At 71.7% G+C, this 43996-nt stretch carries 39 protein-coding genes (1 of these 39 cut by a window edge); 16 read left to right on the top strand and 23 right to left on the bottom strand.

Annotation, left to right across the window (positions count from 1 at the left end):
- Positions 1-256: 256 nt before the first annotated feature.
- Complete coding sequence (gene ligA / locus AB0J88_RS17305) at positions 257-2386, bottom strand: NAD-dependent DNA ligase LigA (protein WP_364343495.1); 2130 nt, start codon at positions 2384-2386, stop codon at positions 257-259.
- A gap of 63 nt (positions 2387-2449) precedes the next feature.
- Positions 2450-3211 carry a polyprenyl diphosphate synthase gene (gene uppS / locus AB0J88_RS17300; protein WP_364343497.1) on the bottom strand — a complete coding sequence of 254 codons (762 nt, stop codon included), beginning with the start codon at positions 3209-3211 and terminating at the stop codon, positions 2450-2452.
- 65 nt (positions 3212-3276) lie between these two features.
- Between uppS and AB0J88_RS17295 the strand changes: the two genes are divergently transcribed.
- From AB0J88_RS17295 to AB0J88_RS17285, 3 genes are all read left to right on the top strand, one after another.
- Positions 3277-4035: an NAD-dependent epimerase/dehydratase family protein gene (locus AB0J88_RS17295; protein WP_364343500.1), complete on the top strand. Its 759-nt coding sequence runs from the start codon at positions 3277-3279 to the stop codon at positions 4033-4035.
- Positions 4036-4066: 31 nt separating this feature from the next.
- Positions 4067-5230, top strand: coding sequence for an acyltransferase family protein (locus AB0J88_RS17290; RefSeq protein WP_364343503.1), 1164 nt, complete (start codon positions 4067-4069; stop codon positions 5228-5230).
- Between the two features lie 216 nt (positions 5231-5446).
- Positions 5447-6112, top strand: a complete 666-nt coding sequence (locus AB0J88_RS17285) for a ThuA domain-containing protein (protein ID WP_364343506.1) — start codon at positions 5447-5449, stop codon at positions 6110-6112.
- Between the two features lie 330 nt (positions 6113-6442).
- Here the strand turns inward: AB0J88_RS17285 and AB0J88_RS17280 are convergent, their stop codons facing one another.
- The 5 genes from AB0J88_RS17280 to AB0J88_RS17260 all read right to left on the bottom strand — a co-directional run bounded on the left by AB0J88_RS17280 (position 6443) and on the right by AB0J88_RS17260 (position 11135).
- Entirely contained in the window at positions 6443-7306 is an 864-nt protein-coding gene (locus AB0J88_RS17280; RefSeq protein WP_364343509.1) for a nucleoside hydrolase, read from the bottom strand.
- Between the two features lie 17 nt (positions 7307-7323).
- Positions 7324-9291 (bottom strand): glycoside hydrolase family 15 protein, encoded by a 1968-nt coding sequence (locus AB0J88_RS17275; protein WP_364343512.1) that lies wholly within the window; start codon positions 9289-9291, stop codon positions 7324-7326.
- Positions 9292-9300: 9 nt separating this feature from the next.
- A complete protein-coding gene (locus AB0J88_RS17270; RefSeq protein ID WP_364343515.1) occupies positions 9301-9762 on the bottom strand; it encodes a hypothetical protein in 462 nt (153 codons plus the stop codon).
- Positions 9763-9833: 71 nt separating this feature from the next.
- Positions 9834-10151: a hypothetical protein gene (locus AB0J88_RS17265; protein ID WP_364343518.1), complete on the bottom strand. Its 318-nt coding sequence runs from the start codon at positions 10149-10151 to the stop codon at positions 9834-9836.
- Positions 10152-10217: 66 nt separating this feature from the next.
- Positions 10218-11135 carry a sugar kinase gene (locus AB0J88_RS17260; protein ID WP_364343521.1) on the bottom strand — a complete coding sequence of 306 codons (918 nt, stop codon included), beginning with the start codon at positions 11133-11135 and terminating at the stop codon, positions 10218-10220.
- A 50-nt stretch (positions 11136-11185) separates the two neighbouring features.
- Here AB0J88_RS17260 and eda point away from each other — a divergent pair, with 50 nt between their 5' ends.
- Together eda and AB0J88_RS17250 are read left to right on the top strand one after the other, a co-directional pair.
- Positions 11186-11815 (top strand): bifunctional 4-hydroxy-2-oxoglutarate aldolase/2-dehydro-3-deoxy-phosphogluconate aldolase, encoded by a 630-nt coding sequence (gene eda / locus AB0J88_RS17255; RefSeq protein ID WP_364343524.1) that lies wholly within the window; start codon positions 11186-11188, stop codon positions 11813-11815.
- A 32-nt stretch (positions 11816-11847) separates the two neighbouring features.
- A complete protein-coding gene (locus tag AB0J88_RS17250; RefSeq protein WP_364343527.1) occupies positions 11848-15030 on the top strand; it encodes a BTAD domain-containing putative transcriptional regulator in 3183 nt (1060 codons plus the stop codon).
- On the opposite strand, the gene AB0J88_RS17245 is transcribed toward AB0J88_RS17250, so the two are convergent.
- The 5 genes from AB0J88_RS17245 to AB0J88_RS17225 all read right to left on the bottom strand — a co-directional run bounded on the left by AB0J88_RS17245 (position 15005) and on the right by AB0J88_RS17225 (position 21448).
- Entirely contained in the window at positions 15005-15835 is an 831-nt protein-coding gene (locus tag AB0J88_RS17245) for an ABC transporter permease (RefSeq protein ID WP_364343529.1), read from the bottom strand. The two genes, AB0J88_RS17250 and AB0J88_RS17245, sit on opposite strands and share 26 nt — an antisense overlap.
- Complete coding sequence (locus tag AB0J88_RS17240) at positions 15832-16794, bottom strand: ATP-binding cassette domain-containing protein (protein WP_364343532.1); 963 nt, start codon at positions 16792-16794, stop codon at positions 15832-15834. Before AB0J88_RS17240 ends, AB0J88_RS17245 begins: the two co-directional genes overlap by 4 nt.
- A gap of 84 nt (positions 16795-16878) precedes the next feature.
- Positions 16879-17931 (bottom strand): LacI family DNA-binding transcriptional regulator, encoded by a 1053-nt coding sequence (locus AB0J88_RS17235; RefSeq protein ID WP_364343535.1) that lies wholly within the window; start codon positions 17929-17931, stop codon positions 16879-16881.
- A gap of 98 nt (positions 17932-18029) precedes the next feature.
- The gene (locus AB0J88_RS17230; protein ID WP_364343538.1) at positions 18030-19295 is read right to left on the bottom strand and encodes a DUF1996 domain-containing protein; all 1266 of its coding nucleotides are present in this window, start codon (positions 19293-19295) and stop codon (positions 18030-18032) included.
- An 8-nt stretch (positions 19296-19303) separates the two neighbouring features.
- Complete coding sequence (locus AB0J88_RS17225) at positions 19304-21448, bottom strand: discoidin domain-containing protein (protein WP_364343541.1); 2145 nt, start codon at positions 21446-21448, stop codon at positions 19304-19306.
- Positions 21449-21879: 431 nt separating this feature from the next.
- Here AB0J88_RS17225 and AB0J88_RS17220 point away from each other — a divergent pair, with 431 nt between their 5' ends.
- The 4 genes from AB0J88_RS17220 to AB0J88_RS17205 all read left to right on the top strand — a co-directional run bounded on the left by AB0J88_RS17220 (position 21880) and on the right by AB0J88_RS17205 (position 26453).
- Entirely contained in the window at positions 21880-23148 is a 1269-nt protein-coding gene (locus AB0J88_RS17220; protein WP_364343544.1) for an extracellular solute-binding protein, read from the top strand.
- An 82-nt stretch (positions 23149-23230) separates the two neighbouring features.
- Positions 23231-24175 (top strand): sugar ABC transporter permease, encoded by a 945-nt coding sequence (locus AB0J88_RS17215; protein WP_364343547.1) that lies wholly within the window; start codon positions 23231-23233, stop codon positions 24173-24175.
- Positions 24176-24285: 110 nt separating this feature from the next.
- Positions 24286-25071, top strand: a complete 786-nt coding sequence (locus AB0J88_RS17210) for a carbohydrate ABC transporter permease (RefSeq protein WP_364344564.1) — start codon at positions 24286-24288, stop codon at positions 25069-25071.
- Positions 25068-26453, top strand: coding sequence for a GH1 family beta-glucosidase (locus tag AB0J88_RS17205; RefSeq protein WP_364343550.1), 1386 nt, complete (start codon positions 25068-25070; stop codon positions 26451-26453). The genes AB0J88_RS17210 and AB0J88_RS17205 overlap by 4 nt, the downstream gene beginning before the upstream one ends.
- A gap of 7 nt (positions 26454-26460) precedes the next feature.
- Here AB0J88_RS17205 and AB0J88_RS17200 read toward each other — a convergent pair whose 3' ends face one another.
- Positions 26461-26739, bottom strand: coding sequence for a hypothetical protein (locus AB0J88_RS17200; RefSeq protein ID WP_364343553.1), 279 nt, complete (start codon positions 26737-26739; stop codon positions 26461-26463).
- A gap of 177 nt (positions 26740-26916) precedes the next feature.
- On the opposite strand from AB0J88_RS17200, the gene AB0J88_RS17195 reads away from it, so the two are divergent.
- Positions 26917-27708 (top strand): hypothetical protein, encoded by a 792-nt coding sequence (locus tag AB0J88_RS17195; RefSeq protein WP_364343556.1) that lies wholly within the window; start codon positions 26917-26919, stop codon positions 27706-27708.
- Positions 27709-27713: 5 nt separating this feature from the next.
- Here AB0J88_RS17195 and AB0J88_RS17190 read toward each other — a convergent pair whose 3' ends face one another.
- Entirely contained in the window at positions 27714-29240 is a 1527-nt protein-coding gene (locus tag AB0J88_RS17190) for a M20/M25/M40 family metallo-hydrolase (protein ID WP_364343559.1), read from the bottom strand.
- Between the two features lie 202 nt (positions 29241-29442).
- On the opposite strand from AB0J88_RS17190, the gene AB0J88_RS17185 reads away from it, so the two are divergent.
- On the top strand, positions 29443-30675 hold the full coding sequence (locus AB0J88_RS17185) for a multidrug effflux MFS transporter (RefSeq protein ID WP_364344567.1): 1233 nt from the start codon (positions 29443-29445) through the stop codon (positions 30673-30675).
- A gap of 53 nt (positions 30676-30728) precedes the next feature.
- On the top strand, positions 30729-32222 hold the full coding sequence (locus AB0J88_RS17180; RefSeq protein ID WP_364343562.1) for an NAD(P)/FAD-dependent oxidoreductase: 1494 nt from the start codon (positions 30729-30731) through the stop codon (positions 32220-32222).
- Here AB0J88_RS17180 and AB0J88_RS17175 read toward each other — a convergent pair.
- From AB0J88_RS17175 to AB0J88_RS17145, 7 genes are all read right to left on the bottom strand, one after another.
- The gene (locus AB0J88_RS17175; RefSeq protein ID WP_364343565.1) at positions 32201-32734 is read right to left on the bottom strand and encodes a DUF6886 family protein; all 534 of its coding nucleotides are present in this window, start codon (positions 32732-32734) and stop codon (positions 32201-32203) included. The genes AB0J88_RS17180 and AB0J88_RS17175 overlap by 22 nt on opposite strands.
- 12 nt (positions 32735-32746) lie before the next feature.
- A complete protein-coding gene (locus AB0J88_RS17170) occupies positions 32747-34180 on the bottom strand; it encodes an FtsX-like permease family protein (protein ID WP_364343568.1) in 1434 nt (477 codons plus the stop codon).
- Positions 34177-34878 carry an ABC transporter ATP-binding protein gene (locus AB0J88_RS17165; RefSeq protein WP_364343571.1) on the bottom strand — a complete coding sequence of 234 codons (702 nt, stop codon included), beginning with the start codon at positions 34876-34878 and terminating at the stop codon, positions 34177-34179. The genes AB0J88_RS17170 and AB0J88_RS17165 overlap by 4 nt, the downstream gene beginning before the upstream one ends.
- On the bottom strand, positions 34875-35411 hold the full coding sequence (locus AB0J88_RS17160) for a PadR family transcriptional regulator (RefSeq protein WP_364343574.1): 537 nt from the start codon (positions 35409-35411) through the stop codon (positions 34875-34877). Before AB0J88_RS17160 ends, AB0J88_RS17165 begins: the two co-directional genes overlap by 4 nt.
- Before the next feature lie 47 nt (positions 35412-35458).
- The gene (locus AB0J88_RS17155; protein ID WP_364343577.1) at positions 35459-37588 is read right to left on the bottom strand and encodes a xanthine dehydrogenase family protein molybdopterin-binding subunit; all 2130 of its coding nucleotides are present in this window, start codon (positions 37586-37588) and stop codon (positions 35459-35461) included.
- Positions 37585-38568, bottom strand: coding sequence for a xanthine dehydrogenase family protein subunit M (locus AB0J88_RS17150; RefSeq protein ID WP_364343580.1), 984 nt, complete (start codon positions 38566-38568; stop codon positions 37585-37587). The genes AB0J88_RS17155 and AB0J88_RS17150 overlap by 4 nt, the downstream gene beginning before the upstream one ends.
- A 73-nt stretch (positions 38569-38641) precedes the next feature.
- Positions 38642-39130, bottom strand: a complete 489-nt coding sequence (locus AB0J88_RS17145) for a (2Fe-2S)-binding protein (protein WP_364343582.1) — start codon at positions 39128-39130, stop codon at positions 38642-38644.
- Between the two features lie 118 nt (positions 39131-39248).
- On the opposite strand from AB0J88_RS17145, the gene AB0J88_RS17140 reads away from it, so the two are divergent.
- Entirely contained in the window at positions 39249-39560 is a 312-nt protein-coding gene (locus AB0J88_RS17140) for a MazG-like family protein (protein ID WP_364343585.1), read from the top strand.
- On the opposite strand, the gene AB0J88_RS17135 is transcribed toward AB0J88_RS17140, so the two are convergent.
- Together AB0J88_RS17135 and AB0J88_RS17130 are read right to left on the bottom strand one after the other, a co-directional pair.
- Positions 39557-40561, bottom strand: coding sequence for a phosphatase domain-containing protein (locus AB0J88_RS17135; protein WP_364344570.1), 1005 nt, complete (start codon positions 40559-40561; stop codon positions 39557-39559). The genes AB0J88_RS17140 and AB0J88_RS17135 overlap by 4 nt on opposite strands.
- A gap of 290 nt (positions 40562-40851) precedes the next feature.
- Entirely contained in the window at positions 40852-41466 is a 615-nt protein-coding gene (locus tag AB0J88_RS17130) for a hypothetical protein (protein WP_364343588.1), read from the bottom strand.
- A gap of 80 nt (positions 41467-41546) precedes the next feature.
- Between AB0J88_RS17130 and AB0J88_RS17125 the strand changes: the two genes are divergently transcribed.
- The 3 genes in view from AB0J88_RS17125 to AB0J88_RS17115 are tightly spaced (at most 3 nt apart) and all read left to right on the top strand, a layout consistent with a single transcriptional unit that may run on beyond the window.
- Positions 41547-42485, top strand: coding sequence for a xanthine dehydrogenase family protein subunit M (locus AB0J88_RS17125; RefSeq protein ID WP_364343591.1), 939 nt, complete (start codon positions 41547-41549; stop codon positions 42483-42485).
- A gap of 3 nt (positions 42486-42488) precedes the next feature.
- Positions 42489-42995, top strand: a complete 507-nt coding sequence (locus AB0J88_RS17120) for a (2Fe-2S)-binding protein (protein ID WP_364343594.1) — start codon at positions 42489-42491, stop codon at positions 42993-42995.
- Positions 42992-43996, top strand: partial view of an aerobic carbon-monoxide dehydrogenase large subunit gene (locus tag AB0J88_RS17115; RefSeq protein ID WP_364343597.1) — the beginning only. Its footprint extends 1371 nt past the window's final position; the window shows 1005 of its 2376 coding nt (coding positions 1-1005); the start codon lies at positions 42992-42994; the stop codon falls past the right edge of the window. Before AB0J88_RS17120 ends, AB0J88_RS17115 begins: the two co-directional genes overlap by 4 nt.

The raw sequence follows: 43996 nt of genomic DNA, 5'->3' as shown, positions 1-43996 counted from the left end.
CCACAACGCGGCGAGGGCGGCGTGGGCTGCCGCAACGCGGGCAGGGCGGCGGCGTTTTGCCGGAACGCGGCGGGGCACCCTGAGGCTTGCCGCCACGGCGGCCAAAGGCACCCGAGCGGTTGTCGCAACGCAACCCAGAGCGTGGCGGCCGCCGTCGCTGCGGCGAGCATGTGCCGCCACGACGCCGCGTCCCGAGGGGTAGCGGCGGTGACCGCCTTCGCCTTCACCGACCGCCGGCGCCCGCGCCGGGCGGACCTTAGGCCGGAGCCGGCAGGGCTTCCTCCAACAGGGAGGCCACGCGGGCCGCGTCGCCGGCCGTGTGGGCCGCAAGTAGGTCTGCGAACCGCTCCGCCGGCATGATGGGGACGCCCAGGTCTTCGGCTTTCGCTGCTTTTGAGCCTGCGCCCTCGCCGACCACTACCAGGTCTGTGCGCTTCGAGACCGAGCCCGATGACTTGCCTCCGAGGCGTTCGACTGCCTCGTTGCCCTCGTCTCGGGTCAGGCCCGGCACCGAGCCTGTCACCACGACCGTCATCGGGGTGCCGTCGGGCTTGCGGAAAGGGGACGTCGCGGGCGACGTCGGGTCGTCGCCCGGCGTGGCGGGGGCGGCCGACGGGGAGACCGGCTCTGACATGTTGACGCCGCGGGCCGTCAGCTTGTCGATCACGGGGCGGAGCTCCACGAGCTCGGCTGCGATCGTCACCGCTCGCTCAGGGCCGACCCCCTCCACCGTCTGGAGGTCTTCGACCGTGGCGGAGAGCAGCGCGTCCATCGTCGTGAAGTGGCGGGCCAGCCGCCGCGACATCGAGCGGCCCGTCATTCGGAGGCCCAGGCCTGTCAGCACCCGTGAGAGGGGCTGGGCCTTCGACGCCTGGATGTTGGCGACCAGTTTGCCCGCCGAGACGTCGCCCATGCGGTCCAGGGGCTTGAGGGTCGCCACGTCCAGGTCGTAGAGGTCGGCCGGGTCGGTGACCAGGCCCGCGCGGACCAGCAGGTCGATGATTTTGTCGCCCAGGCCCTCGATGTCCATCGAGGTGCGGGCCGTGTAGTAGGCCAGCGACTCGTGCGCGCCGCACGCCCGGCCGCGGGTGCAGCGCCACCGCTTCTGGGAGCGGTCGATCTCGCCGCCGCAGCGTGGGCACTCCGTGGGTGGTGTGAAGGGCTCCGAGGAGTCCGGGCGCTCGTCGAGCTTGGCGCCCGTCACCTCCGGGATGACGTCGCCCGCGCGGCGGACGAAGACCGTGTCGCCGGCCCGGACGTTGCGGCGGGTCAGGTCGTCGAAGTTGTGGAGCGTCGCCGACGTGACCGTGACCCCGCTGATCTGCACCGGCTCGAGGACCGCGACCGGGGTGATCACGCCCGTGCGGCCGACCTGGACCTCGATGCGCAGCAGGGTCGTCGTGCGGGTGTCGGCCGGGAACTTGTAGGCGATGCCCCAGCGCGGCGCCCGGCTCGACGAGCCGGCCTCGTCGCGGTCGGCGGCCGCGTCGGCCTTGACCACCGCGCCGTCGACGCCGAAACCGAGCGTGAGCCGACCCGCGTCCAGGGCCTCGATCGCGGCGACCACCTCGGAGATCGTCGCGCACATCGGCATGCCGGCGGCGGAGCCCGCCGTCGTGGCCACGCCCAGCGACGCCACATAGCCCATCGCGCCCGCGTGCGACAGGTGGGCGGACGGGTCGAGCCCGTGCACCGCGTAGGCGAAGAACGACAGCGGCGCCGAATAGGCCCGGTCGACCGCTCGCAGGGTGCCGGCGGCCGCGCTGCGCGGGTGGGCGAACGGCGGCTCGCCGTGACCCGTGCGTAGCTCGTTGGCCAGCGCGAAGTCGGCCTCGGTCATGAAGACCTCGCCGCGGATCTCCAGCGTGACCGGCTCGGCCAGCCGGTGTGGCAGGCCGACCGCCCGCCGGGCCTGGCCCGTGACGTCTTCGCCGGCCCGCCCGTCGCCCCGGGTGATGACCTGGGTGAGCTCGCCGTCGGCATAGCGGGCCGAGATGGCCAGCCCGTCGATCTTGGGCTCGACCGTGTAGCCCGCCGCCGGTCGCCCGAGGATGCGGTCGAGCCGGGCCGCCCATTTGGTCAGGCCCTCGGCGTCGAAGACGTTGTCGAGGCTCAGCATCGGCGTGGTGTGCGGCACGTCGCCGACCACGCCACCGCCGGCGCCGACGGTCTCGGTCGGCGACTCGGCGACCGTCCACTCCGGACGCGCGGCCTCGGTGGCCGCGACCCGGGCGATCAGGGCGTCGTAGGTGGCGTCGTCCATCGCCAACGTCGAACCCGAGTAGTAGTCGCGGGCGGCCGCGCGGATCCGCTCGACCGCGGCCGTGTAGTCGGCGCGCGAGTCGAAGGCCGCGGCGTGCGCGGGATCGACGGTCGTGGACATCATGCCCCCCATGAGCAGGATCGGACGAACACCACGACCCTAGCGGGCGGGTACGACAAGACGGCGTCAGCCGGTCCGGCGGGCGGCGTACGCGCGCAGGGCCCGAAGAAAGTCGATCTTGCGGAAGCCCGGCCAGTAGACGTCGCAGAAGTACAACGAGGAGAACGCCGACTGCCACAGCAGGAAGCCCGACATCCGCTGCTCGCCGCTCGTCCGGATGACCAGGTCAGGGTCCGGCAGCCCGCGCGTGTCCAGATGCACGTCGATGTCGGACGGCGCGAAACGCGAGGCCAGTGCCAGCGGGGACTCCCCGGACGCCGCCGCCGCGACCAGACCCCGCCGAACGGCCTCGACCACCTCCGACCGCCCGTCGTAGCCGATGGCCACCGTCAAGGTCCACGGCCGGTCCCGGGTCGCCGCAACCGCCGAGGACAGCGCCGACCGGGTCGACGCCGGCAGCAGGTCGACCTGCCCGGCGACGCGCACCTGCCACGGACTTGACGGCCGGGACAGCCGCTCCCGGCACGCGTCCTCGATCAGCCGCATCAGGTGGTCGACCTCGCCCGCCGAGCGCTTGCGCAGGTTGTCCGCGGACGCGGCGTAGACGGTCACGCAGCCGATGCCCAGTTCACCGCACCAGCCGAGCACCCGGTCGAGGTGCTCCGCTCCGTGCCGGTGTCCTTCGCTCGGCGACCCGTACCCCATCTGCTGAGCCCACCGCCGGTTGCCGTCCGTGACGATCGCGACGTGCCGCGGCACCGAGGTCAGCGTGCGCCGCAGGCGACGCGCGTAGGCGCGCTCGGCGACTGCCCGGAAAGACTTGATCATGCCCGATCAAACCACGAACCCCACCGGAACAGGGGAAAATCAACGACGGAGACGGGGGTACGCGCATGCGAGTGGCAGTGATCGGCGGCACCGGACTGGTCGGGCGCCAGACCGTGGCAGCCCTGGAGGCCAAGGGACACGACCCGGTGGCGGTGTCGCGGAAAACGGGGGTCGATGTGACTACAGGAGCGGGCCTCGACGCCGCACTCGCCGGGGTCGCGGCCGTCATCGACGTGGTCAGCTACGAGAGCGCGGACCGGGCGGAGGCGGAGCGCTTCTTCGCGGCGGAGACGGAGAACCTGCTGGCCGCCGAACAACGCGCCGGCGTCGGCCACCACGTGCTGCTGTCGATCGTGGGCGTCGACGCGGTGGAGGGCAACGCGCACTACGCCGGCAAGCGCATCCAGCAGGCCATGGTCAGCGACGGCGCGACCCCGTGGACCATCGTCGCCGCGACCCAGTTCTTCGACTTCGCCGTGATGGTGGTCGAGTGGACCCGCACCGGCGACACCGCCGTCGTGCCGCCGCTGCTGGTGCAGCCGATCGCGGTCGCCGACGTGGCCGACATCCTGGCCGAGGTGGCGGTGGGCCGTCCGCTGGGCCGCGCCGTCGAGGTCGCCGGCCCGGACACTCACGACCTGGTCGACATGGCCCGGCGCACCCTGACGGCGCGGGGCGAGGAGTGCCGGCTGGTCGCGAGCTGGCGGGACAGCCCGCTCGGGGTCGAGATGGCCGGCGACGTGCTGTTGCCCGGCGACGGCGCCCGGATCGCACCGACGACGTTCGAGACCTGGCTGGCGGCCCAGTCCCGAAACGGGGGCTGACGAACGCACGACCGTGCTGCCATCCTGAGGCGTGACCACCACCCAGCCCTCCACGGTGGACCGGAGGCCGGAGCTCGACGCGATCCGTACCCTCGTGGTGGTCGGCCTCGTCGCCTTCCACTCCGCGCTGGTGTTCGACGAGAACGACGACTACTACGTCAAGAACGCCGACACGACCAGCGTCACCACCGTGCTCGCGGGTTTCGCCGTCCTGTGGGCGATGCCGGCGCTGTTCCTCATCGCGGGCTTCGGCTCGTGGCACTCGATGGGCCGGCGCGGTCCTGGCGGCTTCGCCCTCGAGCGTCTTCAACGCCTGGGAGTGCCGCTGCTGCTCGCGATCCTGACCTTCCTGCCGGTGCCGGTGTGGCTGCGGCTCAAGGCGGCCGACCCCGGCTACCACGAGAGCTACCCGCACTTCCTGCCGAAGTTCTACACGGTGCACCTCGACCTGGCCGACTTCCCGTTCGTGCTGGGCGGTGACTACTTCGAGACCGGCCACCTCTGGTTCGTCGTCCTGCTGCTCACCTTCTCGCTGATCCTCGCGGCCACGCTGAAGTGGGTGCCGGGCCGGGTGAGGGAAGCCCTGGCCCGTGCGGTCGACCGGCGCGGCGTGGTGCTGCTGCCGGCGCTGCTCACCTCGGCGATCTGTGCGTTCGTCGGCATGGAGGAGGCCTTCGCCGGCTGGAGCCGCTGGGCGTATCTCCTCTTCTTCCTCAGCGGTTTCCTGCTCGCCTCCGACGAGCGCTTCCGGCTGGCGATGCGCCGTGACGCCGTTCCCGCCGCGGTCACCGGGGCGGCCGTCTTCCTGGTGACCGGCCCGGTGCTGCTGACCGCCGGCGACGACCCCTTCACCGAGATGACCGCGCACGCCATCGTCGCCCGCGCGCTGTTCGGCTTCGCCGGCTGGTGCGCGGTCGTCGCGATCCTCGGCCTGCTCGACCGCCGCAACACGACGCGCGAACCGAAGCAGCCGAGTCGGCCCTACCGCTACCTCGCCGTCGCCGCGCTCCCGATCTACGTGCTCCACCAGCCGATCGTCGTCGCAATCGCCTACGGCGTCGTGCGCTGGGACGCGCCCATCATCGTCAAGTACCTGGCACTCGTCGCGGCCGCGATGGCGTTGACCCTGGCCGCGTACGAGCTCCTGGTGCGCCGCACGCGACTGACCCGCCGCCTCTTCGGGATGCGCGACTAGCCGCCCGCGACGCCGGCGTGCCCGGCGTCAACTGGATGTGCGCGCTCGGGCTCCGACCGCTACACACCTGACTGGAGGAGGACCGTCCGCGAGAGGACGCGCACCTCCGGGGCCGCTCGCCTACGATGACGAGCTGGCCCCCAAGCCGGCGCGCCAGGCGATCGCCGACCAGCTCGGCGACGCACCGCAACGACCTCTACTGTGGAGTATCCCCGAATGACCGACAACCGCCGGGCCCTCGTGGTCCGCGGCGGCTGGGACGGGCACGTACCGGTCGAAGCGACCGACCGGTTCGTGCCGTTCCTCCGCGACCACGGCTTCCACGTCGACATCAGCGAGACCCTCGACGTGTACGCCGACCCGACCGCGATGAGCGGGCTCGACCTGATCGTGCAGTGCTGGACCATGGGCACCGCGACCGACGCGCAGATCGACGGCCTGGTCGGTGCCGTGCGCTCGGGCACCGGCTTCGCGGGCTGGCACGGCGGCATCGTCGACGCCTTCCGCTCGTCGACCCGCTATCTGCAGATGACCGGCGGCCAGTTCGCCGAGCACCCCGACAACTTCGTCGACTACGAGGTCGACGTCGTGCCGGAGCGCGCCGAGCACCCGATCGTCGCCGGGCTGCCGGCCAAGTGGTCGCTGCATACCGAGCAGTACTGGATGCTCACCGACAAGCTGTCGGACGTGCTGGCCACCACCCGGTTCCGGGCGACGGCGGACACCGCCTGGCGGGCCGACGTGGTCGTGCCGGCGGTCTGGACCCGGCAGTGGGGCCAGGGACGGATCTTCGTGTCGACGGTCGGGCACAAGCTCGAGGACCTCGACCACCCCGACGTGCGCACACTGACCGAACGCGGCCTGCTCTGGGCGGCCCGCTAGGTCTAGGGCACGTCCCGTGCCCTAGGGGCAGTCGGGCGCTTTGCACCCTCGGCGGGCTTTGGCGTGGAGGTCGAAGTCGTGCTGGCTGATCCGCACGAGGCTCAGCCGGGGGCGCATCGGGCCGCGGGCCCAGTAGGACCGCACGCGATCCATCTCGCGTAGGGCCGCGGCCTCATCCGGCCGCGGACAGCCGAACTCATGGTCTCCGGCGGGCCATTCCAGACGGACCGCCCACAGCGCGTTCCTGCGCAACACAGTCTTCCCCTTCGATGTCTCCAGCGTGCCGTGCCGGCCGAGGGGGAAGTCACCGGCGTCCATCGATTTTACCCGTTACACGGCTCCGGAAACTGTCGTGAAGTAGTGGGCGAGAAACGCGTCTGGGTGGACTTGCGACGCAACCTCGTGCGGCCCCTGGGCGTCGGGTCGCCACCGGGTGGCTCCGTCGGCGGTGTCGACGCTCACCTCGCCGCGGGTGAAGCCGCACAGGTCGGGCGCGAAGATCGTGGCGGCCGCGAGCGGGTCGTGGAACGTCACCTCCGGTCGCCCGGCGAACCACGACCCCGCCATGTCGGCCACCGGGTGGAGCAGCGGGTGGTCGCACCGGGCCAGGAAGTCGTTCGCGTCCATCCGCACGCGCCTCGTCACGTCGAGGCCGACGGACCGGTGGACGCGGGCGGAGGCCGCGTAGACGCGGGCCGCGGCGTACGGGTCGTTGTGGATGTTCCACTCGGGGCCTCCGTCGCCGAGGAACGCTCCGCCCATGAGCACCAGGCGCCGCAGCAACGACGGGATGGCCGGGTCGACCGCGAACAGCAGCGCCACGTTGGTCAGCGGGCCGATGGCGAGCAGGGTGACCTCGCCGGGGTGGGCGTGGATCGTGCGGCGGAGGAACTCGACCACCTCGCCGACCGGGAACACGTCGTCGTGGGGCCACCGCTCCAGCGCCGCGGCCTGCGGTGGCGGCTTCTGCACGGGCGGTCCCACCAGGGGGACTCCGGCGCCGGGCAGGATGGGCACGTCGCGGCCGGCGACCCGGCACAGCACGCTGGCCAGCGAGGCGCGGTCGACCGGCGCGGCGGTCACCGTGGTGATGCCGATGAGGTCGCAGTCCGGCTGCGCGAGCAGGTACGCGAGGCAGACGGCGTCGTCGATGTCGTTGCCGATGTCGGTGTCCAGCAGCACTAGCTCGGCCATGCCTCCATGATCGTCGGTCAGGAGACCTCGGCCAAGCGCTCGGCCAGGATGATCCGCGACGCCGCCTGGATCAGCGCCAGATGCGAGAAGGCCTGGGGAAAGTTGCCCAGGTGCCGTCCGGTCTTCACCTCGAACTCCTCGGCGAACAGGTTGAGCGGTGAGCCGACCTTGAGCAGCCGCTCCATCAACTGGACCGCGCGCTCCATCTCGCCGATCGCGCTCAGCGCGGACACCATCCAGAACGAGCAGATCAGGAACGAGCCCTCCTTGCCGGACAGGCCGTCGTCGGTCTGGTCGGTGTGGTAGCGCAGGACGAACCCGTCCTCGGTGAGGTCATTGGCGATCGCCTCGACCGTGTTGCGCATGCGCTCGTCGGTGGGCGGCAGGAAGTTGTAGAGCACGGCGAGCAGCGTGGAAGCGTCCAGCGCGTCCGTGTCGTAGTGCTGGCGCAGCACGCCGTCGTCCCGTACGCCATGGGCCAGGATGTCGTCGTGCACCTCCTTGGCCAAGCCGGCGAGGCGCTTGGCCGAGTCCTTGTGCCCGCGAATCTCGGACAGCTGGGACGCCCGGTCCATCGCCATCCAGCACATCAGCTTCGACGACACGTAGTGCTGCGGGTCCCCGCGGGCCTCCCAGATGCCCTGGTCAGGGTTGCGCCAGACCTTCTCGGCCGACTCCGCCTGGCTGGCCACGATCGGCCAGAGCCGGCGCGGCATCCGTTGGCTGCGCCGGGTGTGCAGGAGCACCGAGTCGAGCACCGCGCCGAACACGTCGTTCTGCCGCTGGCTGTAGGCGCTGTTGCCGATCCGCACGGGACGCGCGCCGTCGTACCCGGACAGGTCGTCGCGCTGCTTCTCGGTGAGGTCGCGGCGCCCGTCGATGCCGTACATGATCTGCAGCGTGCCGTCGTGGTTGGGCTCGATGTCGGCGACGAACTGCATGAACTCGTCGGCTTCCCAGTCCAGGTTCAGATAGTGCAGAGCCTGCATGGTGAACGAGCTGTCGCGCATCCAGGTGTACCGGTAGTCCCAGTTGCGTTCGCCGCCCGGCGTCTCCGGCAGCGACGTCGTCAGGGCCGCAACGGTCGCGCCGGTCGGCATGTACGTCAGCCCCTTGACCGCGAGTGCGGAGCGTTGCAGGGCGTCCCGCCAGCGGTGGTCCGGGATCCGGGCGCCGGCCAGCCAGGTGCGCCAGTAGGCCGTGGTGCTGTCGACGCAGGCCAGCGCCTCGGCGAAGGTGGCCGGAGTGGCGAGCTGGTCGGCCCAGGAGAGCACGCAGTACGCGTGGTCGCCGCGGTTGAGCCGGCGCCGGCCACGGATCCGGTTGCCCTCGATGCCCATCGCCATGTCGGACCGGAGGCGCACGGTGACCCCGGCACCGGTGCCGTCGGCCACGTGCTGGTCGTTGTCCACAAACGACCAGCTGGCCGGCGCGCGTCCGTAGTCGAAGGCCGGCTCGCAGATCATCTCGATGTCGACGTGCCCGCCCAGGCACTCGACGGTACGCACGAAGAGGTGGTCCGCGTCCTCGTCGTACGGCGGCCGGCTGTGCGGCGTGACCAGGTCCGGGCCGTTCGCCGGGCCGATGGTGAGCGCGTCGCGGACCTGGATCCAGCCCGTCAGCGTGCGCCACGTGGTGACCAGCACGTTGGTGCCTGGCTCGTAGTCGCGCGCCGTGGGATGGTTGATCCCGTACGGACCGAGCCGGAACGTCCCGGACTCGCGGTCGAGCATGCTGCCGAAGATGGCTGGCGAGTCGAACCGGGGCACGCACAGCCAGTCGACCGAGCCGTCGGGCGCGACGAGCGCGCCGGTGTGGCAGTTCGACAGGAAGGCGTAGTCCTCGATCGGCGGGAACGGCGAGCGGGCCGGGGTGCTTCTGACCCAGCCGCTCGCCGTCCGCGCGCTCCGCCCGCCCGCCGCGACCAGCCCACCCGCACCGGAGATCGCCGCGGCGGCTTCGGCACTGTCCGGGTTGCTGGTCATGGCGTCAGGTCACCGCATCGGTGCGGTGCCGGTGCGGGGCAGGTCGCCGGTGTCGTCGCCCATGGCGCCCATGCCGACGCCGCGCGGCTTCCAGACCGCCAGCGCCCAGATCACGAAGACCGCCATCGCGATCTCCAGCAGCGACCAGAACGGGTAGTAGGGAATGAAGAAGAAGTTGGCGGTCGCGGAGAGCACCGCGAAGAAGATGCCGAGCGCCCGAGCCCAGGTGGCGCCGGTGAACAGCGCGAGACCCGCGAGCGCGGCCAGCGCGCCCAGCACGATGTGCAGGATGCCCCAGCCCGTGGTGCTGAACGAGTAGAGGTAGTTCTGCGTCACCACGAAGAAGGAGCCCCTGACGACGGCGACGATGCCCATCACGAGCTGCCAGAGACCCAACATGAGCAGAACCACCGCGGCGAAGATCGCACCGCTCGCCGCCCACAGCTGCCTGCTAGACGTATCCCGCGTCATCGCGTACCTCCGATGCTCGGACGTATGGCTTCCCCATCGTGGCACGAGTTTCCGAATCGCGAAGTAAGTTCTTATTTTGGATGGTCCTGAAGCTGTGTGAGGAGTGTGGCGAGCCGATCCCGGCCGGCGGTGTCGGCCGGATCCTTGATCCTCGCCACCAGGACCACCTCGGCCCCGTCGAGGGTCACGGTGAGCGCGAGATGCCGCAGCAGCTCCTGCTCGGTGGCCAGCCGCGCCACCGCCCCGACGATCCCGAAGCCGGCGGGCCACCGGACCTCGGCGGCGACCTCGGTGCGATGGGCCAGCCTGCCCCCGGTGGGCCGCACGGGGGCGGCAGGCCCGCCCTCCCACGGCGTAGGCGGCGGCAACCGATGCGTAGGAATCCGCATGACGACCTCCCAACCCCACCGTCCCAGACCGGACCCGACGTCCGGACCGCTTTCCCCCAGGCCTGGTCAGCCGGCCGCGACGATGGTGGCTCGGGTGGGTATCGGGCCGACCGCGCCGTGGCCCTGGGTGGTCAGGGCCCCCGCGACCGCCGCGTAGTGGGCCGCTTGCGCCGGCGTGGCTCCGGACACCAGGCTCGCCATGAAGGCGCCGTCGAAGGCGTCGCCGGCTCCCGTGCTGTCCACCGGGGTCACCGGGTGTGGCTTGATCTCGGTCAGCGTGCCCTCGTGCCAGAGCAGCGCGCCGTCCGCGCCGCGCTTGAGGACCACTGTTCGTGGGCCGCGGGCGGCGTACCAGTCGATCACCGCGCTCGGGTCCGTCGCGCCCGTCAACAGGCGGCCCTCCTCGATGTTGGGGAAGGCCACGTCGCAGAGCTCGATGCTGCGGGCAACCACCGCGCGGGCGCGTTCGAGGGGCCAGAGCTGCGGGCGGTAGTTCGGGTCGTAGCTGACCAGCGTGCCGGCCGCGCGGGCCACCGCCATCGCGTGGAAAGCCGCGTCACATGCCGAGACGCTGATCGCCTGGGTTATCCCGGACACGTGCAGCGCACTTGCGGCCGCCACGACAGGATCGGGGACGTCCGCCGGGGACAGGCGGCTGGCTGCCGAGTCCGCGCGGTAGTAGGTGAAGACGCTGCGCGCCGGGTCGCGGGAGATGAAGTAGACACCGGTGCGCTCGCCCTCGGCCCGGATCACGTGGGTCGTGTCGATTCCCTCCGACTCCCACAGGCGCAGGAAGGCGTCGCCGAACGGGTCCGCGCCGATGCGGGTCAGGTAGCCCGTGTCGGCGCCCGAGCGGGCCGCGGCCACCAGGAAGTTGGAGGTGTCGCCGCCGTAGCCGGTGGTGTACTCGTCCGCGTTGTCGAGCGCGGCGTGGCCGACGGTGCTGAACTCCAGGAGCGGTTCACCGATCGCGATGATGTCCATGGCGAGTGACAGTATGCGAAGGTCACCCTTCGATGCCCTGAGGAGAGCTGATGACGTCCATCGCCCGGGAACTGCTCGCGATCAGCCCGGTGATCCCGGTCGTGGTGGTCGAGGACTCAGCCGCCGCGGTGCCCCTCGCGGAGGCGCTGCTGCGGGGCGGGGTCGGGATCATCGAGATCACCCTGCGTACGCCGGACGCGCTCGCCGCTCTGGCCGCCGTCGCGAAGGCGGTGCCGGAGATGCGGGTCGGCGCGGGCACCGTGGTCACGGCGGCGCAGGTCTCGTCGGCACGTGATGCTGGTGCCACGTTTCTGGTCAGTCCGGGCGCCACCGACTCCCTGGTCGACGCGGCCCTGGCGTCCGGGCTGCCCTTCCTGCCCGGTGCCGGCACGGTGAGCGAGATGCTGGCGTTGCGCGAGCGCGGTGTCGACACGCTCAAGTTCTTCCCGGCCGAGGCGAGCGGCGGGCGCGGCTACCTGTCCTCGGTGCACGGGCCGTTGCCGGAGTTGGCCTTCTGCCCGACCGGTGGCATCACCCCCGGCACCGCGGCGGACTGGCTGGCGCTGCCCAACGTCGGCTGCGTGGGTGGGTCGTGGCTGACCCCGGCGGACGCGGTGCGTGCCAACGACTGGGACCGCGTCGAGCGCCTCGCTCGGGAGTCGGCCAGCCTGCGGCTGTAAACCTGTCGCACGCATGGTGGAAAGTAGAAGGCGTGCAGATCGGGATTCTCGGGCCGTTGGCGGTCACCGCCGACGGGCAGCCTGTCGAGGTGGGCGGCGCGCGACTGCGTGCGCTGCTGACCCGGCTGGCCCTCGACCCGGGCCGGCCGGTCGGCACCGAGGCCCTGGCCGACGCCGTCTGGGGTGACGCTCAGCCGACCGATCTCGCCAACGCCCTGCAGTCACTGGTGTCACGGCTGCGGCGCACGGTGCCGGGGATTCCGGTGTTGCTGGGGCCGGGCGGCTACCGGCTCGACCTGCCCGCCGACGCGGTCGACGCCGAGCGGTTCACGACTCTGGCCCGCGACGGGCGCGACGCGCTGGGCGGCGGCGATCCCGAGAAGGCGGTCGGCCTGCTGCGCGACGCCCTGGCGCTCTGGCGGGGGCCGGCATTGGCCGACGTCGCCGACGCCGGGTTCGCCGCCGCGCCCGTGGCCCGCCTCGACGAGGTGCGGCTGGCGGCCGTCGAGGACCGCATCGACGCCGAGCTGCGCCTGGCCGGGCCGGCCCACCTGGTCGCCGAGCTCGACGAGCTGGCGACCGCCTATCCGTTGCGCGAGCGGGTCTGGGCGCTGCGACTGCGGGCGCTGGCCGCGGCCGGGCGGCCGGCAGAGGCGCTGGCCGCCTACGACGAGTTCCGCCGCCGGCTGGCCGACGAGCTGGGTGCCGATCCGTCGGCCGAGCTGCGCGAGGCGCATCTGGCCGTGCTCCGCGGCGAAGGCCAGCCGCGGCGCACCACGCGCGGCAACCTGCGGGCCGCGCTGACCAGCTTCGTGGGGCGCGACACCGAGCTGCACCGGGTCGAGCGGCTGCTGGCCGAGGGGCGGCTGGTCACGCTCGTCGGCCCGGGCGGCGCGGGCAAGACCCGGCTGGGCACGGTGGCCGCCGCCGCGCTGGCGACCGTGAGTGTCGACGAGACCTGGATGGTCGAGCTGGCGCCGGTCACCGATCCCGCCGACGTGCCGCAGGCCGCGCTGGTCGCCATCGACGGGCGCGCCGCCGGGTTCACCGAGCCGGGGCGCCGCCAGGCCAACCGCGACGCGATCAGCCGGCTGGTCGAGGCGCTCGCCCCGATCGACGCGCTGATCGTGCTCGACAACTGCGAGCACGTGATCGACGCCGCCGCCCGGCTGGCCGACGAGCTGCTGGCCCGTTGCCCGCGACTACGCATCCTGGCGACGTCCCGTGAGCCGCTCGGCATCACCGGCGAGGCGCTCTGTCCGCTGCCGCCGCTGGGCCTGCCCGCCCAGGACGAGGTCGACGTCGCCGCCTACCCGTCGATCCAGCTCTTCCGCGATCGTGCCGCCGCGGTCCGGCCCGGGTTCGAGATCAGCGCCGACAACGCCGCTGACGTCGTGGAGATCTGCCGGCGGCTCGACGGCCTTCCGCTCGCGATCGAGCTCGCCGCCGCCCGCCTGCGCACCATGTCGACGGCGCAGGTCGCGGCCCGGCTCGACGACCGGTTCCGGCTGCTGACCGGGGGCAGCCGCACCGCGCTCGAGCGGCACCGCACGCTGCGCGCCGTCGTCGCGTGGAGCTGGGAGCTGCTCACCGACGACGAGCGCCGGCTGGCCGACCGGCTCGCGGTGTTCCCGTCGACGATCACGGCCGAGAGCGCCGCCGGCGTCGCGGCACCCGAGGCCTCGCTCGACGCGGTCGCCGACCTGCTGGCCGCGCTGGTCGACAAATCCCTGTTGCAGCTGGTCGGCGAGGGGCGCTTCCGGATGCTCGAGACCATCCGGGAATACGGCCTGGAGCAGCTGGTCGCCGCCGGCGAGGCCACCCGGCTGCGCGCCGCGCACGCCGCCTACTTCCTGGCGCGCGCCGAGCTGATGGAGCCGCGGCTGCGCACCAGCGACCAGCTCCGCTGGCTCGACGCGTTCGACGCCGACCGGGCCAACATGATCGGCGCGCTGCACTACGCGTCGGAGACCGACGACGCGAGCACCGCGATCCGGCTGGCGGCGGCGTTGACGATGCCGTTGACGATCCGCGGCGACCACGAGCAGGCGGTGGCGCTGCTGGGCCGGGCGCTGGCCGCCCGTGGCCCGGCGCCGCTGGGGCCCCGGGCGGTCGTCGCCGCCATCCACCTGCTCAACCAGATCTTCACCGGCACCTGGCCCGGCGACGCGGCCCTCGACGACCTGCGGGCGCTGGTCGCGGCGGCGCCGCCCCGGTCCCATCCGTTCCTGCCGGTCATCGAGCCGATGATGACCATATTCACCGACGACACCGAGCGTGGGCTCGAGGCGGTCAACAGCGGTCTGGAGGGCGCCGACCCGTTCACCCGCGGCCTGCTGCTCTCGCTGAGCGGCAGCATCAAGGAGAACGACGGCGACGCCGACGGCATGCTGGCCGACCTGACCGCCGCGGCCGAGATCCAGCGTTCGTTGGGGGAGAGGTGGAGCCTGGGCATGACGCTCGGCTCGCTCGCCGACGCGCTGTCCAAGCGGGGTGACCTGGCCGGCGCCACCGCCGCGCTGGAGGAGGCGTCGCGGCTGGCCGTCGAGCTCAACGCCCGGGATGACATCGGATACCAGCGCATCTGGCTGGCCAACCTGCGCGCGCAGGGCGGCGACATCGAGTGGGCACGGGCCGACCTGGAGCGTTTCCTGGTCGAGTCGTCACGCGAGGGCTTCGCCAACCGCACGGCCGCGTTCGTGGTGATGATGCTCGGCGAGTACGACCGCCAGGAGGGCAAGCTCGACAGCGCGCGGGAGCGCTACCGCCAGGCGGAAGAGCTGCAGGCGCCGGCGCCGCTCGTGGCTCCGCAGTTCCGCGGCATGCTCTGCGGCTTCGAGGCACACATCGCGATCGCGGAGGGCCGCCTCGCGGAGGCCCGGGTGCTGGCCACCGAGGGCATCGCGCAGGCGATGCTCGGCAAGGACATGCCGGTGATCGCCCTGATCGCGGTGGCCACCGTGTCCCTGCGCGCGGCACTGGGGCAGGCGGAGCGCGCCGCCGAGACCCTGGGCGCGGCCGACTCGCTGCGCGGCAGCCCCGACCTGTCCAACTGCGACGCCCAGAAACTGACGGAGACGCTGCGGTCCAGACTGGGCGACGAGGGCTTCGACGCCGCGTACGCCCGGGGACGCGCGCTGAGCCGGGCCGACGCACTGGCGTTCGTCGACCCGGCCCAGGACCCGGACGTCACACCCGGCGGCGATAGAACCTGACCGCGAGCGGTGCGAAGACCACGATGATTCCCACCGACCAGAGCAGCGACCTGGTGACCGTGTCGCCGACCGGGCCGCCGGTGAGCAGGGCTCGGGCCGCGTCCATCACGTCCGAGACCGGGTTGATCTTTACCCAGGCTTGCAGCCAGCCCGGGAGGGTGTCGGTCGGCACCATCATGTTGGTGCCGAACGTCAGCGGGAACAGCACCAGGAACGCCGTGCCCTGGACCGCTCCCGGCTCGCGCATGATGACGCCGAGGAGCACGAAGACCCAGGTGATGGCCGAGGCGAAGAAGATCACCAGCAGGCAGGCGGCCAGGGCGGAGAGCGGGTCCGTGCCGATCCGGAATCCGATCGCGTAGCCGAAGCCGAGCAGCACCGCGATCGAGACCACGAACCGCGTCAGGTCGCCGAGCACCGAGCCGACCAACGGGGCGGACCGGGCGATCGGCAGGCTGCGGAACCGGTCGAAGACGCCCTTCTTCACGTCGGTGTTGAGCGAGAGGCCGGTAGCCACCGACGCGAACATCACCGACTGCACCATGATCGCCGGCAGCAGGTACTTCAGGTACACCGTCTGGGAGCCGGAGATCGCGCCGCCGAGCAGGTACACGAAGATCACTACGAACATCACCGGCTGGAGCGTCACGTCCAGCAGCTGCTCGGGCGTCCGCAGCGTCTTGATCAGGCTGCGCCGCGCCAGGGCCAGGCTGTGCCGGGCGACCCGGAACGTCCGGGCCGGCGGCGGACCGGACAGGCCCGACTCGGTGACGGGCGCCGTCGTCCGCTCGATCGTCGTCGTCATGCCGCCACCTTCTCGTCGTCGTCCGCGGTCGCCGGCTTGCCGGTCAGCGTGAAGAACACCTCGTCCAGGCTCGGCAGGCGGAGCGACAGCTCCATGACGCCGATCCCGGCTTCCTCGATCCGGCGTACGACCGTCGGGAACGCCCGGTCGTCGTCGATCGGCACGGTCAGCACCCCGCGACCCGGGCTCTCCGGCTCGCGCTGCGCGACGGCGGACAGGATGCCGCCGACCTCGGCCAGCCGCGCCGGGTCGGTCGGGCGCACCAGGATCGTCTGGCCGCCGGCGATCTGCTTGAGCTGCGCCGGCGTACCGTGCGCGATGACCTTGCCGTGGTCGATCACCGAGATCTCGTCGGCCAGCGCGTCGGCCTCGTCGAGGTACTGCGTGGTGAGCAGGACCGTCGAGCCGTCGCCGACCAGCGAGCGGACGACACCCCACATGTCTTCCCGCTTGGCCGGGTCGAGCCCCGTCGTCGGCTCGTCCAGGTAGATCACGGCCGGCCGGCCGACCAGGCTGGCGGCCAGGTCGAGCCGGCGGCGCATGCCCCCCGAGTACGTCTTGGCTGGCCGGTTGGCCGCCTCGGTCAGGTCGAACCACTCCAGCAGCTCGGCGGCCCGCACCTTGGCGTCGCGGCGCCGCAGGTCGAGCAGCTCGCCGATGAGCACGAGGTTCTGCGTGCCGGTCAGGTCCTCGTCGACCGACGCGTACTGCCCGGTCAGCCCGATCAGCCGGCGCACCGCTCCGGCGTCCTTGACCACGTCGTGGCCGCCCACCGTGGCCCGCCCCGAGTCGGGCCGCAGCAGCGTGGCCAGGATGCGCACCGCCGTGGTCTTGCCGGCCCCGTTCGGCCCGAGCACACCCAGCACGCTGCCCTGCTCGGCGGCCAGATCGATGCCGGCCAGGGCCGTGGTCTTACCGAAGCGCTTGACCAGGCCCTCCGCCTGGAAAGCGAGGCTCATCGTGTTCCCCCTTGGTCGTCTTTCACGTGACCAAGGTGCCGGGCACCACTGACAGCGCCCGCACACGTCGCTGGCACGGCGCTGTCAGGACGAGTCGCGCACCACCAGCGTCGGGTTGAAGATCACCGTGCGGGGTGACCGCTGTGGCTCCCGGAGGCCGGCCAGCAGCAGCCGGGCCATCTCGCCGGCCATCTCCTCGACGGGCTGGCGGACGGTGGTCAGCCGCGGATGCGCCTCGAGCGCCGCACTGCTGTCGTCGAACCCGACCACCGAGACGTCCCGGGGCACGTCCCGGCCGGCCTCCTGGAGCGCTCGCACGGCGCCCTCGGCCATCAGGTCGTTGGCCACGAAGAGGCCGTCGATCTCCGGATGGTCGGCGATCAGGGCGCGCGCGGCCGCCTCGCCACTGGCGCGGGTGAAGTCACCCTCGACCACCGGCGGCGCGGGCAGGCCGTGCCGGGCCAGCGCGTCGCGGAACGCCGACAGCCGGCCCTGCCCGGCCGGCATGTCCTGCGGTCCGGCGATCGTCGCGAGCCGGCGCCGGCCCCGGGCCACCAGGTGGTCGGCGGCCATCTCGACCCCGGCGGGCTGGTCGACGTCGACGTAGCTCAGCGGCACCGGCCGGCCGGGCCGCGCCGACAGCACGGTGACCACACCCATCTCGGCGAGTTGGCTGGGGAACGGGTCGGCCGCGTGGCTGGAGATCAGCAGGACGCCGTCGACGTGCCCCTGGCGGAGATAGCGCAGCACCTGGTCGTGGGCCGGCGGGTCGGCCGGGATGATCACGAGGTGGATGCCGTCGGGGCGGAGCACCTCCTGGGCGCCGGCGGTGATCCGGCCGAAGTACGGGTCGGTGAAGACCCGGTTCAGGAAGGTCGCCGCGTACTCCCGGTGGTTCGGCGGCTCGCTGATCACCAGGGCGACCGAGTCCGTCCGGCGGGTGACCAGGGACCGGGCCGCGAGGTTGGGCACGTAGCCGGTCTCCTGGATGGCCCGCTCGACGACCGCCCGCAACCGCGGGTCGACGGTCGGCACGTCGTTGATCACCCGGGACACCGTGGCTCGGGACACCCCGGCCGCGACGGCCACCTCGTCCAGCGTCGGCGGACGTGGCGGGTCGGCGGGACGGGTCGTCACGCGACCAGTTATAGCACCGGAACCGGTTCCGGAACTTCCGGTATTAGTGGACCCCGCCGGCCCAGGGGTGCTGGACCGGCGGGGTCGATGAGTTCGCGTCACGGTGTTCCGTTGACGCCGCACTTGATGATGGGCCGGATGCAGTCCCGCACGCGGCGCTCCATCTCCGCCACGGGCCAGGCGTTGAAGAAGTCGCCGTGCATGGTGAACCCGCGACCCGAGGCGAGCCGGATCCGCGCCGGGTCACCGTTGACCGGATAGCGCAACACCTGCCGCAGCTTGGGCACCGGCACCGGGTGGGTGCTCGGACAGTCGTTGTTGACCGGGTACGCCATGTGGCTCTTGTGGTTCGGCGAGTCCAGGTTGACGCCGTCCCAGCACTGCGGGAAGTCCAGATAGGACTCCAGCATGCTGCCCGAAGGACAGTTGATGAAGTCCTTGCCCGCGCCGGCCTCGTTGTGGTGCAGGCACGACCACCGGGAGATGGTGGTCGCGTCCGGCGCGGTCGCCTGCGCGTTGCCCGCGACGATCCGCAGCCCGAGCGGCAGCGGCTGGATCCGGGCGGTCACGTCGGAGCGCACGCCCTCACCGAGGTAGTAGAAGATCCCGGTGACCGGCTCGACCGGCTGGTTGTCGTAGTAGAGGGTGGGCACCCAGTACGACGACAGGTCGATGCTCGGGTTGCAGTTGCTGGTGCCCGACTGCAACGACGCGAGGTTGGTGTAGGCGTTGACGTTGCGCGCCCCGAAGAAGCTGTGCATGTGCGAGGCGCCCGGCAGACCCGGATAGATGATCGGGTCGTCGGGAAGCCGGTGCGAGAACGGGCAGTCCGCGAGGAACTCGGACACCCGCACGATCGGCCCGGTCGGCGGAGGCGGTTGCGTGGATCCGCCGACGCCGTACACCTGGAACTCCCAGAGCGAGACGCCCCACTGGGTGGCCCGCCGGGTGGTGTTGATCCGCACGTAGCGGCCGCTGCCCGACACGGCCAGGTCCTGGTTGCCGCCGGTGGCCGTGGTCGTGCTGTAGACGGTCGTCCAGCTGCTGCCGGTGCTCGAGGTCTGGATCGTGTACGCACTGGCGTACGCGCCCTCCCAGCGCAGCACCACCCGGCTGATCGTGGCGCTGGCACCGAGGTCGACCTGCAACCACTGCGGGTCGCTGAACGCGCTGGACCAGCGGGTCCCGTTGTTGCCGTCGACGGCGTTGCTGGCGGGGCTGCCGCCGTTCTCCGTCGAGGAGGCGGTGGCCGTGCGGCCCTGCGAGATGAGCGGGTCGGCCGCTACGGCGTCACCAGCCGCGGCGACGAGATAACCACCGAGCAGCAGAACGAGCACGGCGGCGAAGCTTGCTGTTCGTCGCATCGAGACTCCTAGTTCTGGTAGACCCGGACGTAGTCGACGAGCATCCGGGAGGGGAACGGGGTGGTGCCGTCCACGGGGCCGGGGAAGTCGCCGCCGACCGCGAGGTTGAGGATCACGTAGAACGGGTGGTCGTAGACCCAGGGACCGCGGGTCGCCTCGACGGTGGCCTTGCTGGCCACGAACACCGTGGTGCCGTCGAGCTTGAAGGTCATGCCCTTGCTGTCCCACTCGACGGCCCAGACGTGGAAGTCGTTGGCCAGGTCGGCGCCGCCGGGAGCGGTGTACTTCAGCCCGTAGCCGCCACCGCCGTTGTAGGCCGGCGCGTGCAGGGTCGAGTAGCCCTCCAGCGTGTTGCGGCCGAGGACCTCCATGATGTCGATCTCGCCGTTGTAGGGCCACGGGCGGCCGGTCAGGAAGTCGGCACCCATCATCCAGAACGCCGGCCACAGGCCGTTGCCCTTGGGCACCTTGACGCGCGCCTCGATCCGGCCGTACTGGACGTGGAACTTGTTGCCGGTGTTCATCCGGTGCGAGGTGTAGTCGCGACCGCCGGCGGTCTCCCGGCGGGCCTCGATGACCAGCGAGCCGGCGCCGTCCATGTTGGCGTTGTTGTTGTTCGTGTAGTACTGGATCTCGTTGTTCTGCCCGGTGCCCGGATCGATCGTCCACTTTGCGGGGTCCGGCTTCGAACCCGCCGCGCCGTTGAACTCGTCGCTCCACACCAGACGGTTGGCTGGGAACGTCGGGTCCGGCGGCATCGCCGGTGGCGTCGTCGGGTTGCCGCCGGTCCCGTACACCTGGAACTCCCAGAGCGAGTAGCCGTAGGTGCTGGACCGGGCGGTGCCGTACATCCGGACGTAGCGGCCGGTGCCGGTGACGTTGAGCGTCTCCTTGAAGCCGGCGCCGGTCGTCGTGGAGTAGATGGTCGTCCAGGTGGTCGCGTTCGGCGACACCTGGATCTGATACGCCCGCGCGAACGCCGGATCCCACTGGAGCACCACCTGGGTGATGCCGGCCGTGGCGCCGAGGTCGACGTAGATCCAGCCGGGGTCGACCCAGCCAATGTTCGCGGCGGTGGCCCAGCGGCTGGCCGGGTCGAGGTCGAACGCCCGCGCCGGCGTGCACTCCCAACACGCGCCGTCGTTCTGGCTCGTGCTGGCCACGGCCGGCTTGTTGTACGAGAGCAGCCGGACGGTGCCGCCGGGCGGCGGGTCGGTGGGCGGGTCGGTGGGCGGGTTGGTCGGGCCGCCGCTACCGGTACGAACCTGGAACTCCCACAGCGAATAGCCGTACGCGGTGCCCCGGGCGGTGCCGTAGACGCGCACGTACCGTCCGGTCCCGCTGACCGTCAGCACCTGGGTGCCGCCCGTGCCGGTGGTGGTGGAGTAGACCGAGGTCCAGGTCGCGGCGTCGGTCGAGACCTGCACCTGGAACGAGCGCCCGAACGCGGCCTCCCACTGCAGCGTCACGCCGCAGATCGACTGGGCCGAGCCGAGGTCGACCTGGAGCCACTGCGGGTCGGATGCCGCACTGGACCAGCGGGTGCCGGTGCTGCCGTCGACCGCGGAGCTCGCCGGGAACACCGTGCTCTGGACCGACGACGCGGTGGCGGGACGGCCCAACGCGGCGTTGGCGGTGCCGCAACCACCTGTGCCGGTGCTGCCGTACACCTGGAACTCCCAGAGCGAGACGCCGTAGCCGGTCGCCTTCGCGGTGGCGTTGACCCGCACGTAGCGGCCGCTGCCGCTGACCGTGAGGTCCTGCACGCCGCCCGTGCCGTTGGTGGTGGTGTGGACGGTGGTCCAGGTCGTGCCGTTGGCCGAGGTCTGGACCGTGAAGGCGGTCGCGTACGCGGCCTCCCAGTTGAGCACGACCCGGCTGATCGTGGCCGTGGCGCCGAGGTCGACCTGAAGCCACTGCGGCACGCTGAACGCGCTCGACCAGCGGGTGCCGGTGTTCCCGTCGACGGCGGCGGACGCCGGCGTGCCGGCGTTCTCGGTGGAGGAGGCGGTCGCGGTGCGACCCTGTGAGATCAGCGGATCGGCGGCTGCGGCGGTCACCGTCGTGGCCACCAGCAGGCCGGCCAGCAGCGCCAGCACGGCGCCGAGGTGCGCGGCCAGGCGCCATCGTCGGCCGGGTGGAACCCGACTCATATGGATCTCCTTTACGTGGGACGGGACGTAAAGAGAGCGCTCTCTTCCGCGCCACTCTGACGGTTAGCCCAATCCGTGTCAATGGCTGACGTACGTCGATGTCTTGGGGCGCCAAACGCGGGGATAAACAGGCGCGATTGGTGGATCTCGATCGCTTGACGCCGTGCTCGGCATGTCTCACGCTTGAGGAAGCGCTCTCCCAGCCGGGTCTCGCAGCATGTAACGAAACCGCAACAGCTCCTTGACATGGCGCTCACGGTCCTCGATGGTCGGGAACCAAGTGAGAGCGCTCTCTCTCATCCGGCGTCACGCACCCCCATCACCACACCACGTCCCAGACTCAGATCCGACCAGTGACCGCCGATCGTCGCACCTGCCGTGGAGAGCGCTCTCCAAACCCTGCCCATACAACCGATCGCCTGGAGGAGTCCATGCGCAGGTTCACCGCGGTCGTCCCGATCGCCATCGCGGCAATGCTCGCGACGGCGGCATGCGGGAGCGACGACGGCGACAACCAAGCTGCCGACGACGGTCCGGTCACCCTTACGGTCGCCACGTTCGGAGAGTTCGGATACAAGGAGCTCTACGCCGAGTACCAGCAGCTGCACCCCAATGTGAAGATCACCGAGCGGATCACCAAGACCGAGGACCACCACAAGAACCTGGCCGCGCATCTGGCGACCAACACCGGCGCCGCCGACATCGAGGCGCTGGAAGAGGGCTGGATCGGCCAGTTCACGGCCAACGCCTCGAAGTTCAACGACCTCAACGAGCTCGGCGCCGGCGACATCAAGGCGCAGTGGCCCGAGTGGAAGTGGAACGTCGCCACGTCCAAGGACGGCAAGACGATCGGTCTCGGCACCGACGTCGGCGGCATGGCCATGTGCTACCGCACCGACCTGTTCAAGAAGGCCGGCCTGCCGACCGACCGCGCCGAGGTCTCGAAGCTCTGGCCCACGTGGGAGCAGTACATCGAGACCGGCAAGAAGTTCGAGGCGGCCAAGGTGCCGGGCGCGCACTTCTTCGACGGCCCGACGGTCATGTACCGGTCGATCCTCGGCCAGGCGCCGACCGGCCTCTACGACGGCGACAACGTCGTGGTCGACAGCAACCCGGCGGTCAAGAACGCGTTCGACCTGTCCGCGCTGGCGGTCACCTCGGGCCTGTCGGCCCGCGCCGAGGCGTGGACCCCGGCCTGGAACGCCGGCTTCGCGAAGGGCACGTTCGCCACGCTGGGCTGCCCGTCCTGGATGATGGCCTACATCCAGACCCAGGCGAAGGACGCCTCCGGCAAGTGGGACATCGCCGACGTCCCCGGCGGTGGCGGCAACTGGGGCGGCTCCTGGCTGACGGTGCCGAAGCAGAGCAAGCACGCCAAGCAGGCGTACGAGCTGGCGAAGTGGCTGACCGCGCCGGAGCAGCAGGCCAAGGTCTTCCAGAAGTACGGCAACTTCCCGTCCACCGTGACCCTCTACGAGGACCCGGTGATCAAGGACTTCGTGAACCCGTACTTCAACAACGCACCGGTCGGCCAGATCTTCAGCAAGTCGGTCCAGACCATGAAGCCGCAGTACCTCGGCCCGAAGGCCGGTGACATCAACACGCAGATCATCAACGGTCTGACCCGGATCGAGCAGGGCAAGCAGACCACGGACCAGTCGTGGCAGCAGGTCCTGACCGACGTCAAGGCGCTCCTCTAGCAGATCCCCGCTCGCCTGGTCCCGGTGCGCGCCTCGCGCCCGGGACCACGGCGCGCACCGAACACATCGGAGGTGACCGGGGATGACCCAGCTGGTGACTGACGGGGCAGTGGGTGATCGGGGCTCGCCACGCCGCAGCCTGTTGCACCGCCTCGACGTCAAGGGCTCGCCCTACCTGTACATCGCGCCGTTCTTCATCCTCTTCCTGGGGTTCGGCGTCTTCCCGCTGATCTACACCGCGTGGGTGTCGCTGCACGAGTGGAGCCTGCTCTCCGACGAGCACCCGTGGGTCGGCTTCGGCAACTACACGAAGCTCTTCGACGACCCGGCGTTCTGGAACGCGCTGTGGAACACCGCGTCCATCTGGGTCCTCTCCACGGTGCCGCAACTGCTGATGGCGCTGGTGCTGGCGCACATCCTCAACCAGCGGCTGCGCGGTCAGACGTTCTGGCGAATGAGCGCGCTGATCCCCAACATCACCAGCGTCGCCGCGGTGGCGATCATCTTCAGCCAGCTCTTCGGCCGCGACTACGGCCTGATCAACTGGTTCCTGGGGCTGTTCGGCATCGACAAGGTCGACTGGACGGCGAACTCGTGGAGCTCGCACCTCGCCGTCTCGCTGATGATCATCTGGCGGTGGACCGGCTACAACGCGCTGATCTACCTGGCCGCGATGCAGGCCGTGCCCAAGGAGCTCTACGACTCCGCGTCGCTCGACGGCGCGTCCAGCTTCCAGCAGCTCCGGAAAATCACGGTGCCGGCGATCCGGCCGACCATCATCTTCACCGTCATCATCTCGTCGATCGGCGGGATGCAGGTGCTGGCCGAGCCGCTGCTGTTCGGCGGCAACGGGTTGACCGGCGGCTCCGACCGGCAGTTCCAGACCCTCGCCCTCTACCTCTACGAGGTCGCGTTCGGCCGGTTCGACTTCGGCTACGCCTCGGCCAGCTCGTGGGTGATGTTCCTGATCATCGTCATCGTCGCGGCGATCAACTTCGCGCTGACCAGCCGGCTTCGGAGGAGCTGATGGCCACTACCCTCGCACCCCCGGCGCACCGGGTCAGCCCGCCGCCGCCGTCCGCCCGCAAGCGCGTCCGCCGCGCGTTCCGGCGCCGGCCCGGCAAGCTCACGTACCTGATGCTGACGGCGATCGCGTTCTTCTCGTTCTTCCCGCTCTACTGGTCGGTGGTCGTCGCCTCCCAGGACAACAGCGCGCTCGGCAAGGTGCCGCCGCCGATGCTGCTGGGCGGCAACCTGTGGTTCAACCTCGAACGGGCCTTCACGATGGTCCCGTTCAAGACGGCGCTGATCAACTCGTTCCTGGTCTCCGGCGCCATCACGCTCAGCGTGGTCATCTTCTCCACGCTGGCCGGTTTCGCCTTCGCCAAGCTCCAGTTCCGCGGCCGCAACATCCTGCTGCTGAGCATCATCGGGACGATGATGGTGCCGACCACGCTCGGCATCATCCCGCTCTACATGCTGATGGCGAAGATCGAGTGGACCGGCACGATCTACGCGGTCATCGTCCCGGCGATGGTCAACGGGTTCGGCGTCTTCTTCATGACGCAGTATCTCCGCGAGGCCGTGCCGACCGAGCTGCTCGAGGCCGGCCGGGTTGACGGCTGCTCGACGATCCGGCTGTTCTGGCACGTGGTGCTGCCCGCCGCGCGACCGGCGGCCGCGGTGCTCGGCATGCTGACCTTCCTGACGGCGTGGAACGACTTCTTCTGGCCGCTGGTCGTGCTGACACCGGAGGACCCGACCGTCCAGGTCGTGCTCTCGACGCTGTCGGCCGGCCGGATCACCGACTACTCGCTGTCGCTGACCGGCGCGCTGATCGCGATCCTGCCGCTGCTCATCGTCTTCGTGGTGCTCGGTAAACAGATCATCGGAGGAATCATGCAAGGAGCCGTCAAGGGATGACCATCGTCGAGGAAGCCACCGACGCCCGTCCGCTGCGGTTCCCGGAGGGATTCCGGTGGGGCGCGGCGACCGCGTCGTACCAGATCGAGGGTGCCGCACAGGCCGACGGCCGGTCACCGTCCATCTGGGACACGTTCGCGCGTACGCCCGGCAAGGTCGACGGCGGGCACACCGGCGACGTGGCCTGCGACCACTACCACCGGTTCCCGCAGGACGTCGCGCTGATGGCCGACCTGGGCCTGGGCACGTACCGGTTCTCGGTCGCCTGGCCGCGGATCAAGCCGGACGGCAGCGGCCCGGTCAACCCCAGCGGTCTGGACTTCTACGACCGCCTCGTGGACGCGCTGCTCGCCGCCGGCATCGAGCCGATGGTCACGCTCTACCACTGGGACCTGCCGCAGGCACTGGAGGACCGGGGCGGCTGGACCAACCGCGACACCGCGTACTCGTTCGCCGAGCTGGCCGCCGCCACGGTGGCCCGGCTCGGCGACCGGGTGCCGACCTGGACCACGCTCAACGAGCCGTGGTGCTCGGCCTTCCTGGGCTACGCCAGCGGGGCGCACGCGCCGGGCCGGCGGGACCCGCGGGCCGCCTTCGAGGCGGCGCACCACCTGCTGCTGGCGCACGGGCTGGGCGTCTCGGCGCTGCGGGCGGGGGGAGCGCGCGAGGTGTCGCTCACGCTCAACCTCACCCGGGTGACGCCGCGCGACCCAGGTGACCAGCACGACCGGGCGGCCGCGACCGTGGTCGACGGGCTGCAGAACCGGATCTTCCTGGACCCGGTGCTCAAGGGCGGCTACCCGCAGGACATGCGCGACCTGTTCGACCGGTTCGGCGCGGCCGGCGCCATCCACGACGGCGACCTGGCCACCATCGCGGCGCCGATCGACCTGCTGGGCGTCAACTACTACCAGCCGTCACTGGTCGCGGCCCAGGTCGGTGCCCCGCCGAACCCCTGCTACCCGGGCAGCGAGGGCATCGTCTATCCGTCCCAGGAAACGCCGGTCACGGCGATGGACTGGCCGGTGGACCCGACCGGGCTGGGCGACCTGCTGGTCCGGCTCTCGGAGGACTACCCGGGCACGCCGCTGATCGTCACCGAGAACGGCGCGTCGTACGTCGACACGCTGGTGGACGGGCGGGTCGCCGACGTGGCCCGGATCGAGTACCTGGACGGGCACGTGCGCGCGGTGCACGACGCGATCCGGCGGGGTGCCGACATGCGCGGCTACTTCGCGTGGTCGCTGCTCGACAACTTCGAGTGGGCGTACGGCTACGACAAGCGGTTCGGCCTGGTCTACGTGGACTACGCCACGCAGCACCGCGTGCCGAAGGACAGCGCGCTCTGGTTCCGCGACCTGATCCGCGCCAACGCGATCTAGACGGTTCTCAGGGGACGGTCCGGTCGATCGCGGCCGGGCCGTCCTTGTCGAGCTCCGCCTTCGCGCGCGCGACGTTCTCCGGCGTCGGGTCCCTGCCCTCCGCCTCGGCCAGGTCCTCCGGGTCCCAGGGCTGCTCTGAGCCGGTGCGCGGCTGCCAGCCCGGCTCGCGGAACACCGGGTTGTCGGGGTCGGGCTCGCCGCCGGTCTCGAACTCGGAGACGGCGGTCTCGTCCTCCACGGCGTCCGCCACCTCTTGCGACTCTTCCAGGGGCCGTTCATCGCTCATGGCCGCCCACATACCCGGCTGGCGCCCCGGTATACCCAGCGGCTCCGGCGTTGTACTGTCGTGCCTCGTTCCGACAAAACTGGGGCCGGAGTGATACGAGGGAAGCCTGCGGCGCGCCTGCTGGCGGCGTGTCTGCTGCTCACGCTGGGCGGGTGCACCGCGCCGCGGACCGAGGTCGTGTCCCGGTCCCCGGTGTGGCTGTCCGCCGACGCCATCTACTTCCTCCGCACCTCGGGCGCCGACCCGGCGCGGCTCTGGGTGCGCCACCCGGCGACGGGCGACCAGCAGCCGGTGGAAGCCGGCGTCCCCGACCCGTGCGGCCCGCTGGACTACCTGTTCCGGGTGCCGGACGGCCGGCTCGGCGTCGCGCTGCGGTGCGGGCAGACCGGCCGGCTCATGGCCTTCGACGCCCGGTCCGGCACGTACGAGCGGCTGGGTGACCTGGCGTCGTGGGCGGCACAGGTGACGCTGGCGGCGGACCTGCGCGGCGGCTACGGCGCGGGCTCCAGTGACCTGTGCTGGTCGCTGTCCAACATCGCCCTGCCGCGCGGTGACCTTCGCCCGACGCTTCCGGAGCTCACGTGCGCGGCCGGCGCGTCCGCGCGTTCGCCGGCGCTGACCCGGTGGGGCGGGCTCGTGTTCGCGGCCACCCGTGATGCTCCGCCGGCCGGCGACAAGCGCCGGTGGAGCGTGCACCTGGCCGGCTTCCAGGGCGTCCCGTACAAGGGGATCGGTCCGACGTTCGAAGGGCTGCCGGATCTCGACCTGTCGCCGGACGAGTCCACCGCGGCCGTGACGGCCAAGCGGTTCGGCCGCTCGCGGCTGATCCTCGTCAGCCTGCGCGACGGCGAGAGCCGCGAGCTGCTCTCGTCGACCGAGAGCTTCTCCGACCCGAGCTTCGCACCCGACGGCGCGCAGGTCGCCTACAGCGACCTGCGCGCCATCAAGGTCATCTCCGTGCCGGACTGAGCCGCTCAGCCCTGCGTGATCCGGACGTCGTCCACGCCGGCCTCGACCAGGCTGGCGGTGCTCGCGTCGACCGCGCGGAACACGATCCGGACCGACTGGCCGGCGTACGCGGTGAGGCTCGCCGTGCGGGTCGCCCAGGCGCCGTTGCGGTTGCTGGCCGCGCCGGCCTGGGTGAACAGCGTGGTCGTGCCGCCGCTGTGCACGACGGCCGCCGAGAACGAGTCGGCGCTGCTGGAGTTGCTGCCGTGCGCCAGGTACCACGAGAACGACAGGTTCAGCGGGCCGGTCGCCGGCAGCGTGATAGCGGGGGACTGGATCGTCGTGGTGCCGCCGTCGACGTCGAAGTCGCCCGCCGAGGTGCCGGCCGCCGCGCCGGTGACCAGGTCGTTGGAGCCGCTGACGGTGGTGCCGAGCTGCTTGGTGCCGCTCGACGTGGTGGCCGCCGGGTCACCGCGCACCCACTGGCCCAGGGTCGCCGTGTCGGTGCCGGCCGGGTTGGTGGTCCAGCCGGTCGCCGTCTCGAACGTGTCGCTGTAGACGGTGGCCGGCGGTGCCGGCGGGCTGACGGCGACGTTCCAGACCGCGTACGCGATCGCGTCGGCGTTGCGGTCCAGGGCGGTGTCGTTGATGTTCGTGGTGGTGTCGCAGGACCGGTGGTAGCAGGAGTCGTACGCGACGCCGGACGAGCCGCCCCACTTCGCCGCCTGGGCCGCCGTCTTGCGCCCTTCGGCGCCGGTGAACGTGCCGCCGGCCGGGATGCCCGCCGCGATGAACGGCCCGTAGTCGCTGCGGCCGTCGAAGTCGGTGCCCTCGGTCGGCACGCCGATGCTGGTGAAGTACTCGGCGAGGACCGCTTCGAGCAGGGCGGAGCCGGCCGGGCCCGGACCCGCCCCGGTGCCGTCGGAGTTGTCGCCGTCATAGAGGAAGTAGCCGGGGTTCGGCGAGCCGACCATGTCGAAGTTGTAGTAGGCCTCGATGTTGGCCCGCGCCGCGGCGCTCAGGCTGTCGACGTAGAAGTCCGAGCCGATCAGCCCGCGCTCCTCGGCGCCCCACCAGGCGAACCGCAGGTGCCGGGTCGGCGTGATGCCCTGCCGGGCCACCTCGAGCGCCACCTCGAGGATCGCCGCCGAGCCCGAGCCGTTGTCGTTGATGCCGGGGCCGGCGGTCACGCTGTCGAGGTGCGCGCCGACGATCACGGTGTTGGTGGTGTCGCCGCCCGGCCAGTCGGCGATCAGGTTGTAGCCGGTCGCGCCGCCGTAGCTGAACGACTGGACGGCGGTCGTGTAGCCGGCGGAGTCGAGCCGGCCGCGCACGTAGTTGACCGAGGCCAGGTAGCCCGGCTGGCCGTGTGCCCGGTTGCCGCCGTTGGCGGTGGCGATGCTCTGCAGCTGGGTCAGGTGCGCCTTGACGTTGGCCAACGCGATGTTGGGGCCAGGCACGGCGGCCACGGCCGGACCCGCGCCGGTGGTCGCGGTCAGCGCGGCCGTCACGGTGGCGGCCAGCAGGATCGGGATGATTCGGGGAATCCGCATGTCGCTCCCTTGTGGGTGAACGGGCATGTGCCGCGCGTATGGTCGCGACGCGCTGATCCCCGTACAAGATATCGATGGGTTTCTTTCCCGGGTGCGCTGAAAGTGACCTGTGAGCTGAAACACCATCCTTGCCGGGAATGGGCCGTCGTCCGGCGGATTTGCAGGCAGTGTGATCGATCCGCCCGTGCTCCCCGGTGAGCTGATGACCCTCCCGCAACGCGTCCGCCTCGTCGTCGTGCTCGGTTCCCTGATCGCGATCGGTCCACTGACGATCGACATGTACCTGCCGGCCCTGCCGTCGATCACCGACGACCTCGGCACCACCTCCACCGCCGTGCAGCTCACGCTGACCGGCACGCTGGCCGGGCTGGCGCTCGGCCAGTTGGTGATCGGTCCGCTCGCCGACGCCCTCGGGCGCCGCCGACCGCTGCTGGCCGGCCTCGCGCTGCACGTGGTGGCCTCGGTGCTGTGCGTCGTGGCGCCGTCGATCGCGGTGCTCGGCACGCTGCGGGTGGTGCAGGGCCTCGGCGTCGCGGCCACCTCGGTCGTCGCGATGGCGGTGGTCCGCGACCTGTTCAGCGGCAGCGCCTTCGCCCGGCTCTTCTCGCGGCTGATGCTGGTGATGGGGCTCGCGCCGATCCTGGCGCCGACGCTGGGCAGCGCGGTGCTGGAGGCGGCCAACTGGCGTGGCGTCTTCGTCGTGCTCGCCGGCTTCGGCGTGCTGCTGACGCTGACCGCGCTGTTCGCGCTCCGGGAGACGCTGCCGCCGGAGCGCCGGCGCCGGGGCGGGATGGCGGATACCGCACGCACGTACGGCGTGCTGCTGCGCGACCGCGTGTTCGTCGGCATGGTGTTGGTCGCCGGGTTCGCGATGGCTGCGCTGTTCGCCTACGTGGCTGGCTCGAGCTTCGTCTTCCAGGACCAGTACGGCCTGGACGAGCGCCAGTTCGGCATCGCGTTCGGCGCCGGCGCGGTCGGCCTGATCACCGCCACCCAGCTCAACGTGCGCCTCCTGCGCCGATGGACACCGCAGCGCGTGCTGGTCGTCGCGGTCGCCGGCGGCACCGCCGCGGGCGCTCTGCTGATCGTCTTCGCCGCCACCGGCTTCGGCGGCCTGGCCACCCTGCTGGCGGCGCTCTGGCTGGTGCTGTTCTCGGGCGGCCTGGCCATGCCGAACTCGGCGGCGGTGGCGATGACCCGGCACGGCGAGGCCGCCGGCACCGCCGCGGCGCTGCTCGGCGCGGTGCAGTTCGGCACCGGCGCGGTCGCCGCACCGCTGGTCGGAGTGCTCGGCAACGACGGTGTCGCGATGGCCACCGTGGTCGCCGGCGGCATGGTCGCCGCGACGCTGGCGCTGGTGCTGGTCGCCCGCCCGCACCGGATGACCGACCCGGAGATCACTCCCGTGGCGGTTCCGGAGCCGGCGGTCGCCTGAGCAGTCCGCCGTTACCGGCCAGTAGCCCGCAACGAGCGTGTTTGGCTGGGTGGATGGCTGGATCCGTCAACCCCGCCCGATCGGAATGGGACGTCGTCGTGGTGGGCGGTGCGCCCCCCGGCGAGACGATCTCGCTCTACAGCAGCCAGGCCGGCCTCTCGGTCGCCCTGGTCGAGCAGGACAAAATCGGCGGCGAGTGCCTGTACTGGGCGTGCATGCCCAGCAAAGCACTGCTGCTGCCGGTGCAGGCCCGCAACCTCGCGATCGACACCCCGGGCATGCGGCAACTCGTCAACGGCCGCCGGGTCGACGCCGCGGCCGTGCTCGCGCGCCGGGACGAGATCACCTACAACCATGACGACAAGAAGTCCGTCGACCTCATGCTGCACAACGACGTCGACGTGATCAGGGGCCGCGCCCGGCTCGCCGGCCCCCGCACGGTCGAGGTCAGCGACGACGGGCGGACCCGGGAGATCACCGCACGCCAGGCCGTCGTGCTGACGCCCGGCACGGACGCCGCGGTGCCGCCGATCCCCGGGCTGGCCGAGGCCAGGCCGTGGCGGTCCCGGGACGTGACCAACCTGCACGAGGTGCCCCGCCGGGTCGTCGTGATCGGCGGCGGCGTGGTGGCCTGCGAGGCGGCGACCTGGCTGCGCGGGCTGGGGGTCGAAGAGCTGACCCTGGTGTTCCCCGGTGAGCGGCTGCTGGGCATGAAGGAGCCGTTCGTCGGCGGGCTCGTCCGGGACGCCTTCGAGGCCGACGGCATCGGGGTCCGCGCCGACACCCCGGTGCGCGAGGTCAGCCGGGAGCGGGTCGACGACCGTGGCATCGGGCGCCGCCACGGTGGCGAGGTCACCGTGACCGTCGGGGACGGCGACCGGATCGTCGCCGACGAGGTGCTGGTGGCGACCGGCCGCGTGCCGAACAGCCGGGACATCGGGCTGGAGACGGTCGGCGTCGAGACCACGGACCGCGGCTTCGTCGAGGTGGACGACCATCTGACGGTGCCGGGGACCGACTGGCTCTACGTGCTCGGCGACCTCACCGGCCGGGCGCTGCTGACGCACATGGGCAAGTACCACGCCCGGATCGCCGGCGAGGTGATCGCGGCACGGGCCGCCGGGCGGCCGCTTGACGACCGGCCCTACAACGCGTACACGGACCATGCCGACTCCGCCGGGGCGCCGCAAGTGATCTTCTGTGATCCCGAGGTCGCCTCGGTCGGTCTCACCGAGGCGGAGGCGCTCGGCCGGGAGATCCCGGTCGAAGTGGTCGAGCGCGACTTCGCCGGGATCGACGGCGCGCGGCTGGCCCGCGAGCACTACGTGGGCCGCGCCAAGCTGGTCGTCGACAACGCCCGCGACACGCTGGTCGGTGCCACCTTCGTCGGGCCGGGGGTCAGCGAGCTGCTGCATGCCGCGACCGTCGCGGTGACCGGCAAGGTGCCGGTGCCCGCGCTGCGGCACGCGGTGGCCAGCTTCCCGACGATCAGCGAGATCTGGCTCTACCTGCTCGAGCAGCTCCGTCAGGAGCGCGCCGCCGCGTAGCGCAGCCGGATGCCGCTGAAACCGAGCGAGCTGCCGACCACCGCGTCCCAGAACGGCCACAGGTTGGGCAGCACGCGCAGTTGGATGCCGGCGGCCCCGTGCAGCGCGAACAGGTCGCCGACCGGCTCCGGCGGGCGCAGCGGCTCGACCGGCTCGGTCGCCACCAGCGCGTGCCCGTCCGCGCTGATCGGGCGGAACGGCGCGGCCGGCAGGCGGTAGCCGTAGAGCGTCACCGAACGCATCCGCTCCAGCTCGCGGTATTCCACGGCGTGCACCCGGTCGCCGGAGCCCGCGCCGATGATCCGGTCGCGGTCCTCCGGCGTCGTGTCCGGCACCACCCAGGCCATCGCCCGGGGAGTGTCGCGGGGGAACCAGTAGTCGGGCGCCCGATCGTGGTCGACGGCCCAGACGTACGGCTCGGTCTCCGCCGAGGTCGGCGCCACGTGCGGCACGAACCGGGTGATCGTCGGGTCTTCCGAGAAGTGCAGGACCTCTCCATCGGCCGGGCGCATCCGGCCAGTCTCTCAGCCGGTGCGCAGCTCCTCCACCGCCGTGCTGCTGCGCAGGAACAGCAACCCGACGCCGACCGTCACCAGCACCGCGCCGACCGCCAGGGCGCCGTAGCCGGCGATGGTGTCGTAGGCGTGGACGAACGGTGCGGAGCGACCGTAGTTGCTCACCTCGGAGCCGGTTACCGGCGCTATCAACGACGAGCCGACGACGAGCGCGAGCACGACCGATGGGACGATCGGGACCAGCGCGTGCCAGAGGATCGAGCGCGCGAGCACGGCGCGCGGCACACCGGAGGCCACCAGCGCCGCGTACGCCCGGCGGCGCGAGACGATCCCTTCGCCGACCGCGACGACCAGCCCGGCCGCGGCGATCACCACGGCGACCACGATCGCGAGGTCGACCAGGTTCATGGTGTCGAGATAGAAGCCGTCGCCCTCGATGACGTAGCGCTCGTCGCCCGCCGACGCCAGCTCGAGGTCGCGCATGATCCGGAAGAAGCCGCGCATCTCGGCCGCGCCGGCCCCCACGATGACACAGGCGAGCAGGGCGGCGAAGGTGCGCGCGCCGTGCCACGGGTCGCTGGTCAGCCGGCGGGCGGCGAGCAGGGCGGAGGGCCAGCGCGTGAAGCGGTGCAGGAGGCGGCCGGCGGCGTGGGAGATCCAGCCGGTCCCGAGGATGACGCCGAGCGTCGCGGCGATCGCGCCACCGGCGCCCATCGTGTTGATCAGCCACTGCGGCGCTGCCCGCTCGCGTTCGGCGAACCACTCGAGCACCGGGACGATGCTGCCGAAGCTGACCAGGCCGAGCACGATCAACGCGCCTGGCCAGGGCAGTGGCGCCCGGTCGCGACGGGTCCGGCGGACCACCCCGAGCGGCCCGACCACGACCCGGCGCAGCAGCAGGGCGGCGGCGAGCGCGGCGACAAGCGGCAGGGCCACGGCCGTGACCGCGATCTGCCACGCCGGGGGCAACACGTCGGTCGGCAGCGCGCGCAGGCCGTCGGAGTCCGGCCGGTCGAGCAGCGGGCGGGCCGCGAAGAACGCGCCCAGACCGGCGGCCACGCCGAGCGCCGCGGCCAGTCCGGTCTCGGCCACCGCCACCAGGGTCGCCTGGCCGGGGGTGGCGCCGGCCAGCCGGATCCCGGCCAACCGCCGGTCGCGGGCCGGGGCGCCGAGCCGCGCGCACTGGCCAGCCAGCGCGATGATCGGGATGGTCAACAGCAGCAGGGTGAACACGGTGCCGCCGCGCAGCCCGGGCTCGTCGAGCAGGGGGTTGCGGTAACGGTTGTTGTGCTCGTAGGCGCCGAGCTCGGGAATCGCGATCACGGTGAGAGCCGACAGGATGGCCAGCGTGGCCAGGAGTGCGCTGAACGCGGTGAGCGCGACCCGCACGCCGTCGGTGCGGCTGCCGGCCAGGGCCAGGCGCACCATGGTCCCCGGCTTCATCGCCCGTGCCGACCCTGCGCCGCGGTCAGCCCGAGCCCGCTCGCGTCGACGGCGCCGTCGCGCAGCGCCACCTCGCGATCCGCGTACGCGGCGACCTGCACGTCGTGCGTGACGAGCAGGACCGTCGTGCGCTGGTCGCGGGCCAACCGGACGAGCTCGCCGAGCAGCGCCTCGCTGGTGCGCGAGTCGAGCGCGCCGGTGGGCTCGTCGGCGAACAGCACCCGCGGCTCGGTGACCAGTGCCCGGGCGACCGCGCAGCGCTGCTGCTGGCCGCCGGACATCTCGCCCGGCCGGACGTCGGCGACGTCGGCGACGCCCAGCCGGTCGAGCCACCCCACCGCGGCCGTCCGTGCCTCTCGCCGCCCCGTGCCGGCGAGGAGCAACGGCAGCGCGACATTCTCCGCCGCGGTCAGCTCGGCCACCAGCTGCCCGAACTGGAAGAGGACGCCGAACTCGGTGCGGCGCAGCCGCGCCCGCATCCGTTCCGACCAGGTGTCGAGTCGGTGCTCGCCGTAGGTCACCTCGCCGGCGTCCGGCCGCAGGATGCCGGCCAGGCAGTGCAGGAGCGTGGACTTGCCGCATCCGCTCGGCCCCGTGACTGCGAGGATCTCGCCCTCGGCGACGTCGATCGTGACGCCACGCAGCGCCGGCGTCCGCCCGTAGGACTTCACCACGCCCCGGGCACGCAGGATCGTCATGGGTGCACCTCCCGATGCAGGTCAGCGACGCGCTCCAGGGTGTTGGCCACCCATCGCAGGTCGGCGTCGAGATGGAGGATCGCGAAGTCGGCGGCGACCACGTCGCCGAGCGAGCTCGTCGGGTCGGTCTTGACGGCGGTCAGCGCGCGCAGTCGCTCCATGTGCGCGGCGCGCTGGGCCACCAGGTAGTCGCGGGCCGCGTCGGCGCCGCTGACCAGCACGGCGACGGCGACCTTGGCGAACAGCGCGCTGGTCACGAACGGCGCCGGAGGCTCGACCTCGCCCAGCCAGTCGTCGAGCCGCGCGCGGCCGGCCTCGGTGATCTCGAAGCTCGTGCGCTCCGGGCCGCTCTCCTGGTCATGCCCGGCGGTGGTCACCAGCCCGTCGCGCTGCAGCCGGCCGATCGTCGCGTAGACCTGGCCGAACGCGACCGGTTTGGCCTGTGGCAGCCGCTGGTCGTGCGACCGCTTGAGCTCGTAGCCGTGCATCGGACCGCCGGTCAGCAGCCCGAGGAGCACATGCGCGGTGGACACGACGCACACTATTCATCGAGAGAATAGTGCGCGTCAAGTCGCCGCGGTCAGAGCATCTTGTCCAAAGTGATCGGTAGGTCCCGGATCCGCCGCCCGGTCGCGTGGTGCACCGCGTTGGCGATCGCCGGCGCGATGCTGACGATGCCGATCTCGCCGAGACCCTTGCCGCCGGTCGGGTTGAAGGTGTCCGGCTCACCCACGAAGGTGATGTCCAGGTCGGGGACGTCGCCGTTGACCGGCACCAGGTAGTCGCCGAAGGTGCCGTTGGCGACCCGCCCGGTGTTCGGGTCGTACGCCATCTCCTCCAGCAGAGCCATGCCGATGCCCATCACCGCACCGCCGATCGCCTGGCTGCGGGCGGTCTTCGCGTTGAAGACCCGGCCGCCGTCGATCACGGACACGAGCCGCCGGAGCCGGACGAGCCCGAGGTCCTCGTCGACGCCGACCTCGGCGAACGCGGCGGCGAACGCGCCGGCCGGCGCCACGTCGCTGTGCTCGGCCGCGCCGGACAGGTCGGAGTAGCCCGTCACCGCCAGCTCGTCGAGGTTGTGCCGGTCGAGCAGCGAGGCGAACGACTCGCCCGGGCGACCGTCGAGGCGGGCCAGCTGTTCGGCCAGCTCGCCGGCGGCGTTCTGGACCGCCGCGGCCAGCGCGCCGGCCAGGCCGGAGCCGCCCGACTGCGGCGCCGGCGGCTGGTCGGTGTCACCGATCTCGACCCTGACCCGGTCGACGTCGATGCCGAGCAGCTCGGCGGTCAGCTGGGCCGTGATGGTGTAGGTCCCCGTGCCGATGTCGGTGGCCGCCGAGCGCACGACCGCGTTGCCGCGGCGGTCGACGACCAGCCGGACCGTGCAGGGCAGGGCATAGAACTCGAAGGTCGCCGAGGCCATGCCGAGCCCGATCAGCTGGTCGCCGTCGTGCGCCGACCGCGGTGTCGGGTCGTGACCGGACCAGCCGAACCGCTCGGCGCCGACCTCCAGGCACTCCCGGAGCGCCTTGCTGGACCAGGGCTTGCCGGACTCCGGGTGCACCTCGGCGTAGTTGCGCAGCCGCAGCTCGACCGGGTCGACGCCGACCCGGTCGGCGAGCTCGTCGAGCGCGGACTCGAGCGCGAAGTGCGCCTCGACGGCGCCTGGCGCCCGCATGAACCCCGTGTACGGGATGTTCAGGTGCGCCCGACGCTCGTGGGTGGCGACGTTGTCACAGGCGTACGTCGTCGGCGTGACCGCGACGATGGGCGAGGGCAGGTTGTCCCCGAGCCCGTTCGCGGCGATCGCGTCGTGGTCGATCGCGGTGAGCCGGCCCTCGCGGTCCGCGCCGAGCTGGATGCGTTGCCGGCTCGCGGCGCGGTGGCCGACGGAGTGGAACATCTGCGGCCGGCTGAGGACGAGCTTGACCGGCCGGTCCAGCACCCGCGCGGCCAGCGTGGTCAGCACCGTGTGGCTCCACAGCCGCAGACCGGCGCCGAAGCCGCCGCCGAGGAACGGGATCAGCACCCGGACGTTCTGCTCCGGCACCTGGAACATGACCGCCAGCGCGGTGCGCAGGAACGACGGCGACTGGGTGGTGTCGTGCACCACCACGCGGTCGCCCTGCCAGCTGGCCACGGTGGTGAACAGGCCCATCGGGCTGTTGGCCTCGGCACCGATCGTGTACGTCTCGTCCACGGTCACGTCGGATGCCGCGAGCGCGCCCGGCACGTCGCCGCGGCTGCTCGCCATGCCGAACGGGTTGTCCTCGACGGCGGCCCGCGGGTCGTCCATGTCGAGCACGGGCTCCTCTTCGGCGTACTCGATCTCGACCAGCTTCGCCGCGTCCAGTGCCTGCGCACGGGTGGTGGCCACCACGATGCCGATGTGCTGGCCGTAGTGCAGGATCCGGTCGTCCTTCAGCGGCCGGCGCATGGTCGAGCCGAGCGCGTTCTGCGGCGGGTCGACCAGCGTCGGGGCGTTGTCGAAGGTGAGCACCGTCAACACGCCCGGCGCCGCCTCGGCCCTGCTCCGGTCGATCCGGGTGATCCGTCCCGCCGCGACCGTCGAGGAGATCAGCGCCGCGTGGACCTGACCGGGAAGGTCGAAGTCCGACGGGTACGGCGCCGCGCCGGCCACCTTGCGCCGGCCGTCGATCCGGTCGAGCGGCCGGCCGATCACGTTCTCCTTGGCCAGGGTCGCCGTCATGTCGTCACCGTCCGCAGGATTCGTACGATCGTGCGCTTGGCCAGCTCGACCTTGAACGCGGTGCCCGGCACCGTGAACGGGTCGCGGATGGCCGCCTCGGCCGCGGCGCGGAACGTCCGCTCGTTGGCGGGAGCACCGACCAGCACCGACTCGGCCTCCCAGGCCCGCCAGGGCACGGTGCCGACCCCGCCCAGCCCCAGCTTGGCCCAGGTGATCGTGCCGTCCTCGACCATGATCGCGGCGCCGGCCGACGTGGTCGCGAACTCGTAGGACGTGCGGTCACGCACCTTGACGTAGCCGGACCGCGCGCCCTCCGGCAGCAGCGGCACCCGGACGTGCGTGACCAGCTCACCGTGGCGCAGGACGTTCTCCTTGTCGGGCCGGTCTCCCGGAGTGCGGTAGAACTCCGTCAACGGGACCGTCCGGGTGCCGTCGGCGTCGAGAAGCTCGACCTCCGCGTCCATCGCCACCAGCGGCACGCACAGGTCCGACGCGTGCAGCGCGATGCAGGACGGCCCGGCGCCGAGGATCGCGTGCATGCGGGCGACGCCCGCGATCGCGGCGCAGCCGGAGCCGGGGTCGCGCTTGTTGCAGGCGCCGACCTCGGGGTCCCGGAAGTAGCGGCATCTCGTGCGTTGGAGCAGGTTGCCGCCGATGGTCGCCATGTTGCGCAGCTGCGTGGACGCGCCGAGCAGCAGCGCCTCGCGGACGAAGGGCAGACGATCGCGCACCGTCGGGTCGGCGGCCAGCTCCTCCATCGTGGTCAGGGCGGCGACCCGCAGCCGGTCGCCGTCGCGGGTGACCCCGCGCAACGGCAACCGTCCGATGTCGACGAACCGGCTCGGGTGCACCACCTGGTCCTTGAGCGCGAGGTCCAGCTCGGTGGTGCCGCCGGCGAGGAACACCGCGTCGGGATCCTCGGCGACGAGCGCCAGCGCGCTGCCCTGGTCCGCGGCCCGCACGTACTCGATGTCGGTCATGACGCGTCCCCACTTCGTGGTGACCCGCCCTGCCCGGGCGGGCTCTGCTGCTGATGCCCTCGCCAAGGCTCGGTCATGAGTCCGCCACCTCACGGATCGCCGCGACGATGTTCGGGTACGCCGCGCAGCGGCACAGGTTGCCGCTCATGAACTCGCGGATGTCGTCGTCGCTGCCGGCCCGGCCCTCGCGGAGCAGCGCCACCGCCGACATCACCTGGCCGCTGGTGCAGTAGCCGCACTGGAGAGCGTCGTGCCGGACGAACGCGTCCTGCACCGGGTGGGGGTGACCGTCTTCGGCAATTCCCTCGATGGTGGTGATCTCGCTGCCGTCGCACTGGGCGGCGAGCGTCAGGCAGGAGACGATCCGCTTGCCGTCGCGCAGCACGGTGCACGCGCCACAGGCGCCCTGATCGCAGCCCTTCTTGGTGCCGGTCAGATGAAGCTGGTCGCGCAGGGCGTCGAGCAGGGTGGTGGTGCTGTCAAGACGGACGGGATAGCTGCGTCCGTTGACCCGCAGTTCGACCGTGACCTGCGTCGAGCGGGTGGTGGTTGCCGAAGACATGGGGACTCCTCGTGGCCGACAGCCGCTTTGGGGCGACGCTACCGGCGCGCCCGGACGCGGGTGCCGCTTCGGGAAGCTTTGCCCGATGGGCAAGGGTCGATGCGGGACACTGGGCGCCGTGACGGACACGATCTGGGCTCTGGTGCCGGCCGCGACCCGCTGGCTCGACGCGGCGAACGGGACGGACGACGCCGAGCTGGGCTGTCGGATGCTGAAGGTGACCGAGGAGGCCGGCGAGGTGGCCAGCGCCTGGATCGGGATGCGGGGGCAGAACCCGCGCAAGGGCGTCACCCACACGCGTGAGGACGTCGCCGCGGAGCTCGCCGACGTGGTGATCACGGCGCTGGTGGCGATCGAGAGCCTCGGCCTGGACGCCCGCGCGACCCTGGAGGCGACCGCCGGCAAGGTTCACGCCCGCATCGACGTCTAGAGGAGCCCGGCCTCGCGCATCAGGCGGGACAGGCCCGCGCCGTCCGGTGCCCATAGCCAGCGTTGCGCACCGGTGCCGCGGGAGCGCGGGCTGTTGTCGTGGATGGGCAGGGCGCCGGCCAGCACCGCCTGGGCCGGCGACAGCCGGCGGATGGCGACCGCGGCGACGTTGTCCGGGTGGTCGCGGGCGAACTCCGCGTAGATCTCGGGATCGTGCTGGCCGTCGTCGCCGATCAGCAGCCACTTGACGGTGGGGAACTCGGCCGCGAGCCGGCGCAGGCTGGCCCGCTTGTGTTCCTGGCCGCTGCGGAACCAGCGGTCTCTCTGCGGACCCCAGTCGGTCAGCAGCAGCGGGCCGGCCGGGTAGAGGTGCCGCGACAGGAACCGCGTCAGGGTCGGCGCGACGTTCCAGGCGCCGGTCGACAGATAGAGCACCGGTGCGCCGGGGTGCGCGGTCACCAACCGTTCGTAGAGGACCGCCATGCCGGGCACCGCGGCCCGGGCGTGCTCGTCTAGCACGAAGGTGTTCCAGGCCGCGAGCAGCGGCCGGGGTAGCGCGGTGATCATGACCGTGTCGTCGATGTCGGAGACGATCCCGAGGGTCACCGCCGGGTCGACGATCCGCACCGGCACCTGGGCCGGCTTGGCGCCCGGGGTGCGGATCACCACGGTCTGCCAGCCGGGCGGCAGGTCGACCTCGAACCGCGCGTCGATGAAGCCGCCGCGGTCGGTGCGCAGCACCTGGCGCCGGTCGCCGGCCTCGATCTCCACCTCGGCGGCGTTGACGGCCACCGTGGCGAAGCTGCGCCAGCCCCGCACGATCTTGGCCTTCTTGGGTGGCGCCGCGGTCGTCGTCTCCGGCCCCGGCGGCGGGGTGTCACCCGGCCCGGGGCGGCTTAGCAGCACCCGGCCCATCACCCGCACCCAGCCCGGCGCGCCGTAGCCGGTGTAGGGCACGATCGTCGCCCGCCACCCCCGGCGGCGCATGCGGCGTTCGAGCATGCCGCGGACGGCGTCTTCGGCGCGGGCGGCCCGATGCAGGACCGGGGCGGCGGGCGGCTGCGACACGTGCCCACCCTGCCATAACCGGCTGAACACGGCGCGACGAAGGTGGATCTTGAACAGCCCATGACCGGAATTCCGGACAGGCGCCACGGGACACATCAGAGGCAAAGGTTTTCCGCAGAATGCAGTGATCAAGAACATACGCGAGGGATAGTTGATATATGGCGGGCACAGCGCCAGGGCGGCCCGACGGCAACGGTTGCCGGCGGAGGGCCTCCGCGCGCCCGTCAGAGCTTCGCGCGACCCTCGTCGAAGAACGCCACGATCGCGTCGGCGTTCGGCAGCTCCTCGATCGAGCGCGCGGCACCGAACGGCGCGTTCCAGAACTCGCCCTGGCGCGCCGTCCACGGTCCGACATACGCGTACGGCTCGTTGTGCCAGGCGTCGCCGGGGGAGATCCCGTAGTTGACCTCGTTCTCGGTGACCGAGACGTCGAAGTGCTCCGGCCACAGCACCGGCATCTCGCTGGGCACCGCCCGGCGCAACGCCTGCTCGCCCTCGGTGAACCACGCGCCGAGATAGGCCGCGATCGCGACGTCGACGACCAGCGCCTCGTCCTCCCGCACGCCCGAGTGGTCGTCGTAGATGTCGGGCACCCCGGCCTCGATGTCGGCCGCGGCCGCGAGCCCCGCCGGCGTGTTGCCGGGCAGCGCCAGCCGCTGCTCGCCCACGACGAGCTCGGCGCCCTCCACCCGCAGCTCCGGTGTCTTGGTGGTCGCGAAGCCGCCGGGCACCACGCGCAGGCGGATGGTGCCGCTGTGGCGATACTGCGGCCCCGCCAGCAACAGCTCGGCCACGCCGTGCCAGGCACGGCGGGTCTCAGCGAGACGGCGTCCGGTCACGCCGCCAAGGCTACCGGCGACACCCAGTCGTCCGGCCCGCAACGCACCACAACCCGCCGTAGTGAACCCCGGAGGTGCTAATGCAAGTCCCCGCTCCGTTCACCTATGAACGGGCGACGAGTGTCGAGCACGCGATCGCGTTGCTCGGTGAGCTGGGCCCTGAGGCCCGGGTCGTCGCCGGTGGTCACAGCCTTATCCCGATGATGAAGCTCCGCCTCGCCCGGCCCGACGCGTTGGTCGACATCAACGGTCTGGGCGCCGAGCTCGCGCAGATCAGGGTCGACGGTGACGAGCTCGTCATCGGCGCCCTGGCGCGGCACGCCGACCTGCTCGGCTCGGCCGTCGCCGGTGAGCACTTCCCGATCTTCCACGACGCCGAGAAGGTGATCGCCGACCCGGTGGTGCGCAACTTCGGCACCGTCGGCGGCTCGCTGTGCCAGGCCGACCCGGCGGAGGACCTGGCCGCCGTGTTCGCCGCGCTCGACGGCGTCGCGACGGTGCGCGGCCCGGCCGGCGTCCGCCAGGTGCGGGTCCGCGAGCTGCACGTCGGCCCCTACGAGACGGTGCTCGCGCCCGACGAGCTGATGCTGGAGCTGCGCGTGGCCATCCGGCCTGGCGGCGGCAGCGCGTACGAGAAGGTCGAGCGCCGGGTGGGCGACTATCCGGTGGCCGCGGCCGGCGCGGTCCTCTGGCTCGACGGCGACACGGTCCGCGACGTCGGCATCGGGCTCACCGCGGTCGGCGCCGAGCACTTCGCGGCGCCCGAGGCCGAGGCGGCGTTGCGCGGGCAACCGGCCACGGAGGAGTCCTTCCGGGCGGCCGGCCAGCTCGCCGCCGAGCACTGCAACCCCAGCGCCGACCAGCGCGGTCCCGTCGACTACAAGCGACACCTCGCCGCCGAGCTCACCACCCGCGCGCTGCGCCGGGCGGCGGCCCGCGCCCGAGGCGGCGATCCTGCCGATGCTTGGACCTTCGGTCAGCACGGAGAACCCACGCCTTTCGGCAAGCAGGAGGCATAACCGATGGAAGTAACGATCAACCTCAACGGCACGCCGGAGACCCATGACGTCGAGCCGCGCCTCCTGCTCGTCCACTTCATCCGGGAGAAGGCCGGGCTTCGCGGCACCCACTGGGGCTGCGACACGTCCAACTGCGGCACGTGTGTCGTCTGGCTCGACGGCAAGCCGGTCAAGTCGTGCACGGTGCTCGCCGCGATGGCCGACGGCCGCTCCGTGCGCACCGTGGAGGGGCTGGAGCAGGGCGGGCAGCTCGACCCCGTGCAGGAAGGCTTCATGGAGTGCCACGGGCTGCAGTGCGGGTTCTGCACCCCGGGCATGTTGATGACCGCGCGGGCGCTGCTCGACGACAATCCCGACCCGACCGAGACCGAGATCCGCGAGGCCATCTCCGGTCAGCTCTGCCGGTGCACCGGCTACGAGAACATCGTGCGCTCGGTCCGCTGGGCGGCCGAGAAGGAGCAGGGCGGCCCGGTCACCGAGTCGGAGACTCCCGTGGAGGCGACGGCATGACAACGGTGGAGGAGCGGCCGCACACCGGTTTCGGCCGCACGCTGCGTAAGGAAGACGTCCGGCTGGTTCGGGGCAAGGGCAACTACGTCGACGACGTGCGGCTGCCCGGCATGCTGCACGGCGCCCTGCTGCGCAGCCCGTACGCCCACGCCAAGATCAACTCGATCGACACGTCGGCGGCCGAGGCGCTGCCCGGCGTCAAGGCGGTGATCACCGGCGAGACGCTCAAGGGCCTCGGCCTGGCCTGGATGCCCACGCTGTCGTACGACGTGCAGGCGGTGCTGGCCACCGACAAGGTCCGCTACCAGGGCCAGGAAGTGGCCTTCGTGATCGCCGAGGACCACTACACGGCGCGCGACGCGGTCGAGTTGATCGAGGTCGACTACGAGCCGCTGCCCGTCGTCGCCGACGCCAAGAAGGCCATGGACGCGGACGCGCCGGTGATCCGCGACGACAAGGAAGGCCAGACGAACAACCACATCTTCGACTGGGAGTCCGGCGACCAGGCGGAGACCGACGCGGTGTTCGCCAACGCCGAGGTGGTCGTCGCAGAGGACATCCTCTACCCGCGGGTGCACCCGGCACCGCTGGAGACCTGCGGCTCGGTCGCCGACATGGACCCGGTGACCGGCAAGCTCACGCTCTGGACCACGAGCCAGGCCCCGCACGCGCACCGCACCGTGTACGCGCTGGTCGCCGGCCTGCCCGAGCACAAGATCCGGGTGATCGCACCGGACATCGGCGGCGGCTTCGGCAACAAGGTCGGCATCTACCCCGGCTACGTGATGTCGATCGTCGGCTCGATCGTCACGGGCAAGCCGGTCAAGTGGGTCGAGGACCGCGCCGAGCACCTGATGAGCACGGCGTTCGCCCGCGACTACCACATGCGGGGCGAGATCGCGGCGACCAGGGACGGCAAGATCCTGGGCCTGCGGGTCAAGGTGCTGGCCGACCACGGCGCGTTCAACGCGACCGCGCAGCCGACCAAGTTCCCGGCCGGC

Origin of the sequence: Asanoa sp. NPDC049475 (assembly GCF_040676915.1) — a bacterium.
Lineage (GTDB): Bacteria > Actinomycetota > Actinomycetes > Mycobacteriales > Micromonosporaceae > Asanoa.
This window is presented reverse-complemented; position numbering and strand designations above follow the sequence as displayed.

Coding starts and splice junctions, on each gene's coding strand:
- AB0J88_RS17215 (WP_364343547.1), top strand. CDS start 23,231: ATGACCCAGCTGGTGACTGACGGGGCAGTGGGTGATCGGGGCTCGCCA.
- AB0J88_RS17200 (WP_364343553.1), bottom strand. CDS start 26,739: ATGAGCGATGAACGGCCCCTGGAAGAGTCGCAAGAGGTGGCGGACGCC.
- AB0J88_RS17210 (WP_364344564.1), top strand. CDS start 24,286: ATGCTGACGGCGATCGCGTTCTTCTCGTTCTTCCCGCTCTACTGGTCG.
- AB0J88_RS17190 (WP_364343559.1), bottom strand. CDS start 29,240: ATGCGGATTCCCCGAATCATCCCGATCCTGCTGGCCGCCACCGTGACG.
- AB0J88_RS17150 (WP_364343580.1), bottom strand. CDS start 38,568: ATGACCGACATCGAGTACGTGCGGGCCGCGGACCAGGGCAGCGCGCTG.
- AB0J88_RS17260 (WP_364343521.1), bottom strand. CDS start 11,135: ATGGACATCATCGCGATCGGTGAACCGCTCCTGGAGTTCAGCACCGTC.
- AB0J88_RS17295 (WP_364343500.1), top strand. CDS start 3,277: ATGCGAGTGGCAGTGATCGGCGGCACCGGACTGGTCGGGCGCCAGACC.
- eda (WP_364343524.1), top strand. CDS start 11,186: ATGACGTCCATCGCCCGGGAACTGCTCGCGATCAGCCCGGTGATCCCG.
- AB0J88_RS17240 (WP_364343532.1), bottom strand. CDS start 16,794: ATGAGCCTCGCTTTCCAGGCGGAGGGCCTGGTCAAGCGCTTCGGTAAG.
- AB0J88_RS17185 (WP_364344567.1), top strand. CDS start 29,443: ATGACCCTCCCGCAACGCGTCCGCCTCGTCGTCGTGCTCGGTTCCCTG.
- ligA (WP_364343495.1), bottom strand. CDS start 2,386: ATGATGTCCACGACCGTCGATCCCGCGCACGCCGCGGCCTTCGACTCG.
- AB0J88_RS17285 (WP_364343506.1), top strand. CDS start 5,447: ATGACCGACAACCGCCGGGCCCTCGTGGTCCGCGGCGGCTGGGACGGG.
- AB0J88_RS17225 (WP_364343541.1), bottom strand. CDS start 21,448: ATGAGTCGGGTTCCACCCGGCCGACGATGGCGCCTGGCCGCGCACCTC.
- AB0J88_RS17220 (WP_364343544.1), top strand. CDS start 21,880: ATGCGCAGGTTCACCGCGGTCGTCCCGATCGCCATCGCGGCAATGCTC.
- AB0J88_RS17145 (WP_364343582.1), bottom strand. CDS start 39,130: ATGTCTTCGGCAACCACCACCCGCTCGACGCAGGTCACGGTCGAACTG.
- AB0J88_RS17275 (WP_364343512.1), bottom strand. CDS start 9,291: ATGACCAGCAACCCGGACAGTGCCGAAGCCGCCGCGGCGATCTCCGGT.
- AB0J88_RS17205 (WP_364343550.1), top strand. CDS start 25,068: ATGACCATCGTCGAGGAAGCCACCGACGCCCGTCCGCTGCGGTTCCCG.
- AB0J88_RS17245 (WP_364343529.1), bottom strand. CDS start 15,835: ATGACGACGACGATCGAGCGGACGACGGCGCCCGTCACCGAGTCGGGC.
- AB0J88_RS17180 (WP_364343562.1), top strand. CDS start 30,729: ATGGCTGGATCCGTCAACCCCGCCCGATCGGAATGGGACGTCGTCGTG.
- AB0J88_RS17125 (WP_364343591.1), top strand. CDS start 41,547: ATGCAAGTCCCCGCTCCGTTCACCTATGAACGGGCGACGAGTGTCGAG.
- AB0J88_RS17120 (WP_364343594.1), top strand. CDS start 42,489: ATGGAAGTAACGATCAACCTCAACGGCACGCCGGAGACCCATGACGTC.
- uppS (WP_364343497.1), bottom strand. CDS start 3,211: ATGATCAAGTCTTTCCGGGCAGTCGCCGAGCGCGCCTACGCGCGTCGC.
- AB0J88_RS17175 (WP_364343565.1), bottom strand. CDS start 32,734: ATGCGCCCGGCCGATGGAGAGGTCCTGCACTTCTCGGAAGACCCGACG.
- AB0J88_RS17165 (WP_364343571.1), bottom strand. CDS start 34,878: ATGACGATCCTGCGTGCCCGGGGCGTGGTGAAGTCCTACGGGCGGACG.
- AB0J88_RS17270 (WP_364343515.1), bottom strand. CDS start 9,762: ATGACGCGGGATACGTCTAGCAGGCAGCTGTGGGCGGCGAGCGGTGCG.
- AB0J88_RS17170 (WP_364343568.1), bottom strand. CDS start 34,180: ATGAAGCCGGGGACCATGGTGCGCCTGGCCCTGGCCGGCAGCCGCACC.
- AB0J88_RS17230 (WP_364343538.1), bottom strand. CDS start 19,295: ATGCGACGAACAGCAAGCTTCGCCGCCGTGCTCGTTCTGCTGCTCGGT.
- AB0J88_RS17155 (WP_364343577.1), bottom strand. CDS start 37,588: ATGACGGCGACCCTGGCCAAGGAGAACGTGATCGGCCGGCCGCTCGAC.
- AB0J88_RS17280 (WP_364343509.1), bottom strand. CDS start 7,306: ATGGCCGAGCTAGTGCTGCTGGACACCGACATCGGCAACGACATCGAC.
- AB0J88_RS17135 (WP_364344570.1), bottom strand. CDS start 40,561: ATGCTCGAACGCCGCATGCGCCGCCGGGGGTGGCGGGCGACGATCGTG.
- AB0J88_RS17265 (WP_364343518.1), bottom strand. CDS start 10,151: ATGCGGATTCCTACGCATCGGTTGCCGCCGCCTACGCCGTGGGAGGGC.